Genomic DNA, 55403 nt, shown 5'->3' on the forward strand with positions numbered 1-55403 from the left:
CCAGGGGCGCACTCGTTGTTGCGAAGCCTTGATGTGGGGCCTGCCACATCGGCGGCTTCGCGCCTAGATTGCGCCCCTGGCAGGCACTCACGGGGGTGCCATTTCACTGACGCAGTGGACTAGGAACCCCTCAGGCGCGGAAGCCGCTGTCTGCCCACGACTGGCCGCGGCCCAGGCTGCTGCGCCGGTGGCCGCTGCGCACGATGGCCATCTCGGCCTGCAGTTGCGCCTGCGATGCGCGCAGCTCCGCATTGGCCAGTTCCAGCTGCAGCACCCGGGCCCGCAGGCTTTCGTTCGCATGGTGCAGCTCCCTGGTGCGGCGCTGCACCAGGTGTTCGAGCTCCATGGAGCCGGCCGCACCGGTTTGCTGCGGGCTGGCGAATTCCATCGCGACCGACGCGAACCGCGACAGTGCGGTCAGCAGCCGCAGGTCTTCGGCATCGAACTGGCGCTCCGGGGTGTGCGCCACCACCCACAGCGTGCCGATCGGGCGCTCGCCGGTGTGGAACGGCAGCAGCAGCGCCTCCACGACCGTGGGCTGCATCGGCGCCACGAACGGGTAGCAGCGGCCCGGGTAGGCAAACAGCAGCGGCATGTTGCGCTCGATGGTGGTGCCGCAGGGGCTGGAGGCCGGCGGCATACCGCAGCCGGTATGGCCTGCCAGCCGGCCGGCCACCGCATGCCAGCGCAGCTGGCCCGTTTCGTTGTCGCCAAGGCTCACTCCCGCCGAACCTGCGCGGCACAGATTCAAGGCGGCATCGGCCAGTTTCTGCAGCAAATTTTCCGGGTTGCTGGCGAGATCGCGTGACAGCAGGCACAGGGCCCTGTTCTCGCTCTCGAAGTCTGGGGCACGTGCCGGGCGGCTTGACAAGGCCTCGGTCACGAGCACGTCCTCCGGACGCACGGCGGGCGTACCGCCGCCTGCGGTGATGGCGCTTTTCATGTGTTTCTCTCCCTGTTCGTTGCGTCGCAGCAAGCGGTGTGCCCGTTTGCGGACGCAGAAACAAGTTTGGACGAGATGGGCGGCAAAGCAAGCGCGGTTAGCGCAGTCCCGGCTGTCCTTGCCGAAGCCGGTGCAATTGTTCTCGCACGGCGGTGACGTGCGGGCCGACGCTGGCCACGGCCTGCGTGAGCTGGGCCTCGGTGCAATGCAGCTCGCGGCACCAGTAATACAGGTCTTCGGGGTCGGTCAGGTGCACGCGGCCCGGGTCCAACGGTGCGAGGTGCTTGCGATCGTCAGACATGGCAACTCCTTGCGTGGCGGCCGCGGTGGGCGGCCGGTCGATCGGCGCAGTATGCGCCGTGCATCCCCGGGCACAAGGACAAGGCCCCGGAGCGGTCACTCCCGCAGCGGGGCCAGCGCGGGCCCATGTCCGGCCCGGCCACTCAGTCCTGTGCGTAGATGTCGATGTCCTTTGTCTCGCGCACGAACAGCGCGCCGACGACGAAGGTCATCACCGCGATGACGATCGGGTACCAGAGGCCGCTGTAGATGTTGCCCTGCGCCGCGACGATGGAGAACGAGATCGCCGGCAGGAAGCCGCCGAACCATCCGTTGCCGATGTGATACGGCAGGCTCATCGACGTGTAGCGGATACGCGTGGGGAACAGCTCAACCAGCATGGCGGCGATTGGGCCGTACACCATGGTGACGTAGATGACCATGATCGTCAGGATGCCGACGATCATCCACCAGTTGCCCGAGCCTGTGGGGATGGGATCGGCCTTGGCCGGGTAGCCGGCTGCGTTGAGGGCATCCCGCACCTCCTTCTCGAAGCGCACCTTCTCGTCCTTGGCGTTGGCGGCCTTGCCGTCGTAGCCCGCCACAGCCTTGTCGCCGACCTTCACGGTGGCCACCGTGCCGGAGGGCCCGTCCATCTTGTCGTAGTTGACGCCGGCGTTGGCGAGGAAGGTGCGGGAAAGGTCGCAGGCGGTGGTGAATTTGGCCGTGCCGGTGAGGTTGAGGATGAGGTTGCAGTCCTTCGGGTCGGACACCACCGTGACGGGTGCCTTCTGAATGGCTGCCTGCAATTTCGGGTTCGCGTAGGTGGTGAGCGCGTTGAACAGGGGGAAGTAGGTCAATGCGGCGAGCAGGCAGCCGGTCATGATGATCGGCTTGCGGCCGATGCGGTCGGACAACGACCCGAACAGCAGGAAGAACGGCGTGCCGATGATGAGCGACAGGGCGACCAGGATGTTCGCCGTCGGGCCGTCCACCTTGAGGAACGACTGCAGGAAGAACAGCGCGTAGAACTGGCCCGTGTACCAGACGACCGCCTGGCCCGCCGTGAGGCCGATGAGCGCCAGGATCACGATCTTCAGGTTGCGCCACTGGCCGAACGATTCGGTGAGCGGCGCCTTCGAGGTCTTGCCTTCCGACTTCATCTTGCGGAAGGCCGGCGATTCGTTGAGCTTCAGGCGTATCCACACCGAGATGACGAGCAGCACGCCCGAGGCGCCATACGGAATGCGCCAGCCCCATTCGGTGAACTCCTTCTCGCCCAGGTACAGGCGCGTACCCAAGATCACCATGAGCGCCAGCATCAGACCCACGGTGGCGGTCGTCTGGATCCAGGAGGTGTAGGCGCCGCGCTTGCCGTGTGGCGCATGTTCGGCCACGTAGGTGGCCGCCCCGCCGTACTCGCCGCCCAGCGCCAGGCCCTGCAGCAGCCTGAGGCCGATCAGGATGCACGGGGCCGCCAGCCCCCAGCTCGCGTAGTTGGGCAGGAAGGCCACCGCGAAGGTTGACAGGCCCATGATCAGGATGGTGACCAGGAAGGTGTACTTGCGCCCCACCAGGTCGCCGAGCCGGCCGAACACCAGGGCGCCGAAGGGGCGCACCGCAAAACCGGCGGCAAAGGCGAGCAGCGTGAAGATGTCGCGGGTGGCCGGGTCGAGCGCGGTGAAGAAGTTGGCCGCGATGATGGCCGCCATCACGCCGAAGAGATAGAAGTCGTACCACTCGAAGATGGTGCCCAGCGAGGACGCGAAGATCACCGTCCTCTCTTCCGGGGTCATGGGCCGGGGGGCCGTTGCTGCTGACGCTGCCACGGTGGATGCCATACGCGTATCTCCTGGTTGGTCCTGCAACTCAGGCGACGGTAGCCGTGCAGGAGTAAACGGGCCGTAAAACAAGGGCTCGGTGGAAACACGACCGTCCGGCACCGAATCGATACGGCTTTTTTACGGGGCGCTCGCTCTAATGCCGCCAGGCACTTCGAAAGGCGGCTTTCACCTCATGATGTCCGCGATCCACCGGCCGGTCTGGCTCGCCGAGCGGCCGCGGCGAGTGATCTTCCCGCAGGGGCTCCTGCTGCCCGAGCGCGTGGCGCTGAACGTGCCGCTGACCTCGAGGCAGGACGCATTGCTCGAACTGGCCCGGTTGGCCGGGCAGCGCAAGGGCCCGAACGTCAAGGTGGTGGTCGAGAGGCTGGGTCGGCGCGAGGCGCGCGAGTCCACCGCCATCGGTCATGGCGCTGCGCTTCCCCATGCGGACATACCAGGACTGAAGGTTCCGTTGGCGGTCTACCTGCGACCGAGCCGTCCCATCGCCTTCGACGCACCCGATGGCAAGCCCGTCAGCGACATCCTGGCCTTCCTGGTGCCGCGCCCCGCCACGGCGGCGCACTTCGAGATGCTGACCGGCCTCGCCCAGGTGCTGGGGACACAGGCGCTGCGCGATGAACTCGCTGCCTGCCGCGACGCAGCCAGCGTGTGCGCCTTGTTCAGCCAGTGGCCGGCGGCGTGAGAATGCAGGGGCCTCCACCGCACAGATCCGTCCGCCATGCCTGCCATTCCCCGCAACGCCGCAGAGGCTTCCAAGGTAGCGGCGCAGGCGCGCGCATGCGGGCGCCTGCTGGTATGGGTCGGCAACAACCCGCAGGCCGAACTGCTGGTGCGGCACGCCCACCAGCTGGCCAACCCAGGCGACCAGCCCTGGACGGTGATCAGCGTGGAAACCCCGGCCACGCTGCGCCGGGACCCCGAGCCGCGCCGCCACGCGGTTCGTGCGCTGCAGCTGGCCGAAAGCCTGGGCGCCTCCACCGACAGCATCAGCGCCATGAGTGTCCTCTCGGCGGTGGTGGACCGGGCGCGGCAGGAGCAGGCGGCCATGGTGCTGATCGGCGCGCAGCCCTCCGACGGATGGTTCGATGGCAGTGGTCCGAGCTGGCTGGGCGGCCTGGCCGACGCTTTGAGCCAGCGACTGCCGGGGGTCACGATCAACGTCATCAACTACCCGGCTGACGAAAACCTGGCGCCACCGCGGGCCCAGGCGGCCGCGATGCTGAGCGGCCGGTTCTTGCCGCAGGGCTGGCAGCTGGCACTGGCCGTCGTGCTTGCCTGCACCGGGATATCCGCCCTGATGGAGCCCTACTTCGAGCGGGCGAACCTGCTGCTCGTGTATCTCGCTGGCGTGGTGTACGTGGCGCTGCGCTTCGGACAGGCCGCTTCGGTGCTCGCGGTGCTGTGCAGCATCCTGATGTTCGACTGGGTATTCGTGCCGCCACGCTGGTCGCTCACGCCGATGGACCCGCAGTACTACTTCACGTTCGCGGTGATGCTGGTTGTGGGGCTGCTGGTGAGCCGCCTGGTCGCGCAGGCACGCCTGCACTCCCTGGTGGCTGATGCGCGCGCGCGTCGCGCGCAAGCGCTGAACGACCTCGCGCGCCGGCTGGTAACCGCGCGTTCTGAAGAGGCCGTCGGCGCCGCGCTGGAGTCGTCGGTACGCGAGACCTTCGGCGTTGGATCGCAGCTGCTGCTGCCCGATGCGAGCGGCACGCTGCGTGACGCAGGCGACTCTCACGCCCAGGTGGAGCCGCGGCATGCACCGGCAGAGGGTCAATGCGATGAGCTCGCAGCGGCGCAGCAGGCCTTCGACGAGGGCGTCAGCACGGGCGCGGGCTGTGAGACCGCTCCCCTAGCACGGGCCCTCTACGTGCCGCTGCTGGGTGCCGAGACCGCCCTGGGTGTGCTCGCCCTGCACCCGTTGCCGGCAGGCGCCAACGGGCCCGAGGAACGCCACCTGCTCAACGCCTTCGCCAGCCAGGCTGCGCTCGCGCTCGAGCGCGCCGTGCTGGAGCGTCGCAATGCCGCGGCCAGTGTGGAGGCCGAAACCGAGCGGTTGCGCAACACCTTGCTGTCCGGCATGTCGCACGATTTCCGCACGCCGCTGACCACCATCATCGGCTCGGTCAGCAGCCTGTTGCAGCAGGAGCGGTCGCTCGACGCCGCGCATCGCAGTCTGCTGCTGCGCGGCGTGCTCGAGCAGGCGCAGCGCATGCACGCCCTGATGAGCAACCTGCTTGACCTCACGCGGATGGAAGAAGGCGCTGTGCAACCGTGTTGCGAGTGGTGCCCGGCCGACGAACTGGTGGAAGGCGCCTGCGGCGCTCTGTCTCCCCGCCTGCAAAGCCGCCGGGTACGGACAGAGGTGCCGCGCGATGCGATCGTCTGGTGCGATCCGCGCCTGCTCGAGCAAGCCCTGGTGAACCTGCTCGACAACGCGCTGTGCCACGCACCTGCGGGCAGCGCGATCGATGTAAGGGTGGAGGTCGAGCGAGGGCGTTGCAGCCTCGTGGTCGCCGACGACGGTCCCGGCATCGCCGCCGGGCAGGAGCAGGCGGTGTTCAAGAAGTTCTTCCGGGGCCGCCACGAGCCGGCAGGCACCGGCACTGGGCTCGGGCTGGCGATCTGCGCTGCAGTCGCGCGTCTGCACGGTGGCACCATTGCGGCCGCCAACGCCGGCGGCGCGCGTTTCACGCTCACGCTGCCGCAGCCGGCTGCCGAGACACCCACGATGGACGAGGCAGCCTGATGCGCGAGACCGGGATCCACGTGCTCGTCGTGGAAGACGAGGAATCGATACGCCGGCTGCTGGCGACGACCCTTGAGGCCGAGGGTTACAGCGTTTCACAGGCCCGCGACGCCAGCCAATGGCGCACGCTGGCGGGCAACCGGCGCATCGACCTGTTCCTCGTCGACCTCGGCTTGCCCGACGGCGACGGCCTGATGCTGATCCGCGAGTTGCGGCAGTGGACGCATCGGCCCATCATCGTGCTGTCGGCCCGGTCGCAGGAACGGCAGAAGGTCGAGGCGCTGGACGCCGGTGCGGACGACTACCTCACCAAGCCCTTCGGTGTGGCGGAACTGCATGCCCGGCTGCGCGTGGCGTTGCGCCATGCGGCGCAGACCTCGCTGGCCGGCGACACCAGGCTGCGCTTCGGTAGCGTGCGGCTCGATCTCGAATCGAGGCATGTTGAGCGCGGCGGCGAGATGGTGCGCCTCACCGCCACGCAATGGCGGCTGCTCGAAGTGCTGGCCAAGCATGCAGGCCGCGTCGTCACGTCGTCGCAGCTGCTGCGGGAGGTCTGGGGCCCCGGACACGCCGAGCAAGGGCACTACCTGCGCATCTATGTGCGCCAACTGCGCCAAAAACTGGAAGAAGTGCCCGCGCAGCCTCAATACCTTCTGACGGAAACGGGCGTTGGGTACCGGCTGCTGGTAGATTCGCTGGACCCGGGCGAAGGGGGAGAATCGCCAGCGGGGCCGTCACGTTTCCCAGGAGCTCGTACATGACGTTCAAGTACATCAAGACCGATGCCGGTCGCGATGAGATCAAGAGCAGCAGCCGCAAGCTGCCACGCACGGCCCGCAACCTGCTGCTCATCATTGACGGTACCCGCACTGGCGATGAGTGGGTGAAGCTCGTGCAGGGCGCGACGCCCGCCGACCTGGAGCTGCTGGCCGACATGCAGCTGGTGTCGAAAGTACAGCGCGCGCCGACCAGCGCCGAGGTCGCCGCCGAAGCGGCCGCCGCGCTGAATGCCGCGCTGTCGAAGCTGAGCTACGACGACCTCTACGGGCTGCTCACCAACCAGGCGCGCGAGCGTTTCGGCCTGGTCAAGGGCTACAAGCTGGTGCTCGAGGTGGAAAAGTGCAGCGGGCCGGAAGAGATCAAGGCACTGGCCGCACGTTTCGTTGCGATGGTGCAGGAAGAGCAGGGCCCGGAGGAGGCCCGCAAGCTGCGCGTGGCGCTCGGGGTCAAGGCCTGACGCCAGGGCGAGCGCGGCCTCAGGCCGCGTCGACGACCAGCCGGTAGCCCACGGCCGTTTCGGTGAGCAGGTGGCGCGGCTGCGCCGGGTCGGCTTCGAGCTTCTGGCGCAGGTTGCCCATGTACACGCGCAGGTAGTGCGTGCTGTCGGCATGGCCGGGGCCCCACACCTCGCGCAGCAGGTGGCGGTGGGTGAGCACCCGCCCGGCGTTGGCGACCAGCACGCCGAGCAGCCGGTACTCGATGGGCGTGAGATGCACCTCGACGCCACCCTTGCGGACCAGCCGCGAAGCGAAATCGACCTCCACTTCGCCGAAGCGGAAGCATGCGGCCGCGTCGAGCCGCGCGGCACGGTGGCGCCGCTGGTTGGCCCGCACCCGGGCCAGCAGCTCGGCCACGCCGAACGGCTTGGTGAGGTAGTCGTCGGCGCCGGCGTCCAGCGCCTTGACCTTCTCGGTCTCTTCGGAGCGGGCCGACAGCACGATCACCGGCACGTTCGACCAGGCGCGCAGCTCCCGGATGAAATCGACGCCGTCGCCGTCGGGCAGGCCGAGGTCCACGATCACCAGCTCGGGCCGGCGGGTCCCTGCCTCGATGAGGCCCTGCTTGACGGTGGCGGCCTCGAACACCTGCCAGCCTTCGGCTTCGAGCGAAATGCGCACGAAGTGCCGGATCTGGCGTTCGTCTTCCAGCACCACGGCCACGGGAGTGGGGTCGGACATCAGGTGGTCGCTCCGGTGGTTGAGGCGGCATCGGCGGCTGCATCTTCGGCCAGGTCCATGGGCGGAGGCGAGCCCAGCGGCAGCGTGAAGGTGAAGACCGCGCCGTGCGGGGTGTTCGCCTCGGCCCAGATGCGCCCGCGATGGGCTTGCATGATTGCGCGGCAGATGGCCAGCCCCAGGCCCACGCCGGGCGTGGCGGATTCCGCGCTGCCGCGAGTGAACTTCTCGAAGATGGCGTCCTCCTGCCCCTTCGGGATGCCCGGTCCTTCGTCTCGTACGCCGACGTGCAGTTCGCCGCCGAACCGTTTGGCGAACACCGTCACCGGGCTGCCCGCCGGCGTGTACTTGGCGGCGTTCTCGAGCAGGTTGCCGAGCACGCGCTCGATGAGCACCGCATCGCACTCCACCAGCGGCAGGCCGTCCGCGAGCTGCACCGACACCGGCCGCGCACCCAGCGCAGCCCGGGTGGCGGCGATGGCGGTGCCGGCCAGCTCCTGCACCGACTGCCAGCCCAGCCGCAGCTTGATCTCGCCGCTCTGGATGCGCGCCATGTCGAGCAGGTTGTCCACCATGCGGCTCATGCGCAGCGCCTCGTCGCGGATGGCGCCGGCGGCGGCGCGTTGCGCTTCGGCCAGCGGCGGCTGCGCCACGCCCATCGAGTCGGCCAGCCCGACCAGCGCGGCCAGCGGCGTGCGCAGGTCGTGCGACAGCGCCGACAGCAGCGAGTTGCGCAGTCGCTCCGATTCGATATGCACCGTGGCTTGCTGCGCCACTTCGACGTAGTGCACCCGTTCGAGCGCCATGGCCACCAGCGCCGCGAAGGTGTCGAGCTGCTGCCGCTGCTCGGGCACCATCAGCAGCCGCGGCTCGCTGGGGCGCACGGCCAGCACGCCGCGCGCACGCATCGGCGCCTTCAGAGGGAGGTAGAGCCATGGGCTGCCGGGCAGCGTATGGGTGCCCCAGCCGGCGGGCTGCTGGCGGTCGAGCGCCCATTGCGCGGTGCCGGCATCCAGGCCGTCGGCCGGCTGCCGGGGCGGGCGCAGGCGGTCGTTTCCATCGAGCACGTACAGCAGCGCCTGGGCCCGGAACTCGCGCGCGATGCCCTGTTCGGCCAGGTCGATCACCTGCTCGGCGAGCAGGGCGTTCGACAGGTCGCGCGCCGCTTCGAACAGAGCCCGCGAGCGCGCCTCCCGGTGGCGCGCCACCATCACCTGGTAGCGCAGCCCCGCGGTGAGCTGCCCGGTGACCAGGGCGACGACCAGCATCACGAAGAAGGTCAGCAGGTACTGCACGTCGGACACCGCGAACGACAGCCGTGGCGCGACGAAGAAGAAGTCGAAGGCTGCCACGCTCGTGAAGGCCGCCAGCACGGCCGGCCCGCGGCCGAGCGTCACGGCCACCGTGACCACCGCCAGCAGGAACACCATCACGATGTTGGCCAGGTCGAAGAAGCCGTGCAGCGGCAGCGCCAGCAGCGTGGTGAGCCCGCAGGCCGCAGCGGCCCATGCATAGCGCAGCAGCGGCCGGGCCGCGTCGCCTGCCGGGTCGGTGCCGGCCTGCGGGGCGGGGCGCGAGGGCGGCTGGCGTTCCCCCACCTCGATGAGGTCGACGTCCGGTGCCAGAGCGGCCAGCGTGCGGCCCAGCAGCCGGCCGGTGCGCCTGCGCCACCAACTGGGCCGCGGGTTGCGTCCGAGCACCAGCTTCGACAGGTTGTGGTGGCGCGCATGTTCCACCAGCACGGCGGCCACCTCCTGGCCGGACAGCACGGCCGCGGTGGCGCCCAGCTCCTGCGCCAGCTTCACCATGCGCAGGATGCGCTGGCGGTCGGCATCGGGCAGGCGCTGCAGTGCCGGCGTCTCCACGTACACCGCGTGCCAGGCCACGTTGAGCTGCTGCGCGAGGCGCGCGGCGCTGCGTACCACATGCTCCGCACCCTCGCGCGGGCCGATGCAGCAAAGCAGCGCGGCTTCGGTCTTCCATACCTGGGTGATGGCGCGGTCGCTGCGCCAGGCCTGGACGTCGTCCTCGACACGGTCGGCCGTGCGGCGCAGCGCCAGCTCGCGCAGGGCCATGAGGTTGCCCTTGCGGAAGAAGTGGCGTGCCGCCCGTTCGGCCTGCGCCGGCAGGTACACCTTGCCGGCGGCCAGCCGTGCGATCAGCTCGTCGGCCGGCGTGTCGACCAGCACCACCTCGTCGGCCGCATCGAAGAATGTGTCGGGCAGCGTCTCGTGCACGAGCACGCCGGTGATGCCGCCCACCACGTCGTTCAGGCTTTCGAGGTGCTGCACGTTCAGCGTGGTGTACACGTCGATGCCGGTGCCGAGCAGTTCGTCCACGTCCTGCCAGCGCTTGGGGTGGCGGGAGCCGGCCACGTTGGAGTGGGCCAGTTCGTCGACAAGGATGAGCTCCGGCCGGCGTTCGAGTGCACCGTCGAGGTCGAACTCTTGCAGCGGGCGCCCGCGGTACTCGATGCGGGCCGCAGGCAGCAGCGGCAGCCCCTCGAGCAGCGAGGCGGTTTCGATCCGGCCGTGGGTTTCCACCACGCCGGCCAGTACGTCGCGGCCTTGCGCCTTGGCGGCATGTGCCGCCTGCAGCATCGCCCAGGTCTTGCCGACACCGGCCGACGAGCCGAAGTAGATGCGCAGCCTGCCGCGCCTGCCACGCGCTTCGTCCTGCCGGATGCGGGCCAGCAGGGCGTCGGGGTCTGGGCGGCCGTGGTCGGTCATGGCGGCCCGGCTACAGCCACTTCGCGCGCCGGAACCGCCACCACACCACGGCGCAGGTGCTGACGATGAGCCCGAGCGCGGCAGGGTAGCCCCACTTCAGTTTCAGCTCGGGCATGAACTCGAAGTTCATGCCCCAGATGCCCGCGAAGGCGGTGGCCACCGCGAAGATGCCGGCCCAGGCGGCCAGCCGCTTGGTGACTTCGCTTTCCTCGATGGTCGTGACCGACAGATTGACCGCGATGGCGGTCGAGATGGTTTCGCGGATGTTGTCCACCGAGGCCTGGATGCGCGCCAGGTGGTCGCCCACGTCGCGGAAATACGCCTCGGTCGGGATGCACACCGCCGGCACCCGACCGCCATGCAGCTTGCCGGCGAACTGCAGCAGCGAGCCGACCGCGTGCTTCAGCGGCGCGACCTTGCGCTTGAGCCTGTACAGCTGCTCGATGTTCGCGCGGCCTGCGCCCTTGTCGAAGATGCGGTCCTCGATGGCCTCGAGCTCGTTCTCGATCAGGTCCATGATGGGGAAGTAGCGGTCCACCACTGCGTCCATCAGCGCATAGAGCACGAAGCCCGGACCCTGCCTGAGCAGGTGCGGTTCTCGCTCGCAGCGCTCGCGCACTCCGAGGAAGTTCTGCTTGCTGCGGTTGCGCACCGACAGCACATAGTTCGGCCCGACGAAGATGGCGACCTCGCCGACGTTCAACTCATCGCCCACCAGCTCGATGAGGTGCAGCACGACGAACAGCGAGTTGCCGTATTCCTCGATCTTCGGGCGCTGGTGGCCATGCCTGGCATCTTCGACAGCCAGCTCGTGCAGGTTGAACTCGAGCCGCATCTCGTCGAGTTCGGCATCGGTGGCGTCACGCAGCGCGACCCAGACGAAACATTCCGGCTTGTCGAGGTAGTCGCTGATCTCGCTCGTCTGCAGATCGGCAAGGCGGGCGCCGTCCTGGTAGGCAACGCAGTTGATGAGCATCGGCTTGCAAAGGAAGGGTGGGGGTCGCGGGCATCTTGCCACGCCGTCCCGGCCGTTCTATCTCGTGTGCAGGCCGGCCAGCGCCAGGTTGAGCCGCAGCACGTTGACGCGCGGCTCCCCCAGGAAGCCCAGCAGCGGCCCCTCGGCCTGCTGTGCCACGAGCGCTTGCACGGCCTCGGGCCGCAGCCCGCGTGTCCTGGCCACGCGCTGCACCTGGTAGAGGGCCGCGGCCACGCTGATGTGCGGGTCGAGTCCGCTGGCCGAGGCGGTGACCAGGTCCACCGGCACGGGTGCGGTGTTGCCCGGGTCGGCCATGCGCAGCGCTTCGATGCGGGCCTTCACCGCGTCGGCCAGCGCCGGGTTGAGCGGGCCCAGGTTGGAGCCGCCGGACTGGGCCGCGTTGTAGGGAGCGGGTGCAGTGGCCGACGGACGGCCCCAGAAGTTCTTCGGGTCGGTGAAGTGCTGGCCGATCAGTTCGGAGCCGACGACCTTGCCGTTCACGGTGACGAGGCTGCCGGCCGCTTCATGCGGAAAGGCGGCCTGCGAGAGGGCGGTCACCACCAGCGGGTAGGCCACGCCGGTGAGAGCCGTCAGCACGGCGAAGCAGACGAGGGCGGGGCGAAGGAACGATGTCATGAGAGCACTCCTCAGGCCAGGCCACTGGCCGACAGCAGCAGGTCGATCAGCTTGATGCCGATGAAGGGCAGGACCAGGCCGCCCAGGCCGTACACCAGCACGTTGCGCCTCAGCAGCGCGGCCGCGCCGATGGCGCGGTATTTCACGCCTTTGAGCGCCAGCGGGATCAGGAAGATGATGATCAGCGCGTTGAAGATCACCGCCGACAGGATGGCCGACGACGGGCTGGCAAGGTGCATCACGTCCAGCGCGGCAAGCTGCGGATAGGTGGTGGCGAACGCCGCGGGGACGATGGCGAAGTACTTCGCCACGTCGTTGGCGATCGAGAAGGTGGTCAGCGCGCCGCGCGTCATCAGCAGCTGCTTGCCGGTTTCCACCACCTCGAGCAGCTTGGTCGGGTTGGAGTCCAGGTCGACCATGTTGCCGGCCTCCTTGGCCGCCTGCGTGCCCGAGTTCATGGCCACCGCCACGTCGGCCTGCGCGAGCGCCGGCGCATCGTTGGTTCCATCGCCGGTCATCGCCACCAGCCGGCCATCGGCCTGGTGTTCGCGGATCAGCCTGAGCTTGTCCTCCGGCGTGGCTTCGGCAAGGAAGTCGTCCACGCCGGCCTCGGCCGCGATGGCGGCGGCGGTGAGCCGGTTGTCGCCGGTGACCATCACCGTCCTGATGCCCATGCGGCGCAGCTCGGCAAAACGCTCACGGATGCCGCCCTTGACGATGTCCTTGAGCTCGACGACTCCGAGGACCCGCGCGCCGTCGGCCACCACCAGCGGCGTGCTGCCGCGGCGCGACACCTCGTCGACCAGCGCGCTCACCTGCGCCGCAAAGGCGCCGCCCTGCGCTTCGACGTGCCGGCGGATCGCCTCGGCTGCCCCCTTGCGCAGCTGACGCACCGGGGCCGTCGCCGGCTGCGGCAGGTCCACGCCGCTCATGCGGCTCTGGGCCGAGAAGTGCACGAACTGGACCGGCCCCTGCGAATGGAGGTCGCGCTCGCGCAGGTTGAACCTCTGCTTGGCCAGCACGACGATGCTGCGGCCTTCGGGGGTTTCGTCCGCAAGCGACGCGAGTTGCGCCGCGTCGGCCAGCTCGGCCTCCTTCACTCGTGGGGCCGGCAGGAAGCTCGATGCATGGCGGTTGCCCAGGGTGATGGTGCCGGTCTTGTCGAGCAGCAGCACGTCCACGTCGCCGGCGGCCTCGACCGCGCGTCCCGAGGTGGCGATCACGTTGGCCTGCATCATGCGGCTCATGCCGGCCACACCGATGGCCGACAGCAGCGCGCCGATGGTGGTGGGAATGAGGCACACCAGCAGGGCGATCAGCACGGTGATGGTCACCGGGCTGCCGGCCTCCGTCGCCTCGACGCTGAAGAGCGAAAACGGCAGCAGCGTCACCGTGACGACCAGGAACACGAGGGTCAGCGCCACCAGCAGGATGGTGAGCGCGACCTCGTTGGGTGTCTTCTGGCGCCTGGCGCCTTCCACCATCGCGATCATGCGGTCGAGGAAGGCCTCGCCGGGGTTGACGGTGATCTTCACCACCAGCCAGTCCGAGAGCACCCGGGTGCCGCCGGTCACCGACGAGAAGTCGCCGCCCGACTCGCGGATCACGGGTGCCGACTCGCCGGTGATGGCGCTCTCGTCCACCGAGGCCACGCCTTCGATCACGGTGCCGTCCAGGGGAATGAAGTCGCCGGCCTCGACCAGCACGATGGCGCCGCGGCGCAGTTCGTCTGCCGGCATCGGATGCCACGGCGAGCCATGGTGCGGTTCATTGAGCTTCTTGGCCACGACGCGGTGCTTCATGCCGCGCAGGGCAGCCGCCTGCGCCTTGCTGCGACCTTCGGCCAGCGCCTCGGCGAAGTTGGCGAACAGCACGGTGAACCACAGCCCGAGCGCGATGGCGAGGATGAAGCCGGACGGCGCTTCGCCCTCGCCGCCCAGTGCCTGCAGCCACAGCGCGGTGGTGAGCAGGCTGCCGACGTACACGACGAACATCACCGGGTTGCGCCACTGCAAGCGCGGGTCCAGCTTGGCGAAGGAATGACGGATGGCCGGGCGCAGCAACGCCGGGTCGAACAGCGAGAACGACGTGGGGATACGCATGCCCGGCTTCCTTTTCAGCGGCCGTTCCAGAGCATCAGGTGCTCGACGATGGGACCGAGCGCCAGCGCCGGTACGTAGTTCAGCAGGCCCACCAGCAGCACCGTGCCGATGAGCAGCGTGACGAACAGCGGTCCATGAGTGGGCAAGGTGCCGCTGGTCACCGGGATGCGCTTCTTGGCGGCCAGCGAGCCGGCAATGGCCAGCACCGGCACGATCACGCCGAAGCGGCCGAGACCCATGACCAGGCCGATGAGCAGGTTGTAGAAGGGCGTGTTGGCCGACAGCCCGGCGAAGGCGCTGCCGTTGTTGTTGGCGGCCGAACTGAAGGCATAGAGGATCTCCGAGAAGCCATGCGCGCCGGGGTTGGCCACGCCCGCCTTGCCGGCCGCGGCCACCACCGCGATGGCCGTGCCCGCGAGCACCAGCACCGGCGTCACCAGGATGGCGATCGAGGTCATCTTCATCTCGTGCGACTCGATCTTCTTGCCCAGGTATTCGGGCGTCCGGCCGATCATCAGTCCGGCAATGAACACGGCCAGCATCGCAAAGACCAGCATGCCGTACAGGCCCGAGCCGACGCCGCCGAACACCACTTCGCCCAGTTGCATCAGCACCATCGGCACCAGCCCGCCCAGCGGCGTGAGCGAGTCGTGCATGGCGACCACCGCGCCGCAGGAAGCGGCGGTGGTGATGACGGTGAACAAGCTCGACGCGTTGATGCCCAGGCGCGCTTCCTTGCCTTCCATGTTGCCGCCCGGTTGCATGGCGGTGAGGGCCTGGTCGGCGCCCAGGCCGGCCAGCAGCGGGTTGCCCTGCTGTTCCTGCACGGTGATGAGCACCACCGAGACGACGAAGATCGCGGCCATGGCGGCGAGCAGTGCCCAGCCCTGCCGGACGTCGCCCACCAGACGGCCGAAGCTGAAGCACAGCGCCGTCGGGATCAGCAGGATCGACAGCATCTGCACGAAGTTGGTGAGCGGCGTCGGGTTCTCGAACGGGTGGGCCGAGTTGGCATTGAAGAAGCCGCCGCCGTTGGTGCCCAGCATCTTGATGGCCTCCTGCGACGCCACCGGCCCCATGGCGAGCGTCTGCCGGCCGCCTTCGAGCGTGGTGGCCTCGGGGTAGGCGCTGAAGTTCTGGATCACCCCCTGGCTGGCGAAGAACAGGGCCAGCACCAGCGAGAGCGGCAGCAGCACGTAGAGGGTGATGCGGGTGATGTCGACCCAGAAGTTGCCGATGGTCGACGCCGACCGCGCGGCGAAACCGCGCACCAGCGCGAGCATCACCGCGATGCCGGTGGCGGCCGACAGGAAGTTCTGCACCGCCAGCGCCAGCACCTGGGTGAAGTAGCTCATCGTCGCCTCACCGGCATAGCCCTGCCAGTTGGTGTTGGTGGCGAAGCTGAGCGCCGTGTTGAACGATGAGTCCGGGCTCACCGCCGCCATGGCCTGCGGGTTGAGGGGGAGCAGTTGCTGCAACCGTTGGAGGCCCCAGGTGAACAGCGCGCCGACGAGGCTGAACAGCAGCACCGCGAGCGCGTACTGCTTCCAGGTCTGGCCGGCCGCCGCATCGGTGCCGGCGGCCCGGTAGGCGCCGTGTTCGAGCTTCGCCAGCGGCGACAGCCAGCGCGGCAGGCGGCCTTCGGCCACTGCCGCGAGCCATCGGCCCAGGGGCCAGGCCAGCATGAGCAGTACCAGCAAGAAGGTGGTCAGTTGCGTCCAGGCGGAGGCGTTCATGTCAGAACTCCTCGGCCTTCAGGAGCGCCACCACGAGATAGATCAGCAGCGCGGCCGACACCGCGGCGCCAACGATGACGAAGTTCATGGTTGCCTTTGCATCCTTGCCTTTGAAGCGAAGACAAGCGTAGGGAACGGCGCCTCAAATAGCCGTACAGACTGGCCGGCGGGGCGTCAAGAAAGCATCAAGACGTGCTCAAGACGCAGGCCTTTCCCCCCGGAACGAGGCCGGGCCATCCCCCAAATGAGGCAGTGACACTGCCCCGGTTTGCCGCGAACCTGCGGGCCATCGCGTCACTCTGGAGGCACAAGATGTCGGTACTCCAAAGCAACGGTCACAGGGATTCGATCCACCGCCATGAATCTGCGCCGCCGATGGACATCGCGCCCGGCATCGTCGGGCTGGTCATGCTGCCGGGTTCCGGCAGGCTGGTGTGGTGGACAGGGCGCGTGGCCATCGGCCTGCGCCATGAACCCGAGCGCCGCTCGCAAGGGATGTCGCAGTCCGCTTTGTGGCTGCAGAAGCTCATGCTCAACAAGCCCGGGAAGCTGCTTGCCGGTTGAGAACGGATTGAACGGATTGACGACTTGCTGACGCCGGCCCGATCGTTCCTGCCTTCGTCGTTGTTGCTGGCGGCCGCCTGGCTGCTGGCGGCAGCGCCTGCGCGCGCCACCGTCGAGATCGACGCAGAAGAGAACGCGCTGATCGAAAGCCTGCGCATCGAGGCCGAAGGCTACGAGCTCGGCAACGGCGTGCCGCAGGACGGCCTGCAGGCCGCGCGCCTTTACTGCAGGGCGGCCCGCCTGGGCGATGCGAAGTCGCAGTTCAACCTGGGCTGGATGTACACCAACGGACGCGGCGTGCCGCGCAGCGACACCACGGCTGCCTTCTTCTTCGGCGCGGCCGCCGAACAGGGCCACGAGCAGGCGGCGAACATGCTGCGCACGGTCGGCGGCCCGAGCGCCGAGGTGCCCGAGTGCATGCGCGACCCGGTGCCGCCGGTGGCGGCTGCCGCCCCGCAGAAGTCCCTGCACGTGGCGGCCGCGGCCGAAATCCCCCCTGCGGCGCCCAAGCCCATCGTCGACCTGGTGCAGAAGCTGGCGCCCGAATACCAGGTGCAGCCGCAGCTCGCGCTGGCCATCATCGAAGCCGAGTCCAACTACGACATCGTGGCGCTGTCGCCGAGGAACGCGAAAGGGTTGATGCAGCTCATCCCGGCGACGGCCGAGCGCTTCAACGTGAAGAACCCGTACGACCCGGCGCAGAACATCCGCGGCGGGATGGCGTACCTGCGCTGGCTGCTCGCCTACTTCGAAGGCGACCTGAGCCTGGTGGCCGCAGCCTACAACGCCGGCGAAGGCGCAGTGGAGCGCTACCGCGGCATTCCGCCCTACCTCGAGACGCGCAACTACGTGCGCAAGGTGCTGAAGACGGTGGGCCGCTTCACCCACCCGTTCGATGCCAGCGTTGCCGCGCCTTCGCCGAGGCTGCGGCTGGCGCGCGAGCCGCAGCGGGCCCGCTGACGCGGCCTCAGTTCTCTTCGGCCTCGATCAGCAGCCGCACGCGGGCCGAGCCGCGCACCGTGGTGGTGGCCGTGATGCGCAACGGCTGGCCCACCGGCACATGGCGCCGGAAGTGGTAGTCGAGCGAGTCGGAGGCACCGGGGTTGGCGGTGTCGATGCTGCGAGACCACTGGTGGGCACCGTCCACCAGGACGGTCATCGCATGGCCGGGGGCTTGCGCGCCGGCCTGGGCGCGCACGATGAAGCGACAGTCGATCTCGAAATCGCGGTCGCGTTGCAGGTCGGCAGGAATGTCGAGCGTCGCGACGTCGGCATCGCCGGCGTCGGCCGACCATCGCTCGGGTCGCTGCGCCGGCTGTCCGGCAGGGCGTTTCATTGGCATCGGCCTTGTTTCTCGAACCAGTAGACGATGTTGCCGGCAATCACGATGCTGCCCGAGACCACCGCAGAGGCGGCCGTCACCATGCCGGCGGCCACCAGCAGCGTCAGGCAGCCCTCGTTGCTGCAGCCGGCGAAATAGCCCACCTGGTAGAGCTCCAGCTCCATCCGGCGGGTTTCGATGCGGCAGCCGTCGTCGTAGACCTGCACGGTCCGCGGCGCATAGACGCAGCCCTGAAGCAGGGCCAGGGTGAGCAGCGAGGTGGCGAGGACACGTCGTCGGATGCCGGGTTGCGTGGGCATGGGGCGCAGTGTATGCGGGGGTCGAACCGGCCTTCCGTGCCGAATGACCGGTTCGGGGGGGCTCGCAGCGGGCGGTGCATTGGCTACCATTGCCGGTGTCTCGCTGTCACGCAGCGACACCACTCCGCCCACCCCGCGCCATGATCGAGAAGTTGCTTGCCGCCGTTGTCCTTGCCGTGTGCGTGGTGCTGCTCGTGCGCCTGATGCTCGGAAGGAGCCGCCAGCAGCGGCTCGACGCAGCTGCCCGGCGCGCCGGCGCACGGGTCCGGCACGTGGTCCATGCCATGTGGCATTGGCGTTCGTCGCGCAAGCGCGCCGAGCGCATGGCCGACGAGGCCATCAAGCGGGCCGCCTCGCGCGGGCGTGGTGACGGCCACTGGGACGGCAACGTCTTCAAGCCCAAGTCCTTCCGCCGCCCGCGCAAGCCTCACTGACCTTCACGTCGCTTGCGGGAACAGTCCTACAGCCGGGTGGGCACAGGCCGTCGCCCGGCGCCTGCGCTGTCTGACAGGCCACTTCTCGTCGCGGTTCTAGAGTCTTTACGAATCGCAACTGCAAGAAGGAGTGACCATGAACGCAGCACGATCAACACGTGTGGGTCGAACGGTGCTGGCTTGTGCCCTGGGCAGCTTGCTGGGAGCGTCTGTCGCGGCGGCCGCGCCGGCGGCCAAGTCGGATGTGCAGGCACGCTATGAGCAGGAGCGCGCCCGCTGCGCCTCCGGCCAGTCGCACCAGGACCGGCGCACCTGCCTGCAGGAGGCCGCCGCGGCCCGCGGCGAAGCCCTGAAGGGGCGGCTGGACAACGGCCAGGCGGCCCGTTACGAGCAGAACGCCCTGCAGCGCTGCAATGCCTTGCCGGTGGATGACCGCGACGAGTGCCAGGCCCGCATTCGCGGCGAGGGCACGACCAGCGGCAGCGTCGAGGCGGGCGGCATCTACCGCGAGCTGGTCACGGTCGAGCCCGCGCCGCAGGCCATGCCGTCGCCGGACGTTTCGGCCCCGCAACAACCGGCCGCGCCTGTGCCGATGACGCCGCAGGCCAACCCCGCCGCCCCGCAGTGAGCTTCACACCCAGCCGAGGGCGCCCAGCACGGCGCCCGCGGCGATGAGCCACAGCAGGTGCACCTTGGTGCGCCACACCAGCAGCGCGGCGGCCCCGCTGAGGAGGCCGCTGCGCCAGTGGCTCGCCGGCCCCGCCAGCAGCCAGCCGGTGGACGCGAGCAGCGCCACCGTGACCGGCGCCATGCCGGCGGTGAAGGCCCGCACCGGCAGCCAGTCGCGGCGCGCATGGCGCCAGCGGGCGGCGGCGAACGCGAGCGTGGTGGACGGCAGCATGATGGCCACCATCAGCGTGGCCGCGCCGAGCAGCCCGCTCACCTGGTAGCCCAGCACTGCGACGAACAGCACATTGGGGCCGGGTGAGGCCTGCGCGATGGCGATCGACGAGGTGAACTGCGCCTCGCTGAGCAAATGGTGCTGGTTGACCAGCAGGCGGTGCATCTCGGGCGCCACCGTGATGGCGCCGCCGATGGACAGCACCGACAGCAGCAGGAACTGCCCGGCCACCAGCAGCCAGAGTTCCAGGTTCATGCCGGCTTCCTCTCCTCACGGTGCAGCCGCCAGGCCGCATAGCCGCAGGCGAGCGGCCCCAGTGCCAGCAGCACCCACACCAGCGGCCAGTGCAGCAGCGCCACCATACCGAAGGTGGCCGCGCCGAGCAGCAGGCAGGCCGCAAGACCCATCGCATTGCGCCTGAGCGTTGCCGCGAGCTTGAATGCGGTGCCGACGATGAGCCCGGCCGCGACCGCGCCCATGCCGCGCAGCGCACCGGCCACCACCTCGTTGGCGGCGAACTGCGCATACAACGCGGTGAGGGCCAGCACCAGCACCAGCGGCACGCTCATCATGCCGGCCAGGGCCGCAAACGCGCCGCGCGTGCCGAAGAAGCGGTCACCCACCATCAAGGACACATTGCAGACGTTGGGTCCCGGCAGCACCTGGCCCAACGCCAGCGTTTCGAGGAACTGCTCCTTGGTTAGCCAGCGCCTGCGCTCGCACAGCTCGCGCTGCACCACCGGCAGCACGCCGCCGAAGCCCTGCAGGGCCAGCGTGGTGAAGGTGAGGAACAGGTCGGTGCAGGAGGCAGGGCGCTCCATGGCCTCGGGGCCGGGGGCCGGAATCTCGGTACTCATGTGGGGAGCGATTCTATGGAGGCGGCCGTGGCTGCGACGCGAAGCCGGCGTGCCGCGAAGACCCTTGTGCGGTGTGTGGCCTGCCGGCCGTGTCATTCGCCTGCGGGCAGGCTGAGCTAAGGTCCCTGGCCCGTCCAACATGAAGGAGCACAGCCATGAAGCGCAGCGCATCGGCCGTCTGGCAGGGTGACCTGAAGACCGGGAAGGGCACCGTCTCCACCGCCAGCGGCGTGCTCGAGGCGGCCCAGTATTCGTTCGGCACCCGCTTCGAGAACGGCAAGGGCACCAACCCCGAGGAACTGATCGCGGCGGCGCATGCCGGCTGCTTCAGCATGGCGTTGTCGGCCAGCCTCGGCCAGAAGGGCTTCACGCCCGAGCGCCTGGCCACCAAGGCCGACCTCACGCTCGAGCAGGTGGAGGGCAAATGGACCATCACCACGGTCGAGCTGCACCTCGATGCCAAGGTGCCGGGCATCGAGCGGGCCGAGTTCGAGGAGATCGCGGCCGACGCGAAGAAGAACTGCCCGGTCTCGCGGGTGCTCAACGCGAGCATCTCGCTGCAGGTGACGCTGCAGTCCTGAGCGGATACATGCTTCGAACAAGTCCGGACTGGACTTTTCCCCCCGGTACACAGTTCAATTCGGAGGGGGTGGGGCAGCAGCAGGCCGGCTGCGTTTCCGGCGAGTCAGCCTTCAGGGAGGCTTCGTGGGTGCGAGCCACCGTTTGCGATGTTGCGCAGCCCTTGCCGCGACGCTCGCCTCCGCAGGCGAGCCGGCGCAGGCCCGGCAGCCCGGGCTGCTGGAGCTGAGCCTGGAAGAGCTCGGCAACATCAGCATCACGTCGGCATCCAAACGTGCCGAACGCCTGTCGGACGTGCCGGCATCGGTGTTCGTCATCACCGGCGAAGACATCCGACGCTCGGGCGCGACCAGCCTGCCCGAGGCCTTGCGGCTGGCACCGAACCTTCACGTGGCGCAGGTCTACAACGGCGGCTACGCCATCAGCCCGCGGGGGTTCAACGGCAACGCCGCCAACAAGCTGCTGGTGCTGATCGGCGGGCGATCGGTCTACACGCCTCTCTTCTCGGGCGTGTTCTGGGACGTGCAGGACGTGATGCTCGAGGACGTGGACCGCATCGAGGTCATCAGCGGGCCGGGCGGCACGCTGTGGGGCACCAATGCGGTCAACGGTGTCATCAACGTGATCCTGCGGCCGGCCGCGCAGACGCAGGGCTGGCTGGCCTCCGGCGGCGCGGGCAGCCGTGAGGCCGGCGCCTCGGTGCGCTACGGCGGGCGGCTGGCCAACGGCGGCGGCTGGCGCGCCTACGCAAAGCACACGCGCGAGCGCCGCCACGAAACCGCTGCCGGCGCGCTGGTGGACGACGAGCGCCGGCACACGCAGGCCGGCTTTCGCACCGAATGGCAGGCCGGCCGCGACCGCTTCACCGTGTCCGGCGACGCCTACGACGGCCGGCGCGGGCAGCCCTTGCCCGGCACCATCAGCATCTCCGGCGTGAACCTGCCGCTTGGCGACATCTCCACCTCCGGCGCGAGCCTCGTGGCGCGCTGGCAGCGCGCCCTCGACGCCGGTGCCAGCCTGCTGGCGCAGGCCTACTACGACCGCACCAACCGCGTCACGCCGCCCACCTTCTCGGAGCAGCTCGACATCGTGGACCTGCAGGTGCAGCACACCTTGCACCCGCTGGACGGCCACGAGCTGGTCTGGGGGGCGCAGTACCGCCATGCGCGCGACGACGTCACCAACAGCGCCTACGTGGCGTTCCTGCCGCCGAAGGTGCGGCACGACTGGGTCAGCCTGTTTGCGCAGGACGAGCTCACCCTCACCGACCGGCTGCGCCTGGCGGTCGGCGCGCGCGCCGAGCACAACGACTACAGCGGCGCCGAATTCCTGCCCAACCTGCGACTGGCCTGGAAGTGGCGCGACGACCAGCTCCTGTGGGGCGCGTTGTCGCGCACGGTGCGCGCGCCGTCGCGGCTCGACCACGACACCTACGTGCCCGGGCAGCCGCCCTACCTGCTGGCCGGCGGCGAGGGCGTGCGCGCGGAAACCGCCGACGTGGCCGAGCTGGGTTATCGCGGCCAGCCCAGCGCCGACACCATGCTGTCGGCCACGCTGTTCCACGCGCGCTACGACCACCTGCGCACGCAGGAGATCGCGCCCAGCCGCACCTTCGTCTACTACGCCAACGGCATGCAGGGCGACGTCCGTGGCGTCGAGCTGTGGGGCAGCTGGCAAACCATGCCGCGCTGGCGCCTGAATGCCGGCTTCACCCGCCTGTGGCAGGACCTCGCGCTCAAGCCCGGCAGCAACGACGCGGCCGGCCAGCGGGCCGCCGAAGGCGCCAACCCGAAGCGGCACTGGCTGCTGCGCTCGTCCTGGGACCTGGCCCACGACCTGGAGCTCGATGCCACGGTGCGGCATGTCTCTGCGCTGTCGAACCCGCAGGTTCCCGCCTACACGTCCTGGGACCTGCGGGTCGGCTGGCGTCCGAGGGCCGGCGTGGAGCTGTGGCTCCAGGGCCGCAACCTTGACGGCGGGCATGGCGAATTCACCGGCGTTGCCACCCGCAGCGAGCTCAGGCGCTCGATCCACCTCGGGCTGCTGACCCGCTTCTGATTTGCGCGACGACCATGTGCCCAGCCCGCCCCAGCATCGACCTCCTACTGGCACGTCGTCGTGCCGCGCGGCTTGCGGCGCTGGCCCTGCTGCTGGCGTGCCTCCTGCCCGAGGCCGGCTGGAGCCAGGCCGACTCGCCCCAGATGGAATACCAGGTGAAGGCGGCCTTCGTGTGCAAGTTCGCCAGCTATGTGGAATGGCCGCCGCAGGCATTCGAGAAGCCCGACAGCCCCGTCACCATCGCCGTGGCCGGCAGCGACGCGGTGTATGCGGAGCTGGTGCGTACCGCCACCGGCCAGCAGGCAGCCGAGGGCCGGGCCTTCGTGGTGCGACGGCTGGCACCGGGCGCGTCCTTGAACGGCATCCACATCGTCTACGTGGCGCGGTCTCATGCGAGCCGGCTGGCCGAGGTGCTGAACGGCACGAAGGGCCAGCCCACGCTCACCGTCACCGAGTCCGAGCAGGAGCCGGCCGGCGCGGTGATCAACTTCGTGATCGTCAACGACAAGGTGCGTTTCGACATCTCCTTGCCGACCGCCGAGTCGAGCAACCTCAAGATCAGCGCGCGGCTGCTTGCGGTGGCGCGGCGCGTGGTCCAGAAACCTGGTTGACCGCCATGTTCAAGGGATCGCTCCCGCGCAAGCTGCTCGTCGTCATGCTGCTCACCACGCTGGTGGCGGTGGTGGTGGCGCTGGGCGCCATGGTGGCGCTGGACCTGCGCGCCTACCACCGCAGCTGGATCGCCGACGTGAATGCGCAGGCGGAGCTGCTGGCACGCACCACCGCGCCGGCGCTGGCCTTCGACGATGCCAAGGTGGCCAACGAGAACCTCGCGCTGCTGCGCCTGCAGCCGAAGGTGCGGGCAGCGGCCATCTACGAAGCCGACGGGCGGCGGTTCGCCACCTATGGCGAAGCGGCCGACGTGCAGGCCCTGCCCGCGCTGCCCGAGGCCGACGGCACCCGCGTGCAGGGCAGCGACGTGGGGGTGTTCAAGCGCATCGTCGAGAACGGCCAGATCCTCGGCTCGGTGTACCTGCGCGCCGACTATGAGCTGTACGACCGCCTGCTCGACTACGCCGGCATTGCGCTGGCGGTCACGGTGGTGGCCATGCTCGCGGCGCTGCTGGTGTCGTTCTGGCTGCGCCGCATCGTCACCCGGCCCATCCTGTCGATGGGCGAGGTGGCGCGCGAGGTGGTGCGCCAGCGCGACTATTCGCGCCGCGTAGACGGTGCCGGCAACGACGAGGTGGGCGCCCTGGCCGAGGCGTTCAACGCCATGCTGGCCGAGATCGAGCAGCGCACCCGGGCGCTGGAAGCGTCGAACAGCGAAAAGGCACGCGAGGTCGAGGAGCGCCGCACCGCCCAGAACGAGGTGATGCGGCTCAACGCGGAGCTCGAGGAGCGCGTGCGGGTGCGCACGCTGCAGCTGGAGACGTCCAACCATGAGCTGGCGCTGGCGTCGGAGGCGGCCAACAAGGCCAACCGCGCGAAGTCCGAGTTCCTGTCGAACATGAGCCATGAACTGCGCACGCCGCTCAACGCCATCCTGGGCTTCGGCCAGCTGCTCGCGGCCGAGTCGACGCCGGCCACGCCGGAGCAGCGGCGCGGCTTCGCCCAGCATGTGGTGCGTGCCGGCAACCACCTGCTCACGCTCATCACCGAGATCCTCAACCTGGCGCAGATCGAGTCGGGCAAGCTGTCGCTGTCGGTCGAGCCGGTGCGGCTGTCGGAGGTGCTGCTGGACTGCCGCACGATGACCGAGCCGCTGGCCGAGCGGCGCGGCATCCGCCTGCTGTTCCCGAGCGAGGACGCGGGCATGCGGGTGGTCGCCGACCGCACGCGGCTCAAGCAGGTGCTGCTGAACCTGCTGTCGAACGCCATCAAGTACAACCGCGAGAAGGGCGTGGTGGTGGTCGACTGGCAGCGGCTCGGCGCCGACCGGCTGCGCCTGTCGGTGCAGGACACCGGCATGGGCATGAGCGCCGAGCAGCTGCAGTCGCTGTTCGAACCCTTCAACCGGCTGGGCCGCGAGCTCGGGGCCGAAGAAGGCACGGGCATCGGTCTCGTGGTCACCAAGCGCCTGGTCGAGCTGATGGGCGGCACCATCACGGTGAGCAGCACGCCCGGCATGGGCAGCGTGTTCTCGATCGAGCTGAACCTGAGCGCTACCGAGCAGTCGCTGCCCCAGCCGCAGCCGCTGCCCGAGGCGGCGGCGCAGCCCCAGCCCCAGCCGCGGCCGCATGACGATGACGTGGCGACCGTGCTGTGCGTGGAAGACAACCCGGCCAGCCTGCAGCTGGTGGAACAGGTGCTCGCCGGGCGCCCGGACCTGAGGCTGCTGTCCGCGCCCGACGGGCGCATCGGCGTGGAAATGGCGCGTGCCCACCGGCCCGACATCATCCTGATGGACAACAACATGCCCTCGATGAGCGGGCGCGAGGCCCAGGCGGTGTTGCGCAACGACCCGGCCACCGCGCAGATCCCGATCATTGCGCTGACCGCCAACGCGATGCCGGACGCGGTGAAGCAGGGCCTGGCGGCCGGCTTCTTCCGCTACCTCACCAAGCCGGTCGACGTGTCGGAGCTGGTGTCCGCGATCGACAGCGCGCTGGCGGAGTCGCGCGCTCGCCGCGGGTACTGAACCCGCGGCGGCGGGTGCCTGTCAGGCGGCCGGCTTGAGCTGGCGCTTCGAGCGCGCCCGGATGTTGAGCGCCTCGACCGCCAGCGAGAAGGCCATGGCCGCGTAGATGTAGCCCTTGGGCACATGCATTTCGAAGGCCTCGGCGGTGAGCGCCATGCCCACCATCACGAGGAAGGCGAGCGCCAGCACCTTCACCGACGGGTGGCGGTCGACGAAGTCGCCGATCGGCTTGGCCGCCACCAGCATCACGAGGACGGAGGCGATGACCGCGGCGATCATCACGCCGAGCTGGTCGACCATGCCGACGGCGGTGATGACGGAGTCGAGCGAGAACACGATGTCGATGATGGCGATCTGGCCCACGATGCTCCACAGCAGCTTGCGGCCTGCCGCCTTCATGACGGCCGGGTCGGTGCTGGGCGGGGCGTCCTGCTCGCGAGCCTCGACCTCGACGAAGATCTCGTGCGACGCCTTGTACAGCAGGAACAGGCCGCCCAGCAGCAGCACCACGTCGCGGCCGCTGATGCCCTGGCCGGCCATGCTGAACAGGTCGGCCGTGAGGCCCATCACCCAGCTCAGCGAGAACAGCAGCAGCAGGCGCGTGAGCATGGCGAAGCCCAGGCCGAGTCGGCGCGCCATGTCGCGCTGGTGCGCCGGCAGCCGGCCCACCAGGATGGAGATGAAGATGATGTTGTCCACGCCCAGGACGATCTCCAGGGCGGTGAGCATCGCGAAGGCGATCCAGATGTTGGGGTCGAGCAGGAATTCCATGGCGTGCTGCCGGGGGCTTGATGGGAAGAGCGCAAATCTATGCACGCGAACACTTCGCGTAAAGTCGATTTATCTGAAGGGTCGTTTCGCGTAAAACTGACAATGAACTTCAAGCATCTCTACTACTTCTGGGCCACCGCCAAGGCGGGGGGCATCGTGCGGGCCGGCGAGCAGCTGCACACCACGCCGCAGACGCTGTCGGCCCAGATCAAGCTGCTCGAAGGCAGCCTCGGCTGCAGCCTGTTCCGCAAGAGCGGCCGCCGGCTCGAGCTCACCGAGGACGGCCACGTCGCGCTGGGCTATGCCGACCAGATCTTCGCGCTCAGCGCCGAGCTCGAGGCGGCCATCGGCAAGCGCCGGCCGGGCCCGGCCACGCTCGAGTTCCGGGTCGGCATTGCCGATGCGGTGCCCAAGGCCATTGCCTACCGGCTGCTGGAGCCAGCACTCGACGTGCCCGGCCCGGTGCGCCTCGTCTGCCACGAAGGCAAGTTCCAGGAGCTGCTGGCGCAGGTGTCGGTGCACCGCCTCGACCTGGTGATCGCCGACGAGGCCATGGGCCGGCAGATGAGCGTGAAGGCCTTCAACCATGCGCTGGGCACCACGGCGATGAGCTTCTTCGCCGCGCCGGCGCTCAAGGCCACGCTGGCCCGCGCCTTCCCGAAATGCCTGGACGGCGCGCCCATGCTGGTGCAGGGCGCGGCGTCGGCGATGCGCCAGCGTCTCGAGCTCTGGCTGACCCGCCACGGCCTGCGCCCGAGAGCCGTGGGCGAATTCGACGATGCGGCACTGATGAAGGCCTTCGGCCGCGAAGGCCGGGGCGTGTTCATGGCGCCCACGGTGCTGGAAGAAGAAACCTGCGCCCAGTACGGCGTGCGGGTGCTGGGCCGCACCGCCGAGCTCGTCGAGGAGTTCTATGCCATTTCGGTGGAGCGGCGCATCACGCACCCCTGCGTGGCGGCCATCACCGAGGCGGCCCGGGGCGAGCTGTTCGGCGCCTGAGCGAGGGCAGGCGCGACGGGCAGGCCTGGCCAGGAGTCTGCGCGGCAGAACCGGCCTACCGCAAGCGCAAGTGGATTGCCGAGCCGCCCAATGGTTGAGCGCAAGCTGAGCCGGGTGCAGCCATCGTCAGACTGACTGCTGCCTCCCTCGCGGAGGGAGGCTGGAGGGTGCGGTCGAACAAGCTGGAGCTCCCTCGCGGAGAGGGCTCGGGGGAGCCGTGCGTTCAGCCGCAGGCTAGGGAGGCTACGCGGCTTATGCCGCGCAGACTCCTAGCCCTTGTTGTCCAGCGACAGCGGCCCCGCGCCGAACGCCGCCACGAACAGCAGCCCGCCCACGATGGCGAGGTTCTTGAAGAAGTTGATGCTCTGCATCATCTGCTGGTCGGCCGGCATGGCCCAGAAGTTGTGGAACAGGAAAGCCGCCAGCAGCGTGAACACCGCCAGGATCAACGCAGCCCAGCGCGCCTTGAAGCCGATCAGCAGCGCCAGCGCCACCACAACCTCCACGACGATGGTCCCGGCGGCCGCCACCTGCGGTAGCGGCAGGCCTTTCGAGGCGATGTAGCCCACGGTGCCCGAGAAGCCGCTGATCTTGCTGACACCTGCCGGGATGAACAGCAGGGCGATCAGGATGCGACCGAGCAGGGGACCGAATTTTTCCAGGACCGGCATGGCGTTGCTCCGTGGTTGAGGTGGCGCAAGGCTAGCGGGCGGCCTGATCCGTGTCTAGGCGAACAGCCGTGAGGCATGGAGCCCCAGCCCGGTGGCCACGCTGGCGAACCGGTCGCCGCGCACGGCGCGCGCCTGGCCGAAGGCACGTGCCAGCCGCTCGGTCAGCAGGCGCAGGCCGGTCGAGCCGCCGGTGAAGTACAGCGCATCCACCCGCTCGGGCGCCACGCCGGCCTGGCGTGCCGTGTCCAGCGCCGCGGCGACGATCTTCTCGATGTCGGCCTCGATGGCCTGCACGGCCGTGTGCTCGTCCAGCGGCACTGCCAGGCCCGGCTCCACGTGGCCGAGGTCGATGGTGGTGTCGGCGCCCGCGGCGACGGCGATCTTGGCCGCCTCGGCGCGGGCTGCGAGGTCGTGGCCCAGGCGCTCGGTCACCACCGTCATGAGCCGCCGGTGGTGCGCCGGGTTGCCGTAGAAGGCCAGCATGCGCTTGAGTTCGGCCACCCGCTGCGGGTGGTACACGGTGTTGATGAGGTGCCAGGTGGCGAGGTCGAAGTACACGCCGTTGGGCACTTCGCGCGGCGCCTGGCCGTGGTGGCTCGGGCCGTGCGACTTGTAGCCCAGCTCGCGCAGCAGGCTGGCGAGTTCCACCCGCCGGTCGAAGTCGGTGCCGGCGATGTGCACGCCGTGGTTGGCCAGGATGTCGTCCTTGCGTTCGAGGCGCGACAGGCGGTCGGGCCCCACCCGCACCAGCGAGAAGTCGGACGTTCCGCCGCCGATGTCGGCCACCAGCACCAGCTCCTCGCGCCGGGCCTGGCGCTCGTAGTCGAAGGCGGCCGCGATCGGCTCGTACTGGAAGGCGAGTTCCTCGAAGCCGACGGCCCGCGCCGCGCTGGCCAGCGAGGCCTGCGCCTGCGCGTCGCGCTGTGCGTCGTCGTCGACGAAGAACACCGGTCGCCCGAGCACCGCGCGGGCGATCGGTTCGCCCAGGGACGCCTCGGCCAGCGACTTCAGGTGGCGCAGGTAGCCGGTGATCACGTCGAGGTACTTCACCGCATGGCCGCCGCCCACGTCGGTCGTCTGCTCCACCAGCGTGGAGCCGAGGATGCTCTTCATCGAACGCATGAGCCGGCCGTCGTAGCCGTCCACATACGCGGCCACCGCCGCCCGGCCGAAGGCCCGCGGCGGCTCGGCGCCCGGCGGCAGGGCTTCATGCTCGGCGAAATAGAACACGGCCGTCGGCATGGTCGGCTGTCCCGGTTCCAGCTCGATGAGCCGTGTGGCGCCGGCCGCGGGCACCGCGACGGCAGAGTTCGACGTACCGAAATCGATGGCGCAGTAACTCATGGTGGCTCGCAGAAAACGACAAAAGCCCGCACGCGGTGCAACGCGGCGGGCGGGGTAGTGTGGGCGGGGCGCGGATTCTATGCCCGGGCCTTGCCGGCGGCAGAATGCCCCCATGCAGAAGATCGACATCGTGGCGCGAGCCCACTGGCCTGAACTGGCCGCCTTCATCCACCGGCACAACCGCCGCAGCGACGGCCGCGCGAGGTGCCTGCATGCCGAACATGGCGACACGGCCGACGCCCAGGCGAGCGAGATGCTGGCCATCCCCGACGGCGAGGCCTGCTTCGTGGCGGCGCGCGCGGGCACGGGCGGCGAATGGTCGGGCATGGCCGGCTGCGAGCTCGACCCGGCGCTGGGCCGGGCCTGGCTGCGCGGGCCGCTCACCCGCGATGCCGACGACGCCGCCCTGCAGGTGGCGCTGATCCACGCGCTGGAAGCAGCGCTGCCCCGTGCGGTGCGCCGCTTCGACGCCTTCCCGCAGGTGAGCGAAACCGCGCTGCGGGCGAGCTACCGCGCTGCCGGCTATCGCGACCACATGCAGCACCATGTCTTCTGCCTGGAGCGGCCGCAGGCGCCGCCCCCCTGGCCCGAGGCGGTGGCCGCGCAGGCGAGTCCCGCCGCTGCCGAGCTGGCCGCACGCCTGCATGAGCAGCTGTTCCCCGACACCTACCTCACACGCACCTCCATGCTCGAGAGCCTCGACGACGAACACCGCCTGTTCGCGGCCGAGGTGGGCGGCACGGTGGCGGGCTATGTGTACGTGCAGGACAAGCCGCTGGAGGACGAGGGCTACATCGACTTCATAGGGGTCAGCGCCCAGGCACGCGGCCGCGGGCTGGGTCGCGCGCTGCTCGATGCGGCCGTGCACTGGGCGATGGTGGAGCGCGGCCGGCCGCGGGTGAGCCTCACGGCCCGGCAGGACCGCACGCCGGCGCTCGGCCTTTATGAAGCCGCCGGCTTCCGCGAAGTCGCCGCCGGCGCGCACATGATCAAGGTGCGGACCGCCTGACGCCGACGCACCGCCCCGCACCGCGCATGAACCGCCCCGACGACGACGCCCTTTCGCCGACCGCGAGGTTGTTCGTCGGGCTGTGGCCGGACGATGAGACCCGGCAGGCGCTGCACGACCACCAGGCGCTGTGGCAGTGGGGCCGCAGCGCGGTACCCACCCGCCGCGAGCGCCTGCACATGACGCTGCACTTCCTGGGCGACTGGCCGCGTGAGCTGGTGCCTGCGCTGGTGCAGGGGCTCGCGGTGCCGTTCGAGCCCTTCACGCTGCGGCTCGACGATGCCGGCGTGTGGCGCAACGGCATCGCCCGCGTCGGGCCGGTGGAGCCGCCGGCCCCGCTGCTCGCGCTGCACCACCGGCTGGCCCTTGCGCTGGCCCGCCTGGGGCTGGTGCCGGCGTCGGGCCGCTTCGCGCCGCACGTGACCCTGGCGCGCGGCGCGGCGCAGGCGATGCCGCCGCGCCGTCCGCCTTCCATCGTCTGGCCGGTGGCGGGTTATGCGCTGGTCGAATCGGACCTGCGGCCGCCTGCCAGCTACCGCATCCGCGCCGTCTACGGGTGACCGGTCACTACCCGTCACCCGTAGACGGCGACCAGTTGGTAGCCGAGGGATGCCAACTGGCCGTCTGGGGTCCAGAGGGTGGCGGCCTGGTTCACGTAGCCCTCGCCCGCGGCCTTGGTGTCCATGTCGATGCGCCACCAGCCGTCGGCCGGTATCGGCTGCGGCGGGCTGCGCAATTCGAGCGACCACGACACCGAACTCGCCGGCTTGCGTTCCTTCAGCTGCCCGAGTGCCGGTGTGGGCGGCGCATCCGACAACAGCACCGTCAGCAGCTCGGGGTCGAGCGCCTCGTCCTTCAGGCGCAGGTGGATGCGGGTGTTCCAGCCCGGCTGCCCGGAGAAGGGGACCGGTCCTTCGGCCCAGCCCATCTGCAGGTGCTGGGTGAAGTTGGGCGTCACGCCGGCGATGAAAGGCAGCACCCGCGCCTCGGAGGCCGCGGTGGCCGCCGCCGGCTGCTGCGGGTGCAGGACCGGCAGCGCGGTCTCGCGCGCTGCGCCGAACACGCCCACCAGCAGGGCCGCCGGCTCGCCGCCTTGCGACACGGTGGCCTGCACCTGCCGCATGTTCTTGCCGGCCCGCAGCGTGGTGACCGCCACCTGCACCGGGCCGGCGCCCACGGGGCCGATGAAGTTCGTCTGCAGCGCCCGCAGCGGCGCCGCACGGCCCGCCACGTCATGCATGGCCTGCACCCCCAGCGTGGCCACCAGGCCGCCGAAGGTGGTGCGGCCCTGCAGCCAGTCGTCGGTGATGGCCATGCTGACGACATCGCCTTCCCGGCTGCGACGGGAGAGGAGGGCGGTCAGGGGAGAAAGCGGTGCGCTCATGAGGACTTCCAGTGCAGGGGGTGGGGCGGATTATCGAACGATCGTGCTTTTCTTGCCGGTGTGCCGGTCCGGAGCGGGTCTGTAGGACTGTTCCGGCGGTGTGATCGGCAGGCTCCTAAGGCCGTGCTGCCGGTGTTCCTGCCGTGCCGGGGCGCCGGGCTACCTAGGCTTTGGGGTGTTGGACGCCAACGATGCGCCGCAGCTTCTTGCGGCGCCGGCGATCGACTCTTCAACTTCCAGAAGGAGGCCATCCATGAAGCTATCGAACCTTGCCCAGGCCGCTGCAACCGCCTGTACCGCGCTCGCGCTGTGCTCGGGGGTGTATGCCCAGAACGACAAGGGAGCCTATGACCAGGCCCGCAACTCGGCGAAGGCCACCTATGACTCGGCCAAGAAGCAGTGCGGCAGCCTGTCCGGCAATGCCAAGGACGTCTGCGAGAAGGAAGCCAAGCTCGCCCGCGTGAAGGCCGAGCAGGAAGCCGAGGCCAGCTACAAGGGCACCGCCAAGGCCCGCCAGGATGCGACGGTCGAGGTGGCGCAGGCTGAATACGACCTCGCCAAGGAGCGTTGTGAAGACAAGTCCGGCAATGACCGCGACGTCTGCACCAAGGACGCGAAGGCTGCCTATGAAAAGGTGAAGGCCGATGCCAAGGCCCAGCGCGAAACCGCCAAGGCCGGCAAGGAAGCCTCCGACGAGAAGCATGCAGCGGCCTACAAGGCTGCCCGCGAACGCTGTGACGCCCTGTCCGGCAATGCCAAGGACAGCTGCATCGAGCAGGCCAAGGCCCAGCACAAGCAGTAGCGAGGAAGCAGCCAAGGGGGGCGGGGGCGGTCGAGTCGGATCACAACCCTCGCGGCCCCGACGGCTCTTCGGTGGCATGATCGGCGCCCTCGGGGGTGTGAGGCGGCTCGTCCGTCTTCCGTTCCCACCCAACATCGAGAGGTCCGTTCGACATGTCCGTTCTGTCCCGATGCGCGGGGCTGCCGCTGGTGGTCGCCGCGCTTGCCGTTTTTTGCGTCGCAGCCCAGGCGGCGGACCCTGCCCAAGCGAAGAAGGGCCACGTCCTTTCCCTGGGGGGCCAGGGCAAGGGCGGCGGAAAGCTGCTCACCCGCAACGAACTGCGCGAATGCCTGGCGCAGGAAGTGCGTGTCAAGGCGATGAGCGAGGAGGCCGTCACCCTGCAACGTGCGATCGATACCGACAAGAGCGAGATTGCGAAGCACGCCGAAGAGCTCAAGCTGGCGCTCGAGACGCTGGACCGTACCAGCAAGGAGGCAGTGGATGCCTTCAACGCCAAGGGGGCCGAACAGGAACGGCGCATCGATGCCTACAACGAAAGACTTCCAGCCTTCAACGCCAAGGTCGAGGCGATGCAAGGCGAGCGGGCCGCCTTCGTGACGAATTGCGCTGACCGCCCGTATGACGAGGGCGACTATTTCGCCATCAAGCGCGGCAAGTGAACGGGCGCCAGCGGTGGACGAGATCTCTTCGGTGCTGACCCGGTTCAACGGACGCTCCGCCGTGGCCCTGCAGGCACCCGACGGTGCTCAGGCCGTGCTCCTCCTGCAAGGGGCGCAGCTGGTGAGCTGGCGCGCGCGTGACGGCCGCGAGCGCTTGTACCTCTCGGACAGTGCCGTGTATGCCGACGGGCAGGCGGTGCGCGGCGGGGTGCCGGTCGTGTTCCCGCAGTTCGAAAAGCGCGGGCCGCTGCAGCGGCACGGCTTTGCTCGGGTGCTGCCGTGGACGCTGGAGCGCGCCGATGTCAGTCGCGAGGGGGCGCTCGCAGTGCTGCGGCTCGAATCCAGCGACATCACGCTCGCCCAGTGGCCGCACCGGTTCGCGGCCGAACTCACGGTCAACGTGAGCAACGAACGCCTGGACGTCGAGCTGGAGGTCGAGAACACCGGCGATGCGCCGTTGTCGTTCACGGCGGCCTTGCACACCTACCTGCGCGTCCACGAAGTCGAGGAAGCCAGCCTCGAAGGGCTGCGCGGGCAGACCTACCTCGACAGCCTCACCGGCCGGGAGGCCATGCAGGGCCTGGGCGCGGTGACGGTGGAAGACGAGGTGGACCGCATCTACTGGGGCCACCCCGAACACGACCGCACGCTGCTGCTGCGCGAACCCGGGCGCACGCTGGCGATCGACCAGCAGAACTTCCCGGACACCGTGGTGTGGAACCCCTGGACCGAAAAGGCCCTGGCGATGGCCGACCTGCCGCCTTCGGACTTCCGCCGCTTCCTGTGCGTGGAAGCTGCCGCCATCGGCGAGCCGGTGCAGCTGGCGGCCGGGGAAGCCTGGTGGGGGCGCCAGACGCTGCGCACCCAGCCCTGAGCGCCGCGGCGCCGGGCACACCGGTTGCCGGGAACCTGCAGTTCCATCCGGAGGTTCCCATGTCGTCCCGACTCGAAGAACAGGCGCCGGCCGCGGCGCAAGGCAGCATCGACCTCACCGCCGATGCCAACGTGTCCTACTGGACCCAGACGCTCGGCATTTCCGAGCTGGACCTGCGCAAGGCGGTGGCCGAGGTCGGCACCGAAGTGACGGCCGTGCAGGGCTTCATGGCCCAGCAGGCCCCCTCGACCTCGTAAGAAAGGCCGGTGTCGCTGCCGGCGTACCCGCCGGACGGGGTGCCCACCCGGGCCGCCGCGCCGGGCCGCTCCCAAGCAAGGCCCGCCCCCTCACGGAGGGGTGGCCGGCGTACTCGCCGGACGGGGTGCCCCCACTCACCACCACACCTCTGCTTGCACGCCGTAGGTGGTGCCGGTGGCGTTCGTGCCGAACACGCCGGTCGTCGACAGCGCGTCGCCGGGCGCTGCCGCCGCCTGCGCACCCGAGTTCCACCTGGCATAGGTGGCGAAGGCGCGGATCACCGGGCGTGACCATAAGTTGCGGCCGGCACCGTACTGGGCCGCCAGCGTCAGCTTGGCGAGGCGGCGGCGCGCGCCGGTGTCGGGCTTGAACTGGTCGTAGCCGGCCTCGACCGCCGCGCTGACCTGGTCGCTGAAGTGGTAGACCGGGCGCACGCCGAACGACACCCACTTGCCCGACAGGCTGTCGCCGTTGGCATGGGTGCCGGCGATGTCTCGCTGCTCGTACACCACGGTGGCCATGCCGGAGAGGTTGTCGATCAGGCCGCCGGGCTGCCACACCACCGACTCGACGATGCGCCAGGTCTTGTCGCCCTTGGCCGCGCCGAAGCTGGGGAAGCTGTGGTCGAGGTTGGCGATGGCGCCCTTGCCGTACTGCAGCGCCAGCTTGTTGTAGCCGCCGCCGAAGATCTCCTTTTGCGTGTGCATCAGCGTGAGGCCGCTGCCGCCGGTGTTTTCCACACCGTCGCGGCTGTTGGCCTTGCGCCAGTCGAGGCCGATGGTCAGGCTGCCGTTCGGGTTGGTGGGAATGTCCTTCCAGCGCAGGTCGTGGCCGATCAGCTGTCGTTCGGCGGCGGTGGCCGGCGGTGTGGTGCCGGCCTCGCCGTTGCGGCGCAGCGCATAGCTCAGCCTGCCGACACCCACGTCGATGTTCTCGATGCCGGCGCCTGGGCCGCTGTTGCTCCAGAAGTAGAAGTCGTTGATGTGCACGTCGTGCCGGTCGTAGTAGCGCTTGCCGGCCCACAGGCTGGCGTTCGCGAACGCGCCGGCGCCGATCTTGTCGGCCTCGACGAACACCTCGCGCCATGACGGCGTGAACTGCTCCCAGTCGAGGTTGTTGGGCAGCACGAAGGCAGCCATCGTCGAGAAGCGGAACGTGGTGCCGCCGGGCGCCTTGTAGACCTGGCTGCCGAACGACAGCTCGCCGTAGGTTTCGCACTCGTTGCCCAGCCGGTACTTCCTGGGCGCCCCGGGCAGCTGGAAGCACACCTGGTCGCCGCCCTGGGTGCTTGCGCCGATGCCCGAGCGAAAGTAGCCGTGGAAGTCGACCGACACCGGGTCGGCCTGCACGGCGGGTGGCAGAGCGGCGGCCAGCGCCGCAACGGCGGTGGCGAGGGGTGTCCGGGAGGGGTTCAGGGTTCGCATGGGGTCTCCTCGTGTCGTGCGTGAATGCGTTGGATGTGTCGTCGAGTGCCCCGGGGCTTCGATGCCTCGGGCGGCGCGACTCTAGGAAGCCCGTGCTGCGCGCGGATTTGATGTGTTGGTCACATCGCGTCATTCGCTGCGGCGTGTTTCATGTGTGAACGGCGGCGTTGACGAATGAAATCGGCGAGAGCGCCGATGCGTCGAACCTCGCGGCCGCAGGAGACGACGAGACGTACGGGATCAGGTGAGTCACCGATTGAGGGTGCCGCGAGAGCACCGCACCATGTCTCGATGACAAAACATGTGGCTCTACGACATTGAGCGCCGCCCGCAGACAAGGCGGCGCCACGGAGGTGTACCCGGCGCACGGGGGGCAGTCATGACCGCCGACCCTGGCGAAGCCGTGCCCGCGCGGCTGCTGGTGGTGGACGACGACGCCGACATGCGGGCCATGCTCGACGATGCGCTGCGCAAGAGCGGCTTCGCTGTCGACGGCGTGGAGAGCGCCGCGCAGATGCGCGAGGCGATGGCCGGGCACGACTACGCGCTGGTATTGATGGACCTGCGCCTGCGCAACGAAGACGGCCTGATGGTCGCGCGGCAGCTGCGCGAGGTGTCCAGCGTGCCGATCGTGATGATCAGCGGCAGCAGCGACGAGACCGACCGGGTGCTGCTGCTGGAGCTGGCGGCCGACGACTTCCTCATCAAGCCCTTCAGCATGCGCGAGCTGGTGGCCCGGGTGAGGGCGGTGCTGCGCCGCTACGAACACACCGACGGTGCGCTGGCCCATGCCCCGGCCGCGCGTGCGCGGCGCAAGGGCCAGTGCCTGGCGTTCGGCCCCTGGGTGCTCGACCTCGGCGAGCGCGAGCTGTCGTCGCGCGACGGCGCGGTGTGTGCGCTGACGCAAGGCGAGTTCCGCCTGCTCGAGGCCTTCGTGCGCCATCCGCACCGTGTGTGGACGCGCGACGAGCTGCTGGAACAGACCCGCAGCGCCGACACCGAGGTGTTCGACCGCACCATCGACGTGTTGATCCTGCGGCTGCGCCGCAAGATCGAACCCAATCCGAAACACCCGCAGTTCATCTGCACCGAGCGGGGGCTGGGGTATGTGTTCAGTGCGGACGTGGTGCAGGTGTAGCGCCCGACCGTCGGCGTCCGATGCGCCGCTGCCGAAGCCAGCATGACCCCCCGCCTCATCGACCGCGTCCGCACGCGCCTGCTGGCGGCGCTCGTGGTGCTCCTGGCTGCGGCCATCGTGCTGGCCGCACTCGGCTGGTACGGCATGCGCAGCGCGCAGCTGGCGCTCACCGGCTTCCAGGGCGAGGTGCTGCCCAACGTCACCCAGGCGCTCGAGCTCGCCGAGCGCACCGCCAAGCTGGCCGCCATCGCACCCAACGTGGTGGAGTCGCAGTCGGCGGCCATGCTCGACAGCAACGCGCAGGCGCTGCGCACGCTGCTCCAGGAGATCGGGCGGCGCGTCGATACGCTCGGCAGTGAAACAGAACTCGGCCCGCGGCTGCGCCGCCTGCTGGGTGACGTGCAGCGCGACCTCGACCAGCTGGTGAAGCTCACGCGCGCGCGCCAGGACGCCGAGGCGGCGATGCAGCAGCAGATCGCCACGCTCGACCGCATCGGCGACGTGATGCCGGCGATCGCGGCGGCCGCCGGCAAGGGGCAGCCGGCGCTGGCGGCGCTGTGGACCGAACTCGTGGTGGGTGTGGGTGCCGACAACGCCGCCAAGCTGGGGCGGCTCGAAGCGGATGTCGAGGCCTTGTGGATCGCGGCGCACCGGCGCGGCGGGCCGCCTGCGCTGTCGCCCTCGATCGAGCAGGCGCTGCGCGACGTGGCGTTCGGCCCGCACAACGTGCTGTCGCTGCGCCGCCAGCAGCTCGAGCTGGAGCGGCGCACCGCCTATCTGGTGGTGCTCACCCGCAGCAACGCCGACCAGCTGAGCGACGACGTGGGGCAGTACGTCACCTCGTTGCGCGAGCAGGCGGCCGAGCGCCGCTCGCAGGTGCAGCAGGCCATCCGCTCGGGCGAGACGGCGATGCTCCTGCTGGCGCTGGGCTGCATCCTGATCGCGGCACTGGCCACCCGCTACGTGCGCCGCTTCGTCGGCCAGATCGAAAGCATCACCCAGGTCATGTCGCGGCTGGTGGCCGGCGACACCGCGTCCACCACGACCGCACCCACGCCGGCCACCCTGCGGCGCGACGAACTGGGCGCGCTGGCCCGCAGCTTCGATGTGTTCCGCGATGCGCTGCTGGCCAAGCAGGCGCTGGTGGCGGACCTGCGCACCCAGAGTGCGCTGCTCGAGGCGGTGCACCACAACATGACCGATGCGCTGGCGGTGTTCGACCCTCAGGGGGCGCTGCTGCTGTGGAATCAGCGTCTGGCCGACCTGTTCGGCCGCCATGGGGCGGTGCCGGAAACCGGCATGAGTCCGCGGGCGCTGATGCAGTCGCTGCCCGCCGGCACCACCTGGACGGCGCCGGGCCAGACACAGCCCGAGCCGCTGCCGGCCGGCGGCGAGCTCGACCTGACCCGCTTCGACCACATCGAGCTGCACCTGCCCGACGGCCATGTATACGACCTGCGCAGCCGCGCCATGCCCGACGGCGGCACCGTCACCCTCGCCACCGACCTGACCGCACGCCGCGCCATCGAGCGCCAGGAACAGCACACGCAGCGCCTCGAGGTGCTGGGCCAGCTCACCGGCGGCGTGGCGCACGACTTCAACAACTACCTGGGCACCATCATCGGCAACCTGGGGTTGCTGGAGGCGGAAGGCACCTTGCCGCCGGCCGCGGCCACACAGCTGCAGCGCGCCCGGCGCGCGGCCGGCAGCGCGGCGGCGCTCACCCGGCGGCTGCTCGCCTTCGCGCGGCGCCAGCCGCTGGCCGCCGAGTCGGTGCCGGTGGATGCGATGGTCGAGGAGATGCGCGACCTCATCGAATACAGCGCCGGGCCGCAGGTGCAGGTGGCGCTGCGGCTGCAGGCCGGCGGCGCCTGCGTGCACGTCGATCGAGGGCACCTGGAGAACGCCTTGCTCAACCTCGTGCTCAACAGCGCGGCGGCCATGCCCGAAGGCGGCGAGCTCGCCATCACGACATGTCGTGTGGAAGCCGCGGTGGAGATCGAGGTGGCCGACACCGGTACGGGCATCGCCGAGCACCTGCTCGACAAGGTGTTCGAACCCTTCTTCACCACCAAGGCGCCGGGAGAGGGGAGCGGGCTGGGGCTGAGCATCGTGTACGGCTTCGTGCGGCAGTCGGGAGGCGACATCAGCGTGAGCAGCACGCTCGGCCGCGGCACGCGGTTGCGCCTGCGCTTCCCGGTGGCGGCCGCAGGCGCGCTGCCTGCGCCGGGGGCGGCACCCGCGGCGGCGAGCGGTGCGATGGCCGGCCTGCAGATGCTGGTGGTCGACGACGACGAGGCATTCCGTTCCACCTTGACGGACATGTTGCGAGCCGCCGGCGTCGGCGTGACCGAGGCCGCCGGCGGTGCCGCGGCACTGCAGGCGGTGGAGCAGATGCCGGCCTGCGACCTGGTGCTCACCGACGTGTGCCTGGGCGGGGCGATGGACGGCGTGCAGCTCGCCAATGCCCTGCACCAGCGCCACCCGCGGCTGCAGCTGTGCCTGATGTCGGGCATGTCGTTCGAGCCCGTGCTGCACCGGCTGGCCGCCGGCGTCACGGTGGGCTTGTTGAACAAGCCCTTCGACCTGGCGGCGCTGGCAACCCAGATCGAGGCGCTGGCGGTGCCCGCCGGCTGAGGCGGGCACGCGAAATGCCCCCGTTTCGGCGACCGTGCCGCTGAAACAAACGAAATCTGCGGTTCATGCGGTGCGTGTCTGATGCGGTCCCGGCGCGAAGAGCGCCGAGGTTCAGCGCGGCGGCCTTGGCTGCCGCCGCACGACAAGACACAGGAGACACAAGCGATGAAGCGACTCGGATTCACGGCCCTCGCGGCCGCCTTGCTCGTGGGCGGCATGGCCGCCGCCCAGGCAGCCCAGATCAAGATTTCGTGCGGCGCCGTCGGCCAGGAGCTGGAGCTGTGCAAGAGCGCGGCCGAAGCCTGGGGCAAGAAGACGGGCAACGAGGTGCAGGTGGTGGCCACGCCCACCGATGCCAACGAACGCCTGGCCCTGTACCAGCAGATCCTGAGCTCGCAGTCCGACAAGATCGACGTCTACCAGGTCGACGTGGTGTGGCCCGGCCTGCTGGCCAGCCACCTGCTGGACCTGACGCCCCATGCCAAGGGTGTGCAGAAGCAGCACTTCGAGAGCATCGTGGCCAACAACACGGTGGGCGGCAAGCTGGTGGCCATGCCCTGGTTCACCGACGCGGGCCTGCTGTACTACCGCAAGGACCTGCTCGACAAGCACAAGCAGAAGCTGCCTTCCACCTGGGACGAGCTGGCGCAGTCGGCCAAGCTCATCCAGGATGCCGAGCGCAAGTCGGGCAACGACAAGATGTGGGGCTATGTGTGGCAGGGACGCGCCTACGAGGGCCTCACCTGCAACGCGGTCGAATGGCTGGTGAGCCACGGCGGCGGCACCATCGTCGAGCCCAACGGCAAGGTGAGCGTCAACAACCCGAAGGCGGTGAAGGCCCTGCAGACAGCGGCTTCATGGGTGGGCAGCATCTCGCCGTCGGCGGTGCTCAACTACAGCGAAGAAGAATCGCGCGGCGTGTTCCAGGCCGGCAATGCGGTGTACATGCGCAACTGGCCGTACGCCTGGGCGCTTTCGCAGGCGCCCGACAGTGCCATCAAGGGCAAGGTCGGCGTGGCGGTGCTGCCCAAGGGCGGCGCCGACGGCCGCAGCGCGGCGGCGCTCGGCGGCCAGCAGCTGGCGGTCTCGAAGTACACCAAGAACGCCGCGCTCGCGGCGGACCTCGTGATGTACATGACCAGCGCCGAGGTGCAGAAGCAGCGCGCGCTGAAGGGGTCGTTCAACCCCACCATCGGCGAGCTCTACAAGGACAAGGAGATCCTGGCGGCCAACCCGTTCATGGGCGAGCTCTACAGCACGTTCGCAAACGCGGCGGCGCGCCCCGCCACGGTGACGGGCGCACGCTACAACCAGGTGAGCAACGCCTTCTGGAACAGCGTGCACGAGGTGCTGTCGGGAAAGGCCAAGCCCGACGTGGCGCTGCAGCAGCTCGAGACCAACCTCGGCCGCACCAGCCGCGGCGGCAAATGGTAGCCAGGCACTGAGGCAGCGCAATGCGTACCACGATGCCCGTTCGCCCTGAGGTATCGAAGGGCGGCCACCGTTCGTCGCAGGGCTTCGATACCTCAGCCCGAACGGGTATCGAGGCCGGTGCGACGCCAAAGCAAACCGCCGCGGACGTGCCGTCCACCGGCAGCATCGAGCGCTACCGCACCCGCTGGGCCTGGCTGCTGCTGGCGCCCATGCTGGTGCTGCTGCTGGTCATCGCCGGCTGGCCGTTGGCCCGCACGCTGTGGTTCAGCCTGACCGACGCGCAGCTCTCGCAGCTCGAGCAGTGGCAGTTCGTCGGCCTGGAGAACTACGTCGGCGAATACGGCGTGCTGGCCGATGCGCAGTGGTGGCGCTCGGTGTGGAACACGCTGGTGTTCGCGGTGCTGTCGGTGACGTTCGAAACCGCACTGGGCCTGGGCGTCGCGCTGCTCATCAACCACCCGTCGCGGCTGCGCACGGTGCTGCGCGCCGCGATGCTGCTGCCCTGGGCGATTCCCACGGTGGTGTCGGCCAAGATGTGGAGCTGGATGCTGCACGACCAGTTCGGCGTGGTGAACCACTACCTCATGGCGCTCGGCCTCATCGGCGCCCCGATCGCCTGGACGGCCGACCCCGACCTGTCGCTGCTGGCCATCGTGATGGTCGACGTGTGGAAGACCACGCCCTTCATGGCGCTGCTCATCCTGGCGGCGCTGCAGATGGTGCCGCTGGACTGCTACGAGGCCGCGCGGGTCGACGGCGTGAAGCCCTGGGCGGTGTTCCGCCACATCACGCTGCCGCTCATCCTGCCCGGCGTGGCGGTGGCCATGATCTTCCGCATGCTCGATGCGCTGCGGGTGTTCGACGTGATCTACGTCATGACCTCCAACAGCCGCGACACCAAGAGCATGTCGGTCTACGTGCGCGAGCAGCTCATCGACTTCCAGCAGGTGGGCGTGGGCTCGGCAGCGGCGATGCTGCTGTTCTTCACCATCGCGCTCATCACCGTGGTGTATGCGGTGGCGATGCGCACCCGTGTCGAAAGGGCCTCGGCATGACCACCACCACCATCACGACCACCACCGCGAAAACCAGGCCGCATGGCAGCGCAACGCAGCCCCCGGCATGGGCGCGTGCCGGCTACTGGGTGCTGGCGCTGCTGTTCATCGCGTACTCGGTGTTCCCCTTCCTCTACGCGGTGTCCACCTCGTTCAAGCGCGGCGCGCAGATGTTCTCGCCCGACCTCATTCCTGCAGCACCCACGCTGTTCAACTATGCGTCGGTGTTCCGCGACCAGCCGTTCGCGCACAACCTGCTCAATTCGGTGCTGGTGGCCTCGGGCGTGGTGCTGCTGTCGATGGCGGTGAGCCTGACCGCCGCCTGGGCGCTGGGGCGGGTGGAGTTCCGCGGCCGCGGCCTGCTCATGATGACCATACTGTCGGTCTCGATGTTCCCGCAGGTGGCGGTGCTGTCGGGCATGTTCGAGCTGGTGCGTTTCTTCGGCCTGTACGACCACCTCGGCTCGCTGCTGTTCGCCGACCTGATGCTCACGCTGCCCTTCACCGTGTGGGTGCTGGTCACCTTCATGAAGCAGCTGCCCAAGGAGCTGGAGGAGGCCGCCATCATGGACGGCGTCGGGCCGCTGGGCACCATCTTCAAGATCTTCCTGCCGGTGCTGTGGCCGGCCATCATCGCCACCGGGCTGCTGGCCTTCATCGCGGCGTGGAACGAGTTCCTGTTCGCGCTCACCTTCACCATCTCGACCGAACAGCGCACCGTGCCGGTGGCCATCGCCTTCATCAGCGGCGCGGGCGGCTACGAGCTGCCCTGGGGGCCGATCATGGCCGCCTCCGTCATGGTCACCTTGCCGCTCATCGCGCTCGTCATGTATTTCCAGCGGCTCATCGTCGCGGGCCTCACAGCGGGGGCTGTGAAAGGCTAGCGATGCGTTCAACCGAGGGCCACGTGCAGCCACCCTCACCCCAACCCTCTCCCGCCGGCGGGAGAGGGGGCCGCTCCCTCTCCACCGCTTGCGGGGGAGAGGGTCGGGGTGAGGGGGACGGCCGACCCGCAACCACCACACCATGAATCACAGCCAGCACCACGACTGGTGGAGGGGCGGAGCCCTCTACCAGATCTACCCGCGCAGCTTCCAGGACAGCAACGGCGACGGCATCGGCGACCTGCCGGGCATCACGCAGCGCCTGCCCTACATCGCCTCCCTCGGTGTCGAGGGCCTGTGGATATCGCCGTTCTTCAAGTCGCCGATGCGCGACTTCGGCTACGACATCAGCGACTACTGCGACGTCGACCCGATCTTCGGCACGCTGGCCGACTTCGACGCGCTGGTGGCCGCGGCGCACGAGCTCGGCCTCAAGGTGCTGATCGACCTCGTGCTCAGCCACACCTCGGCCGACCACCCGTGGTTCAGGGAAAGCCGTGCCAGCCGCGACAACCCGAAGAGCGACTGGTACATCTGGGCCGACGCGAAGGAAGACGGCTCGCCGCCCAACAACTGGCTGTCGCTCTTCGGCGGCAGCGCCTGGCACTGGGACACCCGGCGCAAGCAGTACTACATGCACAACTTCCTCACCTCGCAGCCGGACCTCAACTTCCACTGCGCCGAGGTGCAGCAGGCCGCGCTCGACGTGGCCGAGTTCTGGCTGGCGCGCGGTGTCGACGGCTTTCGCATGGACGTGGTGAATTTCTACTTCCATGACCGCCTGCTGCGCGACAACCCGCCGCAGCCGCCCGGCGAATGGGCCGCGGCGGTGCCGCACAGCAACCCCTATGCGAAGCAGCGCCACCTCTACGACAAGAGCCAGCCCGAGAACCTGGCCTTCCTGGAGCGCTTCCGTGCGCTGATGGACCGCTACCCCGGCACCACCACCATCGGCGAGATCGGCGACGACCGGCAATACGAGCGCCTGGGCGAATACACCAGCGGCCACCGGCTGCACATGGCCTACACCTTCAACCTGCTGGGCCATCCCTGCACGCCGGCCTACATCCACGGCGCGCTCGAGGAGTTCGTGGCCAACACGCCGGGTGCCTGGGCCTGCTGGAGCCTCAACAACCACGACGTCGAGCGGGTGGTGACCCGCTGGCAGAGCCTGGGCGAGCCCGACCGGCTGGCGCCGGTGCTGCTGGCGCTGCTGTGCTCCCTGCGCGGCTCGCCCTGTCTCTACCAGGGCGAGGAACTGGGCCTGGGCCAGGTGCACCTGCCGTACTCGGCCATCCAGGACCCTTACGGCAAGGAGATGTGGCCCGACTTCCCCGGCCGCGACGGCTGCCGCACGCCGATGCCCTGGGCGGCCGATGCGCCGCACGGCGGCTTCACCACCGGCACGCCGTGGCTGCCCGTGGCCGAGGAGCACGTGCACCGCGCGGTGAGCCGGCAGGACGGCGACGACCAGTCGCTGCTGTCGACGTACCGCCGCTTCCTGCGCTGGCGGCGCGAGCAGCCGCTGCTGCGCACCGGCGGCATGTCGCTGCTGCCGGCGCATGAGCAGGTGGTGGCCTTCGTGCGCCACAGCGAAGAGCCCGGCGCGTGCGGCGAGCGCAAGCACCTCGTGTGCGCCTTCAACCTCTCGCCGCTGCCGGCGCGCTACGAGCTGCTGGCCTCCGGCGAGGTGGCGCCGGTCAACGGGCACGGCTTCATCGGCAGCCATGAAAGCCAGGTGATCGTGCTGCCGCCGCATCAGGCCTTTTTCGGTCACTTCGTTCCCGCGAGCCAGCTGGAAAGGACTTCCTCATCATGTCCCGCATCGAACTGCGCAACGTCGCCAAGCGCTTTGGCGAGATCTCCATCCTTCACGACATCGACCTGAACATCGAGCCGGGCGAGTTCGTCGTGTTCATCGGCCCTTCGGGCTGCGGCAAGTCGACCCTGCTGCGGCTCATCGCCGGGCTGGAGGACGCCACCGACGGCGAGATCGAGATCGACGGCCGCGTGGTCAATGCGCTGCCGCCGTCGAAGCGCGACGTCGCCATGGTGTTCCAGAGCTATGCGCTGTATCCGCACATGAACGTCTACGAGAACATGGCGTTCGGCCTCAAGCAGCAGAAGATGCCGGCGCCCGAGATCGAGCAGCGTGTGAAGGAGGCCTCGCGCATCCTGAAGCTCGACGAACTGCTCGACCGCAAGCCCAAGCAGCTGTCGGGCGGGCAGCGCCAGCGGGTGGCCATCGGCCGCGCCATCGTGCGCAAGCCCAAGGTCTTTCTTTTCGACGAGCCGCTGTCGAACCTGGACGCGGCGCTGCGGGTGAACACCCGGGTCGAGATCGCGCGGCTGCACCGCCAGATCGGCTCGGCCAGCATGATCTACGTGACCCACGACCAGGTCGAGGCCATGACGCTGGCCGACAAGATCGTGCTGCTGCGGCCGGGGGCCGGCGCGCGCGGCGAACCCAGCATCGCGCAGGTGGGTTCGCCGCTCACGCTCTACCACCGGCCGGCCAACCGCTTCGTGGCCGGCTTCATCGGCTCGCCGTCGATGAACTTCATCGACGGCGTCGTGGAGGCCGCCGACGCACGGCAGGTGGTGCTGCGCTGCGGCACGCAGCAGCAGGTGGCGGCGGTGGACGGCAGCGAGCTGAAGCCCGGCCAGCGCGTCACCCTCGGCATCCGCCCCGAGCACATCGAGGTGGCGCGCCGCAACGGGTCAGCCGGCGGTGATGTGTGGCCGCTGGTGGTGAGCCACGTCGAGCACCTGGGCGAACACGGCTACGTGTATGCCCGCCGCGGTGTCGACGAGGCGCCGCCGCTCATCGCCAAGGTGCCCGACGAAGGCTATGACGAGGGCGACGCGATCAGCCTGCGTTTCCCGCCCGAGGCGGTGCACGTCTTCCGCGAAGACGGCACGGCGTTGCCGAGGGGCGAGCGTGCCCCGTCCGGCGAGATGCCGGCGCGTCGCGCCGCAACCGTCAGGGCTTTTCCGACAGCGTCTTGAGACCGGCCAGCCCGGCCTCGAAGTCCTTGCCGACCATGCTGTCGGCGCTGAGCGCAAACCAGCGGAACAGCGGGTTGCTGCCCATGTCGCCGTCCATGGTCCAGGTCACCCGGGTGGTGCTGGGCCCCTGGGCTTCGAAGGTCAGCACGCCCCGGGAGGTGGTGCCGAAGTCCGGGAAGTAGAGGTCGAAGGCGACCAGCTTCGAAGGCTCGGCCTGGGTGAGCGTCATTTCGCCGTCGCCCTCGCTTTCGCTCTTCCAGGCCCACTTGGCGCCGGTGCCTTGTTCGGCCCCCGAGTATTCGATGCGCATCTTCGGGTCGCGCTGGTTCCACGCAGACCACTGCTTCCATGCGCGCGGGCTGGCCACGAAGCCGTACACGCGCTCGGCCGGCGCGTTGATCACCGTGCTGCGGCTGACCTTGAACTTGGGCGACAGGAAATAGCCGCCGCCCACCAGCACTGCGCCCAGCACGATCACCACGATCAACAACCACTTGATGAACTTCACCAGCATGTTGCTGCCCTCCAGGCAGTTTGTTTTCTTTTGAGAAGCGCGAAGGGTAAGCGGCCCTTGCCGTCAAGGCAACAAGTCGTGTCCAGACGGCAGTTTGGGCACTACGGTTGCTGCGGTGACACCTCGCGGCGCTCCGCAGCGCTGGCGATGCCGGCTTCGATCAGGGCCATTACCCGGGCCGCCTCCAGCCCCGTCACCGGGTTGGGGCCCGAGCCCTGCACGGCGTCTCGCACCGTGGCATAGAAGGCCAGGTAGTTGCCCTGGGGGTGGGGCGCCGGCACCGTGCGGGCCGGGCCTGCCGGGTCGTCATGCAGCGTCAGGACGGCGGGCCGGGGGTCGGTGCCCCATTCGCCCAGCGCTGCCAGCTGTGGCCGTGCTCCGGCCTTCATGGCGTCTTCCTGCGTGTCGAGCCCGTGCTTCACGAAGCTGCCGCGGGTGCCGTGGACGGCCCAGCGCGGCGCGGGCTGTGCGGTGAGGGTCGAGGCATGCAGGCGCACCCGCAGCGCATGACCGTAGCGCAAGGTGGCGGCGAAGCAGTCGTCCGCCGAGGCGCCGTCGCGCAGCCGGGCCAGGTCCAGATGGATGCCATCGGGCCAGCCGAACAGCTGCACTGCCTGGTCGACGAGGTGCGGGCCGAGGTCGAACCACAAGCCGCTTCCAGGGCCCCCGGCTTCGCGCCAGCGGTCCTTCACCACCGGGCGGTAGCGGTCGAAGCTCGCCTGCACCTCGACCACGCGGCCCAGCGCGCCGCCTGCGAGCACCTCGCGCAGCGCCAGGAAGTCGCTGTCCCAGCGGCGGTTGTGGAACACCGACAGCACACGCTGCTGCCGTGCCGCCAGCGCGATCAGGTCGCGCGCCTGGGCAAGGTCGAGGGTGAAGGGCTTGTCGACCACCACATGCTTGCCGGCCAGCAGCGCGGCACGGGCGATCGGATGGTGGGTGTCGTTCGGCGTGGGCACGACGACGAGGTCGATGTCGCTGCGCGCGAACAGGGCCTCGGGCGTGGACAGCGGCTCGACCTGCGGCCAGTCGGCAGCCACCCGGGCCGGGTCGCGGCTGCTGATGGCCGCCAACTGGAGGCCCGGCACGCCGTTGATGAGCGGGGCATGGAAGACCTGTGTGGCATAGCCGTAGCCGACGATGCCGACGCGCAAGGGTGATGTCATGCCGGTGGTTCAGAGGAGGTGCTGGAGATCGGGCCGCAGCTGTTGCAGTGCCGTCCGCAATGCGGTGCCGTCGCGGCCGAAGGCGAAGTCGGCGAAGTCGAAGCCGGGGCCGACGGTGGCGCCCACATAGGCAAAGTCGCCGAGCGGTTCGGCCGCCTGCCACCAGCCCGAAGGCACCACGTGGCGGGGCAGCCGGCCTTCGGCGGCGCGCCCGAGCTCGACGCAGTGCACCTCGTCGAGCGCCGGTGTCACGAGCCACAGCCGCAGCGGCCCGCCTTCGAGCAGGTGCCAGGCCTCGTCGGAGTCCACGCGGTGCCAGGCGCTGAACTGGCCCTGCACCAGCAGGAAGTCGATGCTGGTGAGCGCGCTGCGCTCGGGCCGTGCGTCTCGAGGGTCCACCGCATGCGGCGAACGGAAGAACTCGCGGAACCAGCCGCCTTCCGGATGCGGCTGCAGCTGCAGCGTTGCAATCAGTTCGGCGGCGCGGCCGGCGGGCGGGTGGACGGCGGAGTCAGGCATGGCGGCATTGTGCGGGCCGCCATGCGGCTCGCGGTTTCTTCAGGGTGACGAAATGCGGGTGATGGATCCGCGGGTCAGCACGTACAGCGCGCCGTCGGCGCCGACCAGCATGTCCACCGGCGCGTCGGACAGCGTGGCGAAGGCGTATGCCGCATGGTTGTTGGCGGCATCCAGCCGACCGACGAAGCGGCTCACATAGTCGGCAAAGAAGTAGTTGCCGCGGTAGGCCGCGGGGAACGGGCCGCTGGCGGGGTAGAAGGCGCCGCCTGCGATCGCGAAGCCGACGAAGAAGCCGCCCGGGCCGCTGCCTGCTGGGGATGTGTTGCTGTGCCGGTAGGTGAACAAGGGCCCGGTGAGGCCGCCGCTCACGTTGTCGGGCCCCTCGGAGCCCGGCCAGCCGTAGTTGGCGCCGGGTGCGCCCACGTTGACCTCTTCCCAGGTGTTCTGGCCCACGTCGTTGATGTGGATCCTGCCGGTACCCGGCTGCACGGCGAAGGTGAACGGGTTGCGCAGGCCGTAGGCCCACACCGCCCGGGCCAGGCCGGTCTGCTGGCCGTAGAACGGGTTGTCGGTGGGGATGCTGCCGTCGTCGTTGAAGCGCAGCATCTTGCCGAAGGGGTCGGCGAGGTCCTGGGCCCGGGCGCCGCTGGCGTTGTCGCCCACCGCCACGTAGAGCCTGCCGTCGAGGCCGAAGTGCAGGGCGCCGCCGTTGTGGTTGGTGGCCGACGACAGGCCGGGCAGGTTCACCAACTGGGTGTCGCTGCCGTCGGAGACGTCGGGGTTGGCGCCGCTGGCCACCAGGCGGCTCACCCGGTTGTGGGTGCCGCCCGAGGCGGTGGTGTAGTAGACATAGACCCAGCCATTGCTGGCGAAGTCGGGGTGGAAGGCCACGCCCAGGAGGCCTCGCTCGCCGGCCGAATCGACCGCGAAGGTGTGGAACGGCGTGGCCTGCAGCACGCCGTTCTTCACCACCCGCAGCGCGCCGCCCTGCTGTGCCACGAAGAGGCGGCCATCGGGCGCCTGCGCGAAGGCGGTGGCGCTCGACAGCCCGGTGATCCAGCCCTCGTTGCGGGTGAAGCCGTCCTGCACGCCGCGGCTGCCACCCACCCGGATGGTCGCGCTGGCCCAGGCCGAGCGGTTGCCGGCCGCATCTCGCGCGCGGGCCCGCACGACGTGCTGGCCCGCGGTGTAGAGGCCGGCGTCGATGCTGGCGGCATACGGCGCGGTGGTGTCTTCGCTGCCGATGGCCACGCCGTCGACCTGAAACTCGACTCCCGCGACGCCGACGTTGTCGCTGGCGTCGGCCGTGATGGCGAGCGTGCCGGTCACCCCGGTCTGCAGGTGGGCCGGCGCGGTGAGGGTGGCGGTGGGGGCCTGCGTGTCGGGTCCGCCTGCCGGCGCGACATCGACGGTCACGGCGCTGCTGGTCGTGATGCCGCCGTCGTTGTCGGTGGCGCGGGCGGTGAGGCTGCGGCTGCCGCTGGCGGCGGGCGTCCAGCTGAAGGTGTAGGGACTGGACGTGTCTTCGCCCAGGCGTGTGCCGTTCTCGAAGAACTCCACCCGGGTGACGTTGCCGTCGCCGTCGCTCGCGGTGGCGGCGAGTGTCTGCGCCACGCCGACCGTGCCGGTGGCCGCAGTCGAGAGCGACACGGTGGGCGGCTGGTTCGCCACCGGACCGTCGTCGGTGAAGCTGGCGGTGTAGGTGGTGTTGGCCGCCGGCGTGGAGATGGTGTGGCTGGCGTTGCCGCCGTCGCTCCAGCCCGCGAACAGGTACCGGCGGCCGTTGAAGGTCTGGTTGGCCGCGCCGAGCGTGCGCTCGATGCCCACCACGCCGGTGAAGACGTGAGGCGCGGCGGCCACCGGCTGGCCGTCGAGTGTGAGCTGCAACCCCGCGGGGACGGTGGCCAGCGTGACCTGGGCCTTCTGCGGCATCACGTCGCGGGTGACTTCGACGCTCTGGTTGGCGCTGTCGGTGGCGCGCAGGTGGAATCGGTACCAGATGTTGTCGGAAGTCTCGCCCTGCGTCGGCACGGTGAAGCTGCCGCCGCCGCCCTGCGTGGGTTGCACCGCCGGGTGGGTATGGGTGTCGTGGTGCAGGTCGACCCACCAGGTGAGCTGTGAGCTGCCGAGCGTGCCGTCCTCGGCGTCGGTGCCGTTCGCGGTGAAGGTGAGGGTGTCGCCGGCGCGGAAGCTGCTGCCGGCCGCCGGGGCGGTGATGGTTGCCACCGGGGGCGCATTGGGCGCAGGGGGCGGGTCGTCGTCGCCGCCGCAGGCGCTCAGCGCGGCGGTGGTCAGCAGTGCAACGAGCACCGGCTTGCGACGCTGCTTCTCTTGTTTGTTCATGGCCGCGGTCCTCCAGGGCACGCATCATGCCGTCGAGTCGCGCTCGGTCTGTATGGACTTGTGTGCAAACGGTCGAGCTGCGCTGACACATGGTTGTCAAGGCCGGCTGTGATGCTCGCGCGTCATTGCAAGAACAAGGGATCCCACGATGAAACGCCGCGACCTTCTCCTCAGCCAGGGCCTTTGGATCGGCGCTGCCGGCCTGGGCCTGCCCCGCATCCTGCGCGCGCAGCAGGCGCCTGGTGTGATCACGCGCGACGGTGCGCGCCCGCAGCTGCCCCATGGTGTACAGACCGGCGACGTCACCGCCGACAGCGCCATCGTGTGGGCCCGCGGCGACCGGCCTTCGCGGCTGTGGGTCGAATGGTCCGCGCGCGAGAACTTTGCCGATGCCCAGCGGGTGCGCGGGCCCTACCTGCTGCCCGAGAGCGACTACACCGGCCGCATCGACCTCACCGGCCTGCCGCAGGGCCAGCAGATCCACTACCGCGTGGTGCTGCAGGACCTGGGCAACGAACGTGTGCTGTCCGAGCCGGTGGCCGGCCGCCTGCGCCTGGCGCCGGGCGGGCATGGCCATGGGCATCGTCACGGCGTGTCGCGCGACGTGCGTTTCGTCTGGAGCGGCGACACGGCCGGCCAGGGCTGGGGCATCAACCCCGCCTGGGGCGGCATGAAGATCTACGAGCAGATGCGGCGTGAGCAGCCGGACTTCTTCCTGCATTGCGGCGACACCATCTATGCCGACGGCCCGATCCAGTCGGCGGTGCAGCTGAAGGACGGCAGCGTCTGGGGCAACGTGGTCACCGAAGAGGTGAGCAAGGTCGCCGAGACGCTCAACGAATTCCGCGGCCGTTATCGCTACAACCTGATGGATGCGAACGTGCAGCGCTTCGCCCGCGAGGTGCCGCAGATCTGGCAGTGGGACGACCACGAGGTCACCAACAACTGGTCGGATGCGAAGGATCTCTCGGCCGACGCGCGCTACACCGAAAAGAACATCCCGCTGCTTGCCGGCCGGGCGACGCGCGCCTTCCTCGAATACGCGCCGCTGCGCCACGCCGCCGACGTCGAGAGCGAGCGGGTATATCGCCACGTGCCGTACGGCCCGCTGCTGGACGTCTTCGTGATCGACATGCGCAGCTACCGCGGCCCCAACACCCACAACACCCAGGCGGCCGAAGGCCCGGAAACCGCCTTCCTGGGCCGCGAGCAGATGGCCTGGCTGCTCGAGGGACTGAAGCGTTCGAAGGCCACCTGGAAGGTGATCGCCTCCGACATGCCGATCGGTCTGCACGTGCCTGATGGCAAGGACGCCCAGGGCCGCGCCCGCTGGGAGGCGGTGGCCAACGGCGTCGACGGCCCTGCGTCCGGCCGCGAGCTGGAAATCGCGCGCCTGCTCACCGCGATCAAGCGCGCGCGCATCGACAACGTGGTGTGGCTCACCGCCGACGTGCACTACACGGCGGCGCACTACTACGACCCGAACCGGGCGGTCTACGGCGACTTCGACCCGTTCTGGGAGTTCGTCTCGGGCCCGCTCAATGCGGGCAGCTTCGGGCCCAACGCGGTGGACGCGACCTTCGGCCTGCAGGTGGTCTACCAGAAGGCGCCGCCCGAGGCGAATGCACCGCCCTCGGCGGGCTTCCAGTTCTTCGGCCAGGTGGACATCGACGCCCGCAGCCGCGTCATGACAGTGGCCCTCAAGGACCTGACCGGCGCCACGCTGTTCACCAAGGCGCTCGTGCCCGCGAGGGTGTGACCCATGCATCCACCGCGGAGGCCTCCGCGGTGAAAGATATCTGGCTGCTCAGTGGGAAAGAGCTTTGAGCAGCTGCTGCTTGTTCATGCCGGAGCGCCCTTTGATGCCGCGCTGGCGTGCCTCGTTGTAGAGCTGCTCGAAGGTGCGGCCGCCTTCGCCGCTGTGCGAACGCTTGCCGCCGCGGTGGCCGGGGGAGGCGTCCTTGACCGACGAGCGGCTGGCCGTCTTGGACTCGCCGTGCTGGGCGCGCTCCTTGTTGACGGTGCGCGCGGCGATCTCTTCTGCGAGGTCTTCGCTCTTGCCGCGCGACTTGAGGCCTTGCTTGATGTGCTGGTACTGCCGCTCGCGTTTGGCGCTCCAGGCGGACTGAGGCATGGTGCTCTCCTTTCGCAGTTGCGGGCCGCCGCGTCGCGCCGCGGCCCCTGCAGCAAGGGGCGGCAAGCTCCATGCCTTGCCGGCGAACAGCCTCAGCCCATGAGGTCGAACTGGCGCTCGACGACGCGCGACACGAGGCCGTAGGCGATGGCTTCCTCGGCGCTCAGCCAGAAGTCGCGTTCCATGTCGGCCAGCACCTTGTCGTAGGGCTGCCCCGTCTCGCGGGCCGTGACGCGGGCGATGCGCTCGCGGGTCTTGATGATCTCGCGTGCATGGATGGCGATGTCGGTCTGCTGGCCGCCGGCCGCGCCTGCCGGCTGGTGGATCATGAAGCGGGTGTTGGGCAGGCACACGCGGCGTTCCTTCGGTGCCGCCAGGTACACATGCGTGCCGGCGCTGGCCACCCAGCCGCTGCCGATGGTGGTGACCGGCGCTCCGATGAAACGGATCATGTCGTGGATGGCATCACCGGACTCGACATGCCCGCCGGGCGACGAGACCAGCATGTGGATGGGCGCGTCGGATTCCTGCGCCAGCGCGATCAGCCGTTCGCAGGTGGCGCGGGCGAGCTTGTCGTTGATCTCGCCGAACAGCAGCACGAAACGCGACTTGAAGGTCAGCTTGTCGGTGATGCTGTCGGACTTGACGATGACTTCTTCGTTGGCAGCGGCTTCGCTCATGGAGGTTCCTCTTGTGGACCAGGACTGCGGGCGACTCTGCCACAAAGCCGGTCGCGCCGCGCGAGGCTGCCGTGCGCCGCACAGGCGAAAAAAAACCGCAGCGGCTGCTGCGGTCTTCCTGCACGCGAGGCTCGCCTTACAGCGGGCGGATGTTCGCGGCTTGCGGGCCCTTCTGGCCTTGCTTCACTTCGAACTCGACACGCTGGTTCTCGACCAGGGTCTTGAAGCCGTTGCCCTGGATGTCGCGGAAGTGGGCGAACAGGTCTTCGCCGCCGCCGTCGCGCGCGATGAAGCCATAGCCCTTGGCATCGTTGAACCATTTGACGGTGCCGGTTTGCACGCTCATGTCACGTTTCCTATCTATCTGTCTGACTGCTGTGGTTGAACTGAAAAACCCGCGCGCGGCACAGCGCTGCACGCGAGGGCAGTACGACTCAAGAAACGTGACTCGGGGATTCGGGCGGAACGTGCGCGGCACGGGGCGGCACACAACGAGCGACAGACCTCAGGACGACGGCCTTGGGTGAACTACGGCGCGCATTGTATGGGCAGTCTGCATGCCCGTCGGGGGCAGGCCCCGCAAACGAGGGCGTGCAGTTTTTCACGGAGGTCGCCGCCACGGTGCCATTTCGCGAGGGTTAACCCTAGGCTGCTTCTTAGAATCGCGCGCCAGGGGCGGCCACCAGCCGCCTCTTTTTTCGAGCCGCAGAGATAGCGCTGCCTCGAACATCGCAGCCAACCAACCAGCGACGTTGTCGGGAAGTACGAACACATGAGAAGCAGTCAACAGAAGCGATCGGTCGTGAGCACTGCGTGGCGGGCCATGCTGGGCGCCGCAGCGTTGTGGATGGGCACCGGCGCCGCGCAGGCCGACGTGGTGATCGGCCAGGTGGCGCCCTTCAGCGGCCCGCAGGCGGTGACCGGCCGGGCCATGAACGCAGGCGCGCGGCTCTACTTCGACGCAGTGAATGCCAAGGGCGGCGTGCGCGGCCAGCGCATCCAGCTGGTCACCCGCGACGACGCGCAGAAGCCCGAGGAAACCGTGCGCCTCACCAATGAGCTGATCGCCCAGGCGCAGCCGGTGGCGCTGATCGGCAGCGTGGGGACCGCCAACCTCGAGGCGCTGGCCCGTGACGGCGTGCTGGTCAAGCAGAAGGTGTCGATGGTGGGGGCCGTCTCGGGCGCCGCCTCGGTGGCGCAGGCCGACGGCATGCATGTGGTGAAGGCCAGCTACCACGACGAGATCGGCCGCCTGTTCGACCAGCTTTCCGGCCTGGGCATCCAGCGCGTGGGCGTGGTCTACCAGGACGATGGCCTCGGCAAGGACGTGGTGGCCGGTGCCGAAGCTGCAGCCAAGCGCTACGGCGTGACGCTGGTGGCGCGCTCCAGCTATGCGCGCAACACGGTCGCGGTAGAGAAGGCCGTTGCCGAGATGCTCAAGGCCGGCCCGCAGGTGATCTTCCTGGGCGCGACCACCGCGGCGGCGGTGCAGTTCGTCAAGCAGTACGGCGAGGCCAACGGCCCGGCCACGATGTACGGCATGTCGATCATCGACACCGATGCGCTGCTCAAGACCCTGGGGCGCGAGCGGGCCCGCGGCTATGCCTTCTCGGTGGTGCTGCCGCTGTCCGGCGAGACCAACCGTGCGGTGGTGCGCGAGTACCTGCAGCTGCGCCAGGCCTCCAAGGACCCGGACCTGTCGGCCCGCTCGATCGAGGGCTACATCGCCGCCAAGGCGCTGGTGAAGGCGATGGAGCGCGCCACCGCCATGACGGCGCCTGCCATCACCGCAGCGCTCGAGAAGGGCGGCCTGGACCTCGGCGGCTACACGCTCGACTTCAGCCAGCCCGGCCGCACCGGCTCGCGCTACGTCGATTTCGCGATGATTGGCGAGGGCGGCAAGATAGTGCAGTGATGTCTGCCCCTCGGCCGATGAGTACATCGGCCACTCCCCCGAGATCCTATGGAGGACCACCCGCGTCAGCCGCGTTGGTCTACAACGGGAATTTCCTGTTCTCTGTGCAAAGGAGGTTCGGAAATGAAGTCGACTCAGGCAGTCCTCCAAGGCAAG

Annotated in this window: 54 protein-coding genes; 28 read left to right on the forward strand and 26 right to left on the reverse strand. The window is 69.3% G+C overall.

Annotation, left to right across the window (positions count from 1 at the left end; translation table 11 throughout):
• Positions 1–130: 130 nt before the first annotated feature.
• From E8D38_RS21740 to E8D38_RS21750, 3 genes are all read right to left on the reverse strand, one after another.
• Positions 131–943: a GAF domain-containing protein gene (locus tag E8D38_RS21740; protein ID WP_140635529.1), complete on the reverse strand. Its 813-nt coding sequence runs from the start codon at positions 941–943 to the stop codon at positions 131–133.
• Between the two features lie 97 nt (positions 944–1040).
• Positions 1041–1244, reverse strand: a complete 204-nt coding sequence (locus E8D38_RS21745) for a DUF3606 domain-containing protein (protein ID WP_140635531.1) — start codon at positions 1242–1244, stop codon at positions 1041–1043.
• Between the two features lie 142 nt (positions 1245–1386).
• On the reverse strand, positions 1387–3018 hold the full coding sequence (locus E8D38_RS21750; RefSeq protein WP_140635533.1) for an MFS transporter: 1632 nt from the start codon (positions 3016–3018) through the stop codon (positions 1387–1389).
• Positions 3019–3238: 220 nt separating this feature from the next.
• Here E8D38_RS21750 and E8D38_RS21755 point away from each other — a divergent pair, with 220 nt between their 5' ends.
• Genes E8D38_RS21755 through E8D38_RS21770 form a run of 4 tightly spaced genes read left to right on the forward strand, consistent with a single transcriptional unit; the run spans position 3239 to position 7052 of the window.
• Positions 3239–3748: a PTS sugar transporter subunit IIA gene (locus E8D38_RS21755; RefSeq protein WP_181179330.1), complete on the forward strand. Its 510-nt coding sequence runs from the start codon at positions 3239–3241 to the stop codon at positions 3746–3748.
• Positions 3749–3784: 36 nt separating this feature from the next.
• On the forward strand, positions 3785–5815 hold the full coding sequence (locus E8D38_RS21760) for a DUF4118 domain-containing protein (RefSeq protein ID WP_140635538.1): 2031 nt from the start codon (positions 3785–3787) through the stop codon (positions 5813–5815).
• A complete protein-coding gene (locus E8D38_RS21765; RefSeq protein ID WP_140635540.1) occupies positions 5815–6576 on the forward strand; it encodes a response regulator in 762 nt (253 codons plus the stop codon). Before E8D38_RS21760 ends, E8D38_RS21765 begins: the two co-directional genes overlap by 1 nt.
• On the forward strand, positions 6573–7052 hold the full coding sequence (locus E8D38_RS21770) for a hypothetical protein (RefSeq protein ID WP_140635542.1): 480 nt from the start codon (positions 6573–6575) through the stop codon (positions 7050–7052). The genes E8D38_RS21765 and E8D38_RS21770 overlap by 4 nt, the downstream gene beginning before the upstream one ends.
• A 19-nt stretch (positions 7053–7071) precedes the next feature.
• On the opposite strand, the gene kdpE is transcribed toward E8D38_RS21770, so the two are convergent.
• The 7 genes from kdpE to kdpF are packed head-to-tail and all read right to left on the reverse strand — an operon-like array spanning position 7072 to position 16037.
• Positions 7072–7773, reverse strand: coding sequence for a two-component system response regulator KdpE (gene kdpE / locus E8D38_RS21775; RefSeq protein ID WP_140635544.1), 702 nt, complete (start codon positions 7771–7773; stop codon positions 7072–7074).
• Positions 7773–10499 (reverse strand): DUF4118 domain-containing protein, encoded by a 2727-nt coding sequence (locus tag E8D38_RS21780; protein ID WP_140635546.1) that lies wholly within the window; start codon positions 10497–10499, stop codon positions 7773–7775. Before E8D38_RS21780 ends, kdpE begins: the two co-directional genes overlap by 1 nt.
• Before the next feature lie 10 nt (positions 10500–10509).
• Positions 10510–11475: a magnesium and cobalt transport protein CorA gene (locus tag E8D38_RS21785; protein WP_140635548.1), complete on the reverse strand. Its 966-nt coding sequence runs from the start codon at positions 11473–11475 to the stop codon at positions 10510–10512.
• A 57-nt stretch (positions 11476–11532) separates the two neighbouring features.
• Positions 11533–12111 carry a potassium-transporting ATPase subunit KdpC gene (gene kdpC, locus E8D38_RS21790; RefSeq protein ID WP_140635550.1) on the reverse strand — a complete coding sequence of 193 codons (579 nt, stop codon included), beginning with the start codon at positions 12109–12111 and terminating at the stop codon, positions 11533–11535.
• 11 nt (positions 12112–12122) lie between these two features.
• Positions 12123–14213 carry a potassium-transporting ATPase subunit KdpB gene (kdpB, locus tag E8D38_RS21795; protein WP_140635552.1) on the reverse strand — a complete coding sequence of 697 codons (2091 nt, stop codon included), beginning with the start codon at positions 14211–14213 and terminating at the stop codon, positions 12123–12125.
• Positions 14214–14227: 14 nt separating this feature from the next.
• Positions 14228–15949: a potassium-transporting ATPase subunit KdpA gene (gene kdpA / locus E8D38_RS21800; RefSeq protein ID WP_140635554.1), complete on the reverse strand. Its 1722-nt coding sequence runs from the start codon at positions 15947–15949 to the stop codon at positions 14228–14230.
• Position 15950: 1 nt separating this feature from the next.
• Positions 15951–16037 carry a K(+)-transporting ATPase subunit F gene (kdpF, locus tag E8D38_RS29520; protein WP_140635636.1) on the reverse strand — a complete coding sequence of 29 codons (87 nt, stop codon included), beginning with the start codon at positions 16035–16037 and terminating at the stop codon, positions 15951–15953.
• Between the two features lie 224 nt (positions 16038–16261).
• Between kdpF and E8D38_RS21810 the strand changes: the two genes are divergently transcribed.
• Both E8D38_RS21810 and E8D38_RS21815 read left to right on the forward strand, forming a co-directional pair.
• A complete protein-coding gene (locus E8D38_RS21810; RefSeq protein WP_140635556.1) occupies positions 16262–16513 on the forward strand; it encodes a hypothetical protein in 252 nt (83 codons plus the stop codon).
• Between the two features lie 24 nt (positions 16514–16537).
• Positions 16538–17473 (forward strand): lytic transglycosylase domain-containing protein, encoded by a 936-nt coding sequence (locus E8D38_RS21815; protein WP_246099601.1) that lies wholly within the window; start codon positions 16538–16540, stop codon positions 17471–17473.
• Positions 17474–17480: 7 nt separating this feature from the next.
• Here E8D38_RS21815 and E8D38_RS21820 read toward each other — a convergent pair whose 3' ends face one another.
• Positions 17481–17849, reverse strand: coding sequence for a hypothetical protein (locus E8D38_RS21820; protein WP_140635558.1), 369 nt, complete (start codon positions 17847–17849; stop codon positions 17481–17483).
• Positions 17846–18154, reverse strand: coding sequence for a hypothetical protein (locus E8D38_RS21825; protein ID WP_140635560.1), 309 nt, complete (start codon positions 18152–18154; stop codon positions 17846–17848). The genes E8D38_RS21820 and E8D38_RS21825 overlap by 4 nt, the downstream gene beginning before the upstream one ends.
• Positions 18155–18294: 140 nt before the next feature.
• On the opposite strand from E8D38_RS21825, the gene E8D38_RS21830 reads away from it, so the two are divergent.
• On the forward strand, positions 18295–18588 hold the full coding sequence (locus E8D38_RS21830) for a hypothetical protein (RefSeq protein WP_140635562.1): 294 nt from the start codon (positions 18295–18297) through the stop codon (positions 18586–18588).
• A gap of 136 nt (positions 18589–18724) precedes the next feature.
• Positions 18725–19216, forward strand: coding sequence for a hypothetical protein (locus tag E8D38_RS21835; RefSeq protein ID WP_140635564.1), 492 nt, complete (start codon positions 18725–18727; stop codon positions 19214–19216).
• A 3-nt stretch (positions 19217–19219) separates the two neighbouring features.
• Here the strand turns inward: E8D38_RS21835 and E8D38_RS21840 are convergent, their stop codons facing one another.
• On the reverse strand, positions 19220–19744 hold the full coding sequence (locus E8D38_RS21840) for a chromate transporter (RefSeq protein WP_140635566.1): 525 nt from the start codon (positions 19742–19744) through the stop codon (positions 19220–19222).
• Entirely contained in the window at positions 19741–20346 is a 606-nt protein-coding gene (locus tag E8D38_RS21845; RefSeq protein WP_140635568.1) for a chromate transporter, read from the reverse strand. Before E8D38_RS21845 ends, E8D38_RS21840 begins: the two co-directional genes overlap by 4 nt.
• Positions 20347–20501: 155 nt before the next feature.
• On the opposite strand from E8D38_RS21845, the gene E8D38_RS21850 reads away from it, so the two are divergent.
• From E8D38_RS21850 to E8D38_RS21865, 4 genes are all read left to right on the forward strand, one after another.
• On the forward strand, positions 20502–20927 hold the full coding sequence (locus E8D38_RS21850; protein ID WP_140635570.1) for an OsmC family protein: 426 nt from the start codon (positions 20502–20504) through the stop codon (positions 20925–20927).
• Between the two features lie 124 nt (positions 20928–21051).
• The gene (locus E8D38_RS21855) at positions 21052–22983 is read left to right on the forward strand and encodes a TOL_0244 family TonB-dependent receptor (protein ID WP_140635572.1); all 1932 of its coding nucleotides are present in this window, start codon (positions 21052–21054) and stop codon (positions 22981–22983) included.
• Positions 22984–22997: 14 nt separating this feature from the next.
• Entirely contained in the window at positions 22998–23594 is a 597-nt protein-coding gene (locus E8D38_RS21860) for a TOL_0243 family YfiR-like periplasmic protein (protein WP_140635574.1), read from the forward strand.
• A gap of 5 nt (positions 23595–23599) precedes the next feature.
• A complete protein-coding gene (locus E8D38_RS21865; RefSeq protein ID WP_140635577.1) occupies positions 23600–25624 on the forward strand; it encodes a sensor histidine kinase, YfiR-like protein-associated in 2025 nt (674 codons plus the stop codon).
• 21 nt (positions 25625–25645) lie between these two features.
• Here E8D38_RS21865 and E8D38_RS21870 read toward each other — a convergent pair whose 3' ends face one another.
• The gene (locus E8D38_RS21870; RefSeq protein ID WP_140635579.1) at positions 25646–26395 is read right to left on the reverse strand and encodes a TerC family protein; all 750 of its coding nucleotides are present in this window, start codon (positions 26393–26395) and stop codon (positions 25646–25648) included.
• A 102-nt stretch (positions 26396–26497) separates the two neighbouring features.
• On the opposite strand from E8D38_RS21870, the gene nhaR reads away from it, so the two are divergent.
• On the forward strand, positions 26498–27394 hold the full coding sequence (gene nhaR / locus E8D38_RS21875; protein ID WP_140635581.1) for a transcriptional activator NhaR: 897 nt from the start codon (positions 26498–26500) through the stop codon (positions 27392–27394).
• A 269-nt stretch (positions 27395–27663) separates the two neighbouring features.
• Here nhaR and E8D38_RS21880 read toward each other — a convergent pair whose 3' ends face one another.
• The gene (locus E8D38_RS21880; RefSeq protein WP_140635583.1) at positions 27664–28065 is read right to left on the reverse strand and encodes a DoxX family protein; all 402 of its coding nucleotides are present in this window, start codon (positions 28063–28065) and stop codon (positions 27664–27666) included.
• Positions 28066–28119: 54 nt separating this feature from the next.
• The gene (locus E8D38_RS21885; RefSeq protein ID WP_140635585.1) at positions 28120–29409 is read right to left on the reverse strand and encodes an Hsp70 family protein; all 1290 of its coding nucleotides are present in this window, start codon (positions 29407–29409) and stop codon (positions 28120–28122) included.
• A 112-nt stretch (positions 29410–29521) separates the two neighbouring features.
• Between E8D38_RS21885 and E8D38_RS21890 the strand changes: the two genes are divergently transcribed.
• Together E8D38_RS21890 and thpR are read left to right on the forward strand one after the other, a co-directional pair.
• Positions 29522–30418, forward strand: a complete 897-nt coding sequence (locus E8D38_RS21890) for a GNAT family N-acetyltransferase (protein ID WP_140635588.1) — start codon at positions 29522–29524, stop codon at positions 30416–30418.
• 26 nt (positions 30419–30444) lie between these two features.
• A complete protein-coding gene (thpR, locus tag E8D38_RS21895; RefSeq protein ID WP_140635590.1) occupies positions 30445–30978 on the forward strand; it encodes an RNA 2',3'-cyclic phosphodiesterase in 534 nt (177 codons plus the stop codon).
• A gap of 14 nt (positions 30979–30992) precedes the next feature.
• Here thpR and E8D38_RS21900 read toward each other — a convergent pair whose 3' ends face one another.
• Positions 30993–31802 (reverse strand): acyl-CoA thioesterase, encoded by an 810-nt coding sequence (locus E8D38_RS21900; RefSeq protein ID WP_140635592.1) that lies wholly within the window; start codon positions 31800–31802, stop codon positions 30993–30995.
• 253 nt (positions 31803–32055) lie between these two features.
• Here E8D38_RS21900 and E8D38_RS21905 point away from each other — a divergent pair, with 253 nt between their 5' ends.
• The 4 genes from E8D38_RS21905 (at position 32056) to E8D38_RS21920 (ending at position 34394) form a co-directional block, all read left to right on the forward strand.
• Positions 32056–32604: a hypothetical protein gene (locus E8D38_RS21905; RefSeq protein ID WP_140635594.1), complete on the forward strand. Its 549-nt coding sequence runs from the start codon at positions 32056–32058 to the stop codon at positions 32602–32604.
• A gap of 188 nt (positions 32605–32792) precedes the next feature.
• Positions 32793–33263 carry a hypothetical protein gene (locus E8D38_RS21910; RefSeq protein ID WP_140635596.1) on the forward strand — a complete coding sequence of 157 codons (471 nt, stop codon included), beginning with the start codon at positions 32793–32795 and terminating at the stop codon, positions 33261–33263.
• 13 nt (positions 33264–33276) lie between these two features.
• Entirely contained in the window at positions 33277–34137 is an 861-nt protein-coding gene (locus E8D38_RS21915; RefSeq protein ID WP_246099602.1) for a D-hexose-6-phosphate mutarotase, read from the forward strand.
• A gap of 59 nt (positions 34138–34196) precedes the next feature.
• The gene (locus E8D38_RS21920) at positions 34197–34394 is read left to right on the forward strand and encodes a DUF3606 domain-containing protein (protein WP_140635600.1); all 198 of its coding nucleotides are present in this window, start codon (positions 34197–34199) and stop codon (positions 34392–34394) included.
• Between the two features lie 135 nt (positions 34395–34529).
• Here E8D38_RS21920 and E8D38_RS21925 read toward each other — a convergent pair whose 3' ends face one another.
• Positions 34530–35819, reverse strand: coding sequence for a maltoporin (locus E8D38_RS21925; RefSeq protein ID WP_140635602.1), 1290 nt, complete (start codon positions 35817–35819; stop codon positions 34530–34532).
• Between the two features lie 379 nt (positions 35820–36198).
• Between E8D38_RS21925 and E8D38_RS21930 the strand changes: the two genes are divergently transcribed.
• From E8D38_RS21930 to E8D38_RS21960, 7 genes are all read left to right on the forward strand, one after another.
• A complete protein-coding gene (locus E8D38_RS21930) occupies positions 36199–36957 on the forward strand; it encodes a response regulator (protein WP_140635604.1) in 759 nt (252 codons plus the stop codon).
• A 42-nt stretch (positions 36958–36999) separates the two neighbouring features.
• The gene (locus E8D38_RS21935) at positions 37000–39594 is read left to right on the forward strand and encodes an ATP-binding protein (protein ID WP_140635606.1); all 2595 of its coding nucleotides are present in this window, start codon (positions 37000–37002) and stop codon (positions 39592–39594) included.
• Positions 39595–39759: 165 nt separating this feature from the next.
• Positions 39760–41028: an ABC transporter substrate-binding protein gene (locus tag E8D38_RS21940; RefSeq protein ID WP_140635607.1), complete on the forward strand. Its 1269-nt coding sequence runs from the start codon at positions 39760–39762 to the stop codon at positions 41026–41028.
• A gap of 146 nt (positions 41029–41174) precedes the next feature.
• On the forward strand, positions 41175–42083 hold the full coding sequence (locus tag E8D38_RS21945) for a carbohydrate ABC transporter permease (RefSeq protein ID WP_246099603.1): 909 nt from the start codon (positions 41175–41177) through the stop codon (positions 42081–42083).
• Positions 42080–42967: a carbohydrate ABC transporter permease gene (locus E8D38_RS21950; RefSeq protein WP_140635611.1), complete on the forward strand. Its 888-nt coding sequence runs from the start codon at positions 42080–42082 to the stop codon at positions 42965–42967. Before E8D38_RS21945 ends, E8D38_RS21950 begins: the two co-directional genes overlap by 4 nt.
• Positions 42968–43109: 142 nt before the next feature.
• Complete coding sequence (locus E8D38_RS21955) at positions 43110–44855, forward strand: alpha-amylase family glycosyl hydrolase (protein ID WP_140635613.1); 1746 nt, start codon at positions 43110–43112, stop codon at positions 44853–44855.
• On the forward strand, positions 44783–45976 hold the full coding sequence (locus E8D38_RS21960; RefSeq protein WP_140635615.1) for an ABC transporter ATP-binding protein: 1194 nt from the start codon (positions 44783–44785) through the stop codon (positions 45974–45976). Before E8D38_RS21955 ends, E8D38_RS21960 begins: the two co-directional genes overlap by 73 nt.
• On the opposite strand, the gene E8D38_RS21965 is transcribed toward E8D38_RS21960, so the two are convergent.
• The 4 genes from E8D38_RS21965 to E8D38_RS21980 all read right to left on the reverse strand — a co-directional run bounded on the left by E8D38_RS21965 (position 45951) and on the right by E8D38_RS21980 (position 50518).
• Positions 45951–46490 carry an SRPBCC family protein gene (locus E8D38_RS21965; protein WP_140635617.1) on the reverse strand — a complete coding sequence of 180 codons (540 nt, stop codon included), beginning with the start codon at positions 46488–46490 and terminating at the stop codon, positions 45951–45953. The genes E8D38_RS21960 and E8D38_RS21965 overlap by 26 nt on opposite strands.
• Positions 46491–46591: 101 nt before the next feature.
• On the reverse strand, positions 46592–47656 hold the full coding sequence (locus E8D38_RS21970) for an oxidoreductase (RefSeq protein ID WP_140635619.1): 1065 nt from the start codon (positions 47654–47656) through the stop codon (positions 46592–46594).
• Between the two features lie 9 nt (positions 47657–47665).
• Positions 47666–48175, reverse strand: a complete 510-nt coding sequence (locus E8D38_RS21975) for a cupin domain-containing protein (protein ID WP_140635621.1) — start codon at positions 48173–48175, stop codon at positions 47666–47668.
• Between the two features lie 39 nt (positions 48176–48214).
• Complete coding sequence (locus E8D38_RS21980) at positions 48215–50518, reverse strand: PQQ-dependent sugar dehydrogenase (protein ID WP_140635623.1); 2304 nt, start codon at positions 50516–50518, stop codon at positions 48215–48217.
• Between the two features lie 148 nt (positions 50519–50666).
• Between E8D38_RS21980 and E8D38_RS21985 the strand changes: the two genes are divergently transcribed.
• Positions 50667–52277, forward strand: coding sequence for an alkaline phosphatase D family protein (locus tag E8D38_RS21985; protein ID WP_140635625.1), 1611 nt, complete (start codon positions 50667–50669; stop codon positions 52275–52277).
• A gap of 48 nt (positions 52278–52325) precedes the next feature.
• Here E8D38_RS21985 and E8D38_RS21990 read toward each other — a convergent pair whose 3' ends face one another.
• From E8D38_RS21990 to cspE, 3 genes are all read right to left on the reverse strand, one after another.
• The gene (locus E8D38_RS21990; RefSeq protein ID WP_140635628.1) at positions 52326–52652 is read right to left on the reverse strand and encodes a plasmid stabilization protein; all 327 of its coding nucleotides are present in this window, start codon (positions 52650–52652) and stop codon (positions 52326–52328) included.
• A 92-nt stretch (positions 52653–52744) separates the two neighbouring features.
• A complete protein-coding gene (locus E8D38_RS21995; protein WP_140635630.1) occupies positions 52745–53332 on the reverse strand; it encodes an ATP-dependent Clp protease proteolytic subunit in 588 nt (195 codons plus the stop codon).
• Positions 53333–53468: 136 nt separating this feature from the next.
• Positions 53469–53678, reverse strand: coding sequence for a transcription antiterminator/RNA stability regulator CspE (gene cspE / locus E8D38_RS22000; RefSeq protein WP_140635632.1), 210 nt, complete (start codon positions 53676–53678; stop codon positions 53469–53471).
• Positions 53679–54134: 456 nt separating this feature from the next.
• Between cspE and E8D38_RS22005 the strand changes: the two genes are divergently transcribed.
• Positions 54135–55247 carry an ABC transporter substrate-binding protein gene (locus E8D38_RS22005; protein WP_246099604.1) on the forward strand — a complete coding sequence of 371 codons (1113 nt, stop codon included), beginning with the start codon at positions 54135–54137 and terminating at the stop codon, positions 55245–55247.
• The last annotated feature ends 156 nt before the right edge of the window (positions 55248–55403 follow it).

It is taken from the genome of Methylibium rhizosphaerae (genome assembly GCF_006386545.1).
Classification (GTDB): Bacteria; Pseudomonadota; Gammaproteobacteria; order Burkholderiales; family Burkholderiaceae_C; genus Pseudorivibacter; species Pseudorivibacter rhizosphaerae.

Bases quoted from the DNA above. Each gene is read 5' to 3' on its own strand.
- E8D38_RS21740 (WP_140635529.1), bottom strand. From the start codon at position 943: ATGAAAAGCGCCATCACCGCAGGCGGCGGTACGCCCGCCGTGCGTCCG.
- E8D38_RS21745 (WP_140635531.1), bottom strand. From the start codon at position 1,244: ATGTCTGACGATCGCAAGCACCTCGCACCGTTGGACCCGGGCCGCGTG.
- E8D38_RS21750 (WP_140635533.1), bottom strand. From the start codon at position 3,018: ATGACCCCGGAAGAGAGGACGGTGATCTTCGCGTCCTCGCTGGGCACC.
- E8D38_RS21755 (WP_181179330.1), top strand. From the start codon at position 3,239: ATGATGTCCGCGATCCACCGGCCGGTCTGGCTCGCCGAGCGGCCGCGG.
- E8D38_RS21760 (WP_140635538.1), top strand. From the start codon at position 3,785: ATGCCTGCCATTCCCCGCAACGCCGCAGAGGCTTCCAAGGTAGCGGCG.
- E8D38_RS21765 (WP_140635540.1), top strand. From the start codon at position 5,815: ATGCGCGAGACCGGGATCCACGTGCTCGTCGTGGAAGACGAGGAATCG.
- E8D38_RS21770 (WP_140635542.1), top strand. From the start codon at position 6,573: ATGACGTTCAAGTACATCAAGACCGATGCCGGTCGCGATGAGATCAAG.
- kdpE (WP_140635544.1), bottom strand. From the start codon at position 7,773: ATGTCCGACCCCACTCCCGTGGCCGTGGTGCTGGAAGACGAACGCCAG.
- E8D38_RS21780 (WP_140635546.1), bottom strand. From the start codon at position 10,499: ATGACCGACCACGGCCGCCCAGACCCCGACGCCCTGCTGGCCCGCATC.
- E8D38_RS21785 (WP_140635548.1), bottom strand. From the start codon at position 11,475: ATGCTCATCAACTGCGTTGCCTACCAGGACGGCGCCCGCCTTGCCGAT.
- kdpC (WP_140635550.1), bottom strand. From the start codon at position 12,111: ATGACATCGTTCCTTCGCCCCGCCCTCGTCTGCTTCGCCGTGCTGACG.
- kdpB (WP_140635552.1), bottom strand. From the start codon at position 14,213: ATGCGTATCCCCACGTCGTTCTCGCTGTTCGACCCGGCGTTGCTGCGC.
- kdpA (WP_140635554.1), bottom strand. From the start codon at position 15,949: ATGAACGCCTCCGCCTGGACGCAACTGACCACCTTCTTGCTGGTACTG.
- kdpF (WP_140635636.1), bottom strand. From the start codon at position 16,037: ATGAACTTCGTCATCGTTGGCGCCGCGGTGTCGGCCGCGCTGCTGATC.
- E8D38_RS21810 (WP_140635556.1), top strand. From the start codon at position 16,262: ATGTCGGTACTCCAAAGCAACGGTCACAGGGATTCGATCCACCGCCAT.
- E8D38_RS21820 (WP_140635558.1), bottom strand. From the start codon at position 17,849: ATGAAACGCCCTGCCGGACAGCCGGCGCAGCGACCCGAGCGATGGTCG.
- E8D38_RS21825 (WP_140635560.1), bottom strand. From the start codon at position 18,154: ATGCCCACGCAACCCGGCATCCGACGACGTGTCCTCGCCACCTCGCTG.
- E8D38_RS21830 (WP_140635562.1), top strand. From the start codon at position 18,295: ATGATCGAGAAGTTGCTTGCCGCCGTTGTCCTTGCCGTGTGCGTGGTG.
- E8D38_RS21835 (WP_140635564.1), top strand. From the start codon at position 18,725: ATGAACGCAGCACGATCAACACGTGTGGGTCGAACGGTGCTGGCTTGT.
- E8D38_RS21840 (WP_140635566.1), bottom strand. From the start codon at position 19,744: ATGAACCTGGAACTCTGGCTGCTGGTGGCCGGGCAGTTCCTGCTGCTG.
- E8D38_RS21845 (WP_140635568.1), bottom strand. From the start codon at position 20,346: ATGAGTACCGAGATTCCGGCCCCCGGCCCCGAGGCCATGGAGCGCCCT.
- E8D38_RS21850 (WP_140635570.1), top strand. From the start codon at position 20,502: ATGAAGCGCAGCGCATCGGCCGTCTGGCAGGGTGACCTGAAGACCGGG.
- E8D38_RS21860 (WP_140635574.1), top strand. From the start codon at position 22,998: ATGTGCCCAGCCCGCCCCAGCATCGACCTCCTACTGGCACGTCGTCGT.
- E8D38_RS21865 (WP_140635577.1), top strand. From the start codon at position 23,600: ATGTTCAAGGGATCGCTCCCGCGCAAGCTGCTCGTCGTCATGCTGCTC.
- E8D38_RS21870 (WP_140635579.1), bottom strand. From the start codon at position 26,395: ATGGAATTCCTGCTCGACCCCAACATCTGGATCGCCTTCGCGATGCTC.
- nhaR (WP_140635581.1), top strand. From the start codon at position 26,498: ATGAACTTCAAGCATCTCTACTACTTCTGGGCCACCGCCAAGGCGGGG.
- E8D38_RS21880 (WP_140635583.1), bottom strand. From the start codon at position 28,065: ATGCCGGTCCTGGAAAAATTCGGTCCCCTGCTCGGTCGCATCCTGATC.
- E8D38_RS21885 (WP_140635585.1), bottom strand. From the start codon at position 29,409: ATGAGTTACTGCGCCATCGATTTCGGTACGTCGAACTCTGCCGTCGCG.
- E8D38_RS21890 (WP_140635588.1), top strand. From the start codon at position 29,522: ATGCAGAAGATCGACATCGTGGCGCGAGCCCACTGGCCTGAACTGGCC.
- thpR (WP_140635590.1), top strand. From the start codon at position 30,445: ATGAACCGCCCCGACGACGACGCCCTTTCGCCGACCGCGAGGTTGTTC.
- E8D38_RS21900 (WP_140635592.1), bottom strand. From the start codon at position 31,802: ATGAGCGCACCGCTTTCTCCCCTGACCGCCCTCCTCTCCCGTCGCAGC.
- E8D38_RS21905 (WP_140635594.1), top strand. From the start codon at position 32,056: ATGAAGCTATCGAACCTTGCCCAGGCCGCTGCAACCGCCTGTACCGCG.
- E8D38_RS21920 (WP_140635600.1), top strand. From the start codon at position 34,197: ATGTCGTCCCGACTCGAAGAACAGGCGCCGGCCGCGGCGCAAGGCAGC.
- E8D38_RS21925 (WP_140635602.1), bottom strand. From the start codon at position 35,819: ATGCGAACCCTGAACCCCTCCCGGACACCCCTCGCCACCGCCGTTGCG.
- E8D38_RS21930 (WP_140635604.1), top strand. From the start codon at position 36,199: ATGACCGCCGACCCTGGCGAAGCCGTGCCCGCGCGGCTGCTGGTGGTG.
- E8D38_RS21935 (WP_140635606.1), top strand. From the start codon at position 37,000: ATGACCCCCCGCCTCATCGACCGCGTCCGCACGCGCCTGCTGGCGGCG.
- E8D38_RS21940 (WP_140635607.1), top strand. From the start codon at position 39,760: ATGAAGCGACTCGGATTCACGGCCCTCGCGGCCGCCTTGCTCGTGGGC.
- E8D38_RS21950 (WP_140635611.1), top strand. From the start codon at position 42,080: ATGACCACCACCACCATCACGACCACCACCGCGAAAACCAGGCCGCAT.
- E8D38_RS21955 (WP_140635613.1), top strand. From the start codon at position 43,110: ATGAATCACAGCCAGCACCACGACTGGTGGAGGGGCGGAGCCCTCTAC.
- E8D38_RS21960 (WP_140635615.1), top strand. From the start codon at position 44,783: ATGTCCCGCATCGAACTGCGCAACGTCGCCAAGCGCTTTGGCGAGATC.
- E8D38_RS21965 (WP_140635617.1), bottom strand. From the start codon at position 46,490: ATGCTGGTGAAGTTCATCAAGTGGTTGTTGATCGTGGTGATCGTGCTG.
- E8D38_RS21970 (WP_140635619.1), bottom strand. From the start codon at position 47,656: ATGACATCACCCTTGCGCGTCGGCATCGTCGGCTACGGCTATGCCACA.
- E8D38_RS21975 (WP_140635621.1), bottom strand. From the start codon at position 48,175: ATGCCTGACTCCGCCGTCCACCCGCCCGCCGGCCGCGCCGCCGAACTG.
- E8D38_RS21980 (WP_140635623.1), bottom strand. From the start codon at position 50,518: ATGAACAAACAAGAGAAGCAGCGTCGCAAGCCGGTGCTCGTTGCACTG.
- E8D38_RS21985 (WP_140635625.1), top strand. From the start codon at position 50,667: ATGAAACGCCGCGACCTTCTCCTCAGCCAGGGCCTTTGGATCGGCGCT.
- E8D38_RS21990 (WP_140635628.1), bottom strand. From the start codon at position 52,652: ATGCCTCAGTCCGCCTGGAGCGCCAAACGCGAGCGGCAGTACCAGCAC.
- E8D38_RS21995 (WP_140635630.1), bottom strand. From the start codon at position 53,332: ATGAGCGAAGCCGCTGCCAACGAAGAAGTCATCGTCAAGTCCGACAGC.
- cspE (WP_140635632.1), bottom strand. From the start codon at position 53,678: ATGAGCGTGCAAACCGGCACCGTCAAATGGTTCAACGATGCCAAGGGC.